The 57,671-nt window shown below is 71.8% G+C and carries 38 protein-coding genes (2 of these 38 only partly in view); 19 read left to right on the forward strand and 19 right to left on the reverse strand.

The window, feature by feature from the left end; translation table 11 throughout:
- The 12 genes from IE264_RS11505 to IE264_RS11560 form a co-directional block, all read left to right on the forward strand.
- On the forward strand, positions 1 to 145 hold the end of the coding sequence (locus tag IE264_RS11505; protein ID WP_032759229.1) for an ABC transporter substrate-binding protein. Its footprint begins 1,418 nt before the window's first position; the window shows 145 of its 1,563 coding nt (coding positions 1,419-1,563); its start codon lies beyond the left edge, outside the window; the stop codon is at positions 143 to 145.
- 102 nt (positions 146 to 247) lie between these two features.
- The gene (locus IE264_RS11510) at positions 248 to 1,276 is read left to right on the forward strand and encodes an ABC transporter permease (protein ID WP_015612963.1); all 1,029 of its coding nucleotides are present in this window, start codon (positions 248 to 250) and stop codon (positions 1,274 to 1,276) included.
- Positions 1,277 to 1,278: 2 nt separating this feature from the next.
- A complete protein-coding gene (locus IE264_RS11515; protein ID WP_032759228.1) occupies positions 1,279 to 2,172 on the forward strand; it encodes an ABC transporter permease in 894 nt (297 codons plus the stop codon).
- Positions 2,169 to 3,077 (forward strand): ABC transporter ATP-binding protein, encoded by a 909-nt coding sequence (locus IE264_RS11520; RefSeq protein ID WP_032759227.1) that lies wholly within the window; start codon positions 2,169 to 2,171, stop codon positions 3,075 to 3,077. The genes IE264_RS11515 and IE264_RS11520 overlap by 4 nt, the downstream gene beginning before the upstream one ends.
- Positions 3,074 to 3,943: an ABC transporter ATP-binding protein gene (locus IE264_RS11525; protein ID WP_032759226.1), complete on the forward strand. Its 870-nt coding sequence runs from the start codon at positions 3,074 to 3,076 to the stop codon at positions 3,941 to 3,943. Before IE264_RS11520 ends, IE264_RS11525 begins: the two co-directional genes overlap by 4 nt.
- Before the next feature lie 40 nt (positions 3,944 to 3,983).
- Positions 3,984 to 5,324, forward strand: a complete 1,341-nt coding sequence (locus IE264_RS11530) for an NtaA/DmoA family FMN-dependent monooxygenase (RefSeq protein WP_032759225.1) — start codon at positions 3,984 to 3,986, stop codon at positions 5,322 to 5,324.
- An 8-nt stretch (positions 5,325 to 5,332) separates the two neighbouring features.
- A complete protein-coding gene (locus tag IE264_RS11535; protein ID WP_032759224.1) occupies positions 5,333 to 7,078 on the forward strand; it encodes an FAD-dependent monooxygenase in 1,746 nt (581 codons plus the stop codon).
- 32 nt (positions 7,079 to 7,110) lie between these two features.
- A complete protein-coding gene (locus IE264_RS11540; protein WP_032759223.1) occupies positions 7,111 to 7,875 on the forward strand; it encodes an alpha/beta hydrolase in 765 nt (254 codons plus the stop codon).
- An 81-nt stretch (positions 7,876 to 7,956) separates the two neighbouring features.
- Entirely contained in the window at positions 7,957 to 8,514 is a 558-nt protein-coding gene (gene ssuE / locus IE264_RS11545) for an NADPH-dependent FMN reductase (RefSeq protein WP_015612970.1), read from the forward strand.
- Between the two features lie 126 nt (positions 8,515 to 8,640).
- Positions 8,641 to 10,257: an adenosine deaminase family protein gene (locus IE264_RS11550; protein WP_032759221.1), complete on the forward strand. Its 1,617-nt coding sequence runs from the start codon at positions 8,641 to 8,643 to the stop codon at positions 10,255 to 10,257.
- 81 nt (positions 10,258 to 10,338) lie between these two features.
- Positions 10,339 to 10,770, forward strand: coding sequence for a nuclear transport factor 2 family protein (locus IE264_RS11555; protein WP_032759220.1), 432 nt, complete (start codon positions 10,339 to 10,341; stop codon positions 10,768 to 10,770).
- Positions 10,767 to 11,939 (forward strand): MFS transporter, encoded by a 1,173-nt coding sequence (locus tag IE264_RS11560; protein ID WP_015612973.1) that lies wholly within the window; start codon positions 10,767 to 10,769, stop codon positions 11,937 to 11,939. Before IE264_RS11555 ends, IE264_RS11560 begins: the two co-directional genes overlap by 4 nt.
- A 33-nt stretch (positions 11,940 to 11,972) precedes the next feature.
- Here the strand turns inward: IE264_RS11560 and IE264_RS11565 are convergent, their stop codons facing one another.
- The 5 genes from IE264_RS11565 to IE264_RS11585 all read right to left on the reverse strand — a co-directional run bounded on the left by IE264_RS11565 (position 11,973) and on the right by IE264_RS11585 (position 17,730).
- Positions 11,973 to 12,998, reverse strand: a complete 1,026-nt coding sequence (locus IE264_RS11565) for a LacI family DNA-binding transcriptional regulator (RefSeq protein ID WP_032759219.1) — start codon at positions 12,996 to 12,998, stop codon at positions 11,973 to 11,975.
- Positions 12,999 to 13,062: 64 nt separating this feature from the next.
- Entirely contained in the window at positions 13,063 to 14,148 is a 1,086-nt protein-coding gene (gene rhaS, locus IE264_RS11570; protein WP_032759218.1) for a rhamnose ABC transporter substrate-binding protein, read from the reverse strand.
- 36 nt (positions 14,149 to 14,184) lie between these two features.
- The gene (locus IE264_RS11575; protein WP_032759217.1) at positions 14,185 to 15,183 is read right to left on the reverse strand and encodes an ABC transporter permease; all 999 of its coding nucleotides are present in this window, start codon (positions 15,181 to 15,183) and stop codon (positions 14,185 to 14,187) included.
- Complete coding sequence (locus tag IE264_RS11580; RefSeq protein ID WP_032759216.1) at positions 15,176 to 16,216, reverse strand: ABC transporter permease; 1,041 nt, start codon at positions 16,214 to 16,216, stop codon at positions 15,176 to 15,178. The genes IE264_RS11575 and IE264_RS11580 overlap by 8 nt, the downstream gene beginning before the upstream one ends.
- Positions 16,213 to 17,730 carry a sugar ABC transporter ATP-binding protein gene (locus tag IE264_RS11585; protein WP_032759215.1) on the reverse strand — a complete coding sequence of 506 codons (1,518 nt, stop codon included), beginning with the start codon at positions 17,728 to 17,730 and terminating at the stop codon, positions 16,213 to 16,215. The genes IE264_RS11580 and IE264_RS11585 overlap by 4 nt, the downstream gene beginning before the upstream one ends.
- Positions 17,731 to 18,025: 295 nt before the next feature.
- Between IE264_RS11585 and rhaI the strand changes: the two genes are divergently transcribed.
- The 4 genes from rhaI (at position 18,026) to IE264_RS11605 (ending at position 26,138) form a co-directional block, all read left to right on the forward strand.
- Positions 18,026 to 19,186, forward strand: a complete 1,161-nt coding sequence (gene rhaI / locus IE264_RS11590; RefSeq protein WP_032759214.1) for an L-rhamnose isomerase — start codon at positions 18,026 to 18,028, stop codon at positions 19,184 to 19,186.
- A gap of 194 nt (positions 19,187 to 19,380) precedes the next feature.
- A complete protein-coding gene (locus IE264_RS11595; protein ID WP_032759212.1) occupies positions 19,381 to 21,420 on the forward strand; it encodes a bifunctional rhamnulose-1-phosphate aldolase/short-chain dehydrogenase in 2,040 nt (679 codons plus the stop codon).
- Positions 21,417 to 22,880, forward strand: a complete 1,464-nt coding sequence (locus IE264_RS11600; protein ID WP_032759211.1) for a rhamnulokinase — start codon at positions 21,417 to 21,419, stop codon at positions 22,878 to 22,880. Before IE264_RS11595 ends, IE264_RS11600 begins: the two co-directional genes overlap by 4 nt.
- 45 nt (positions 22,881 to 22,925) lie before the next feature.
- Positions 22,926 to 26,138: an alpha-L-rhamnosidase gene (locus tag IE264_RS11605; protein WP_032759209.1), complete on the forward strand. Its 3,213-nt coding sequence runs from the start codon at positions 22,926 to 22,928 to the stop codon at positions 26,136 to 26,138.
- On the opposite strand, the gene IE264_RS11610 is transcribed toward IE264_RS11605, so the two are convergent.
- From IE264_RS11610 to IE264_RS11640, 7 genes are all read right to left on the reverse strand, one after another.
- Complete coding sequence (locus tag IE264_RS11610) at positions 26,128 to 27,504, reverse strand: IS630 family transposase (protein WP_051821961.1); 1,377 nt, start codon at positions 27,502 to 27,504, stop codon at positions 26,128 to 26,130. The genes IE264_RS11605 and IE264_RS11610 overlap by 11 nt on opposite strands.
- 116 nt (positions 27,505 to 27,620) lie before the next feature.
- Entirely contained in the window at positions 27,621 to 35,654 is an 8,034-nt protein-coding gene (locus tag IE264_RS11615) for a non-ribosomal peptide synthetase (RefSeq protein ID WP_032759208.1), read from the reverse strand.
- Positions 35,655 to 35,676: 22 nt separating this feature from the next.
- Positions 35,677 to 45,951 carry a non-ribosomal peptide synthetase gene (locus IE264_RS11620; protein ID WP_229887496.1) on the reverse strand — a complete coding sequence of 3,425 codons (10,275 nt, stop codon included), beginning with the start codon at positions 45,949 to 45,951 and terminating at the stop codon, positions 35,677 to 35,679.
- Between the two features lie 13 nt (positions 45,952 to 45,964).
- A complete protein-coding gene (locus tag IE264_RS11625; protein WP_078657572.1) occupies positions 45,965 to 46,693 on the reverse strand; it encodes a thioesterase II family protein in 729 nt (242 codons plus the stop codon).
- Positions 46,694 to 47,300: 607 nt separating this feature from the next.
- Complete coding sequence (locus IE264_RS11630; RefSeq protein WP_032759207.1) at positions 47,301 to 49,448, reverse strand: iron ABC transporter permease; 2,148 nt, start codon at positions 49,446 to 49,448, stop codon at positions 47,301 to 47,303.
- A gap of 2 nt (positions 49,449 to 49,450) precedes the next feature.
- Entirely contained in the window at positions 49,451 to 50,425 is a 975-nt protein-coding gene (locus tag IE264_RS11635) for an ABC transporter substrate-binding protein (protein WP_032759205.1), read from the reverse strand.
- An 8-nt stretch (positions 50,426 to 50,433) separates the two neighbouring features.
- The gene (locus IE264_RS11640; RefSeq protein ID WP_190167628.1) at positions 50,434 to 51,336 is read right to left on the reverse strand and encodes an ABC transporter ATP-binding protein; all 903 of its coding nucleotides are present in this window, start codon (positions 51,334 to 51,336) and stop codon (positions 50,434 to 50,436) included.
- A gap of 402 nt (positions 51,337 to 51,738) precedes the next feature.
- On the opposite strand from IE264_RS11640, the gene IE264_RS11645 reads away from it, so the two are divergent.
- A complete protein-coding gene (locus IE264_RS11645) occupies positions 51,739 to 52,182 on the forward strand; it encodes a subtilase-type protease inhibitor (protein ID WP_032759204.1) in 444 nt (147 codons plus the stop codon).
- Here IE264_RS11645 and IE264_RS11650 read toward each other — a convergent pair.
- The 5 genes from IE264_RS11650 to rpmG all read right to left on the reverse strand — a co-directional run bounded on the left by IE264_RS11650 (position 52,170) and on the right by rpmG (position 55,786).
- Positions 52,170 to 53,807 (reverse strand): MFS transporter, encoded by a 1,638-nt coding sequence (locus tag IE264_RS11650; protein ID WP_032759203.1) that lies wholly within the window; start codon positions 53,805 to 53,807, stop codon positions 52,170 to 52,172. The genes IE264_RS11645 and IE264_RS11650 overlap by 13 nt on opposite strands.
- Before the next feature lie 66 nt (positions 53,808 to 53,873).
- Entirely contained in the window at positions 53,874 to 54,116 is a 243-nt protein-coding gene (gene rpsR, locus IE264_RS11655; RefSeq protein ID WP_015612992.1) for a 30S ribosomal protein S18, read from the reverse strand.
- Between the two features lie 47 nt (positions 54,117 to 54,163).
- Positions 54,164 to 55,321 carry a CobW family GTP-binding protein gene (locus IE264_RS11660; protein WP_032759202.1) on the reverse strand — a complete coding sequence of 386 codons (1,158 nt, stop codon included), beginning with the start codon at positions 55,319 to 55,321 and terminating at the stop codon, positions 54,164 to 54,166.
- Entirely contained in the window at positions 55,318 to 55,572 is a 255-nt protein-coding gene (locus IE264_RS11665; protein WP_015612994.1) for a type B 50S ribosomal protein L31, read from the reverse strand. The genes IE264_RS11660 and IE264_RS11665 overlap by 4 nt, the downstream gene beginning before the upstream one ends.
- Before the next feature lie 49 nt (positions 55,573 to 55,621).
- Positions 55,622 to 55,786 carry a 50S ribosomal protein L33 gene (gene rpmG / locus IE264_RS11670; RefSeq protein WP_003964410.1) on the reverse strand — a complete coding sequence of 55 codons (165 nt, stop codon included), beginning with the start codon at positions 55,784 to 55,786 and terminating at the stop codon, positions 55,622 to 55,624.
- Positions 55,787 to 55,855: 69 nt separating this feature from the next.
- Here rpmG and rpmB point away from each other — a divergent pair, with 69 nt between their 5' ends.
- A complete protein-coding gene (rpmB, locus tag IE264_RS11675) occupies positions 55,856 to 56,092 on the forward strand; it encodes a 50S ribosomal protein L28 (protein WP_015612995.1) in 237 nt (78 codons plus the stop codon).
- Positions 56,092 to 56,397 carry a 30S ribosomal protein S14 gene (gene rpsN / locus IE264_RS11680; protein WP_094210759.1) on the forward strand — a complete coding sequence of 102 codons (306 nt, stop codon included), beginning with the start codon at positions 56,092 to 56,094 and terminating at the stop codon, positions 56,395 to 56,397. The genes rpmB and rpsN overlap by 1 nt, the downstream gene beginning before the upstream one ends.
- 93 nt (positions 56,398 to 56,490) lie before the next feature.
- Here the strand turns inward: rpsN and rpmF are convergent, their stop codons facing one another.
- Together rpmF and IE264_RS11690 are read right to left on the reverse strand one after the other, a co-directional pair.
- Positions 56,491 to 56,661: a 50S ribosomal protein L32 gene (rpmF, locus tag IE264_RS11685; RefSeq protein WP_015612997.1), complete on the reverse strand. Its 171-nt coding sequence runs from the start codon at positions 56,659 to 56,661 to the stop codon at positions 56,491 to 56,493.
- Between the two features lie 109 nt (positions 56,662 to 56,770).
- A protein-coding gene (locus IE264_RS11690) for a hypothetical protein (RefSeq protein ID WP_032759201.1) crosses the window boundary here: on the reverse strand, positions 56,771 to 57,671 show its 3' portion. It continues 365 nt past the right edge of the window; 901 of the gene's 1,266 nt are visible here — the last part of the coding sequence; its start codon lies beyond the right edge, outside the window; its stop codon occupies positions 56,771 to 56,773.

Raw genomic sequence — 57,671 nt, forward strand, 5'->3', positions numbered from 1 at the left:
GACCCGGACCGGTCTCGGGAGCAAGGCGCTGGTGTTCACGTACGCCTCACCGAACCTCTTCGCCAAGACGAAGTCGGTCTCCGCACTCCCGAAGAACCCCGGGCACATCGACTGGACCGGTGTGAAGGTCTCCGGCGCCAACTGACCCGCCCGCAGCCCGGATCACCGCCTCCAGCACCGCCCGACCGTCCATCCGCACATCCATCCATCCGCCCATTCGCCCATCGCACAGAGAGGGGGCAGCCCCATGACGACGACCGAGCCACAGGTCACCTCTGCCCGCCGTCGCGGGGTCGCCGTGGCCAGGACACGGCACGCGAGCGCCCGTGTCCTGGCCGTCCTCGCCCGGTCGGTCGCCATCTTCGTACCGGTCTTCCTGGTCGCGACCTTCGTGACCTTCGCGCTCCGCTCGCTCAGCGGACTCAGCCCGGCCCGCATCCAGTTGGGGGAGGACGCCACCCCCGAGGCCATCGGGCGCATCGAGGCCGAGTGGGGGCTCGACAAGCCCTTCCTCGCCCAGTACTGGGACTGGTTCACCGGAGTCCTGCACGGCGAGCTCGGCACCAGCTGGGTCAACGGGGCCGACATCTCCACCCTCATCGGCCTCGGCCTGGGGGTGAGCCTCTCGGTCGCCACCTTCGCCCTGGTCATCGGGGTGCTCGTCGGCTTCCTCCTCGGTACGGTCGCGGCGCTCCGGCGGACCACGCCGATCGACCGGGCGATCACCGGATTCGTCACCGTGATCTCGGTGATGCCCGCCTTCGTCGTCGGCATCGTGCTGGTCGCGATCCTCGCCGTCGGGCTGGGGCTGTTCCCCTCCGCCGGGTACATCCCGGCCGAGCAGGGGATCGGCCCCTGGCTCGCCCACATCACCCTTCCCGCCCTGGCGCTCAGCTTCGACGTCATCGCCGACGTGGCACGCCAGCTCCGCTCCAGCCTCATCGGCGCCTATCAGGAGAACTACGTGACCGGCGCGGTCGTACGGGGACTGAGCCCGCGGCGGATCTTCTTCGGGCACGTCCTGCGCAACGGCCTCGGCCCGACGCTCGCCACGCTCGGGCAGAAGTTCCCCGCCCTGGTCGGCGCCTCCGTCGTCACCGAGTGGATCTTCGGCCTCCAGGGCTTCGGCCGGTTCGCCAACGACTCCGCCCAGGCCGGTGACGTACCCGCGGTCCAGGGCGTCCTGGTGGTCTCGATCGCGCTGGTCGTCTCCTTCAACCTCATCATCAACCTGGTGCTGGCCCGTGTGATGCCGGCCTCCCAGCGGGGGGTGTGACCATGGTGCGCCGCGTTCTCGCACTTACGTCCGGACGGATCGCCGTCGTCATCCTCGCCGCGATCGCGCTCCTCGCGCTCCTCGGCCCGTGGCTCGCTCCCCAGAACCCCCTGGCCACCAGCGACAACGCGCTCGCGGCGGTCTCCGGCACCCACTGGCTGGGCACGGACTACCTCGGCCGCGATGTGTTCAGCCGGCTGCTGGACGGCTCCCGCATCAGCGTCCTCGGCTCGCTGGAGGTCGCCCTGGTGGCCCTCGTCGTCGGCGCGGTCCCCGGCATCCTGTCGGTCTACCTCGGCCGCGCCTTCGAGTGGTTCACCCTCCGCATCGCGGACACCCTGGTCGCCCTGCCGTTCCTGCTCTTCGCCATCGCGGTGATCGCCCTGCTCGGCAACGGGCTCACCCAGGCCATGCTGGTCACCGGCGTGCTGGTCTCCCCGCTCTTCTACCGGGTCTCCCGCGCCGCCACCCTGGCCGTCGCCCGCTCCCCGTACGTGGAGGCGGCGATCGTCTCCGGCGCCTCCGTCGGCTGGATCGTCCGCCGCCACGTCTGGACCAAGGTGCTCCCGCCGATCGCCGTCGCGCTCGCCCAGACCATCGGCGTCGGCTTCGTCATCGTCTCCAGCCTCACCTTCCTCGGCATCGGCGTCCAGCCGCCCGAGCCCACCTGGGGCGGGCTCCTCGCCTCCGACCTGGGCTACCTCAGCCACCGCCCCTGGGCCCCGGTGGCACCCGCTCTGCTGATCATGGTCACCGTCTGGGCCTGCAACCTCCTCGCCGACGCCATCCGCGACGTCTCCGGCGAGGCGGGCCGGGCGCTGGCCAACGACCGCAAGGCCCGCGCCAACCGCCGCGAGGCGGCGGCCGGACCCCACCCCGCAGGAGGTTCCCGATGAGCCCGCTGTCCCCCGACACCCTCACCTCCCGCCCGGCCGACGCCGCCGAGAAGACCTTCGACGCCCCCGGGACGACCGACGTTCCGGCGACCGAGCCCGTCCTCGCACTCCACGACGTACGCATCACCGACCGGGTCACCGACCGGGAGATCGTCCACGGCGTCACCTTCGAGCTGACCCCCGGGAAGGCGGTCGGGATCGTCGGGGAGTCCGGCAGCGGCAAGACCCTCACCTGCCGGGCCGCCCTCGGCATCCTGCCCCCGCACTTCGAGGTCGCGGGCGGCCGCATCGACCTCGCGGGCACCGACATCGCCACGCTGACGCCCCGGCAGTGGACGGACCTGCGGGGCGCCACCATCAGCGCCGTCTTCCAGGACCCGGCGTCCTACCTCAACCCCGCGATCAAGGTGGGCGCCCAGATCGCCGAGGTCATCCGGGTCAAGCAGGGGCTGAAGCGGCGCGCCGCCCGCCGCCGGGCCGTCGAACTGCTCGGAGCCGTACGGCTGCGCGACCCGGAGCTGGTCTACGGGCAGTACCCCTATGAGCTCTCCGGCGGCATGCTCCAGCGCGTCCTGATCGCCGCCGCGATCGCCGTCGAACCGCGGGCCCTCGTCGCCGACGAGGCCACCACCGCCCTCGACGTCACCGTCCAGGCCGAGATCCTCGACCTCCTCGCCGAGCTGCGCGAGCGCACCGGCCTCGCCCTCGTCGTCGTCTCCCACGACCTCGCCGTCGTCGCCCACCTCTGCGACGAGGTCCTGGTGATGCGGCAGGGCGAGGTGGTCGAGCAGGGCGAGACCCACGCGGTGCTCCACGACCCGCAGCACGACTACACCCGCCTGCTCATCGCCGAACACGACAGTTATGGCCTGGACAAGTTCCTCGCGCCGAAGGAGGCGTCATGACCACCGCCGCGACGGAGACGAAGGACGCCGTACGCGAGGACGGGCCGGGCCCGGTCCTGGAGGTGACCGGCCTCGACGTGCACTACGGCCGGGGACGCAAGCGCCGGCGGGCCCTGCACGGAGTGACGCTGGACATCGCGCCCGGCGAGGCCGTCGGCGTCATCGGCGAGACGGGATCGGGCAAGTCCACCCTGGCCCGCACGGTCCTCGGCCTGGTCCCCGCGTCGGCCGGCTCGATCCGCATCGCGGGTGAGGACGTGAGCGGGTACGGGCCCCGCCAGTGGCGCGACCTGCGACGGCGCGGCGTGATCCAGTACGTCTTCCAGGACCCGCTCCGCAGCCTCGACCCCGACCTCACCATCGAGGACTCCCTCGTCGAACCCCTCCTCATCCAGGGCGTCCGGCGCGAGGAAGCGGCGCTGCGGGCCCGCTCCTTCCTCGACCGGGTCCACCTCACCACCGATCTGCTCGCCCGGCTCCCCGGCGAACTCTCCGGCGGCCAGCGCCAACGTGTCTCCGTCGCCCGCGCCCTGGTCACCGAACCCCGGCTCGTCATCCTCGACGAACCCGTCAGCGCCCTCGACTCCGCTAACCGCGTCCAGGTCCTGGAGATCCTCAAGGAACTGCGCGCCTCCGGCGTCGCCCTCGTCTTCATCTCCCACGACCTCGGATCCGTCGCCGGCACCGCCGACCGCATCGCCGTCCTCCACCAGGGCGAACTGGTGGAGACCGGCACCGCGCACGAGGTCGTCAACCAGCCGCAGCACCCCTACACCCGCCTGCTCCTCGGCTCCGCACCCACCCTGCGGGGAAAGCCCGCCGACCGTGCCGAACGCGAAGCCCTGCGCGCGCTGTTGAGCGCCTGAGCACACCCCCCGATTGCCACCCCTCCGAGAGGAACCAGCCATGTCCCGCAGAATCCATCTCGCCCTGCACCCCTACGGTGTCGGCGGTCCCGGCCAGCACGGTCTCTGGAAGGACCCGAGCGTCGCCAAGAACGCCAGCATCGACATCAACTACTACATCCAGCAGGCACAGGCGGCCGAACACGCCCTCTTCGACGCCCTGTTCGTCGTCGACAGCCAGTTCATCAACTCCACCTACCCCGCGCACTACCTCAACCGCCTCGAACCGCTCACCCTGTTGTCGGCCGTCGCCACCCACACCCGGCACATCGGACTGGTCGCCACCGCCAGCTCGACGTACAACTCGCCGTTCAACCTGGCCCGCCGGTTCGCCTCGCTCGACCTGATCAGCGGCGGCCGCGCCGGCTGGAACGTGGTGACCAGCTTCGACACCGGTACGTCGAAGAACTTCGGCCTCGACGAACACCTCGACTACGCCACCCGCTACGGCCGCGCCCTGGAGTTCGTCCAGGTCGCCCGAGGGCTCTGGGACTCCTACGAGGACGACGCCTTCCCCGCTGACGTGGAGCGGAACCTCTTCCTCGACCCGGAGCGGCTGCACGCCCTCGACCACCAGGGGGAGCATTTCAAGGTCGCCGGGCCGCTCAACGTCTCCCGCTCGCCGCAGGGCCAGCCCGTCATCTTCCAGGCCGGGGTCTCCGCCGAGGGCCGCGACCTCGCCGCCCGGGTCGCCGAGGGCATCTACGCGCCCGGCGGCACGCTGGAACAGGCGCAGGAGTACTACGCGGACATCAAGAAGCGCACCGCCGCCCACGGCCGCGACCCCGACCACATCAAGGTCTTCATCCACGGCGGCCCGGTCGTCGGCTCCACCGACGAGGAGGCCCGGCGCCGCGAGCGGGAGATATTCGAGGAGGACAACGACTTCGAGCGCAACCTCGCCCTCCTGGGCCGTTCCTTCGGCGCGTACGACTTCAGCGTCCACGACCTGGATGCCCCCTTCCCCGACGTCGCCCACCTCGCCGAGAAGGGCGGCCGTACCGGCGCGGCGCAGATCATCGAGCGGGCCCGCGAACAGAAGCTGACCCTGCGTCAAGTCGCCGAAGGGGCCAACGCGTTCCGGCAGTCGCCGTTCGTCGGAGCACCCGACACCGTCGCCGACACCATCGAGAAGTGGTTCGACGCGGGCACCCTCGACGGCATCAACCTCGCCTTCCGGAACAACGACGACCTGAACCTCTTCGTCGACGGTGTCGTGCCGCTGCTCCAGAAGCGCGGACTGTTCCGCACCGAGTACGACGCCGACACCCTCCGCGGCAACCTCGGCCTGCCCATCCCCGCCAACCGCCACACCCGCGAGCGCGAACTCGCGGGCGGCTGAGGCCCGCCATGTCCTCACTCCCCGCGACGGGCGGGCGCGACGTCCACACCGTCCGCTTCCCCGTCGGCAGACCCCCGGCCACCGTCGACGTCCTCATCGTCGGCGCGGGCCCGGTCGGCCTCGCCGCCGCCACCGAACTGACCTCCCGGGGAATCCGGGTCGCCGTCGTCGACCGCGCCCGCACCGCGACCCTGGTGCGGGCCGGCGCGATGGGCCACACCCCCCGCGTGGTCGAGCACTTCCGCCGCTGGGGCCTGCTCCAGCGCATCCGGGACGCCTGGACCTACCCCCCGGAGTGGAACCGGGGCACCCGCCTGGTCACCTCCCTCACCGGCCATGAACTCGTACCCGTGCCGCGCCCCTCGTTCCACGGCCTCGGCACCCCCGCACACGCGGCGGACGAGGCGCTGCGCCGGCCCCAGACCGTGCTCCAGCAGGTGTTCCTCGACCACCTCGCCGAACACGGCGTGAGCACCGCCGGCGGATGGGAGCTCCAGCAGCTGACCGAGGATGCCGAGGGGGTCCGCGCCGGGGTGGTGGACGTCGACTCGGGAGAGCGCCGCACGGTCCGCGCGGCCTACGTCCTCGGCACCGACGGCGGCTCCAGCACCACCCGGCGGCTCGCCGGGATCGACCGGGAAGGGGACCACGCGACCGAGAAGCGGCTGCGCCTGATCGTCCGCACCGGCGACATCTCCGACCGGGTCGGAGCGGCCCCGAGCGCCACCAACATCGTCTTCAACCACCGGGCGTCCGGCTTCCTCGCGGCCGTCAGCACCCGCGAGTGGCGGGTGTACGCGGGACCGTATCCGCTCGCGTACGAGCCCACCGAGGAGGAGCTGCTGGCCATCGGCCGGGCCGCCTTCGGCTTCGACCTCGAACTCGAACTGGTCTCCGCCACGACCTTCTACCACGCCACCCGGATCGCCACGGCGTTCCGCCGGGGCCGGGTCCTGCTCGCCGGGGACGCCGCCCACGTCCGGACGCCCGGCGGCAACCTCGGCGAGGGCATCGGGGACGTGGCCAACCTCGGCTGGAAACTGGCCGCCGTGCTCGCCGGCCACGCCCCCGACACGCTCCTCGACTCCTACGACCAGGAGCGCCGGCCCCACAACTGGCGCGTCGCGGACCACTCGTTGGAACGCTCGCGCCGCTCGCAGGCCGCCCTCGCCGAGATCCGCGCGGGCGGGATCCCCGACGACGCCGACCTCGGTGCCGAGGCGGTGCGGCGGCGGGCCGAGATCGGTGAACGGCTGCGCCGGGACCACGCCGGGGGAGCGGGTGTCACCTTCGACGAGCGCTACGACGCGTCGGACGTGATCTGGTACGAGCCCGGCCAGCTCGCCTCCGAACCTGGCTGGCGCGCGGACGTGTACGAGGACGACCCCCGGCCGGGCCACCGCGCGCCCGACGGCCGGATCGACCCGCACGGCTCCACGCTCCACGACCGCATCGGCACCTCCCTGGCCCTCCTCGTCCTCACCGAGGACCGGGCCGTCGAGGCAGCCTTCACCGAGGAGGCGGCGGCCCGGTCGCTGCCCCTGACGGTGATCCACCTGACCGACCCCGGGGCCCGCACGGTCTACGGCACCGGAAACGTCCTCGTCCGCCCCGACCAGCACGTCGCCTGGCGCGGAGCCGTGCTGCCCGACGGCGGCGCCGGTGCCGTCCTCGACCGGGTGCTGGGCCGGGTCCGGTCCGATGCGGTGGCGGCCCGAGCCGCCACGGGCGTCCCCGCCCGGCCCGCCCTGTGATCCCCCACCCACCACCGAGCCAGGAGCCCCGGATGACCGAGCACGCCGAGTACACCGACCACCACGGCCCCGAAGGGCCCGCCATCCGCGGCACGGTCGTCGTGGTGCCCGGCCGGGGCGAGACCCGGGAGACCTACACGAGGCTGGGCCGGCGGCTCGCCGCCGACGCCTACCGGGTCCGGGTCGTGGACGCCGTCCACCTCGACGCCGACGACACGGCCGGCTCCCTCAGCCGGTTCGGCGCCCGGATCACCGACGCCGTCGCGGGCACGGCGGGCCCGGACGGGGTCGTGCGCCCGGTCGTCCTGGTGGGCGCCGACACCGGAGCCGTCGCGGTCGCGGCCCTCCTCGGGAGCGGGGAGCGCCCCGGCGCGGACGCCGTCGTCCTCGCCGGACTCCCGGGGCGTACCGCCGCCCCCGGAGACTGGGACGACGAGCTCGACGTACGTACCTTCTGTCCCGCCCACCGCTCCACGCTCACCGGCGACTCCGGCTTCCGCCGGGGCGCACTCGACGAGGCGGTGCCGGACGCCCTGCTCACCGCGGCGTACGAGAGCGAGGCGGACGTCCCGGCGCTGATCCTGACCGGTGACGCCGACCCGCTCGCGGACCGCGACGCGCTGGCCCGTACCGCCAAGTCCCTTTCCCGGGCCCGGCTTTCGACCGTCCGCGACGCCCACCACGACGTCCTCAACGACATGCAGCACCGCTCGGTCGCCGCCGAGATCGTCACCTTCCTGGAGACGCTCCGCGACGGACTCGTCCCGATCGTCACGGTGGAGTCCAGCGCCTGGTGAACCCGGGCCGTCGAGCCCGCGCCCCTGAACTCCCGTAACCCACAAGCCTTTTGCGAACACCGCACCCCGAAAGGTCACCCCATGGCCACCGTCCTCTCCGTCTCCGGAAGCCCCTCCGCCACCTCCCGCACCGCACGGCTGCTGCTCCACCTCGACGACCGGCTCCGGGACCAGGGCCACGACGTGGTCTCCCTGGACGTGCGCACCCTGCCCGCCGACGCCCTGCTCGGGGCCGACTTCGGGCACCCGGCCATCGTCGAGGCCACGGCGCTGTTCGAGCGGGTGGACGGGGTGGTGATCGGCACCCCGATCTACAAGGCCGCCTACTCGGGGCTCCTCAAGTCGCTGCTCGACCTGCTCCCGCAGTACGCGCTGGCAGGCAAGACCGTCCTGCCGCTCGCCACGGGCGGCAGCGTGGCCCATGTCCTCGCCATCGACTACGCGTTGCGCCCGGTGCTGACCTCGATGGGCGCAGCCCATGTCGTACCGGGCTGGTTCACCCTGGACAAGGACATCACCGTCGGCGGCGACGGAACGGTCAGCCTCGCGGCGGGCACCGCCGAGGCCCTGGGCGAGGTCACGGACCGGTTCTCCTCCGTACTCCGCGAACGTACGGCGGTGCTGGCCCCCAGCGCCTGATCCAAACGAGAGGCCCCAGCCGTACCGCAGGCGAAGACACGGCCCCGCCCACTCGATCGGGTGGATCTTGCTCCGGATCCGTCCGGTTCGGGCGGGGAGCGTGTCCGGCGACGCGATCATTCGGCGGTGATCTCATCGATTCGGACGGCCCACCGTCCCAAGTCCCTGGTCCCGGCCGGGATCGGCGCACTCGCCCTCCTCACCCTGCTCCCCACGGTCCCGGCCGCCGCCGCACCCGCGCAGGACCCGTCCGCCCGGACCTCCGCGCAGGTGCCGCACCGCGCCACCACCCCGGCCGAGCGCCGGACCGACGCCCGGCTCGACGCCCTGCGGGGCGACCCGGCACGGCTGAAGGCCTTCTTCGCCGCACTGCCCAAGGGAGGCGACCTCCACAACCACCTGTCGGGCGCGGTCACCACCGAGTACCTCATCCGGCTCGCGGGCGAGAACGGGCTGTGCATCGACGCGACGACGACGGCCGTACGCCCGCCCTGCGGACCGGGCACGCGTCCGGCAGCCGACGCCCGGACGGATGCCGAGTTCCGGCAGCGCATCGTCCGCGCCTGGTCGATGCAGGACTTCCCCGCCGACCAGTCGGGCCACGACCACTTCTTCGACACGTTCGGCAAGTTCGGGGAGGCGACACGCGATCGCGGAAAGCTGCTCGCCAACGTCGCCAACACCGTCGTGGAGCAGAACCAGTTCTATCTGGAGACCCTGGTCACCCCCGCCTCCGACAGCGCGCGCAAGCTTGCCGAGTCCGTGGGCTACGACGCCGACCTCGCCGCGTTCCACCGCAAGCTGGTCGCCGGCGGAAAGCTCGACAAGGTCGTCACCGAGGCCGTCCAGGAGGCCGACACCGCCGACGCCCAGTTCCGCGAGGCGGCGCACTGCGACACCCGCCGCCCCGACCCGGGCTGCCGGCTCCCCGTACGGTGGATCTCCCAGGTCTCCCGGGGCAGTTCGAACGAGCGCGTCTTCACACAGATGGCCGTCGGCATGCGGCTCGCCGAGCGCGACCCGCGGTTCGTCGCCGTCAACCTCGTCCAGCCGGAGGACGGGGAGAGCGCGCTGCGCAACTACAGCCTCCAGATGCGGATGCTCCAGTACCTGCGCACCCAGTACCCGGATGCCCGCCTCACGCTGCACGCCGGTGAGCTGACCCCCGGCCTGGTCAAGCCCGAGGACCTCACCTTCCACATCCGCGAAGCCGTGCTCGTCGCCGGGGCCGAACGCATCGGACACGGCGTCGACCTGGTCCACGAGGACGACTGGCGGCAGCTCGCCCGCACGATGGCCCGCCGCGATGTCGCCGTGGAGGTGCCCTTCAGCAGCAACAAGCAGATCCTGGGCGTGGCGGGCGACGACCACCCGTTCAACGCCTACCGCCGCTACGGCGTCCCCGTCGTCCTGGCCACCGACGACCCCGGTGTCTCGCGCATCGACATCAGCCACGAGTACCAGTACGCCCGTGAGACCTACGGCCTGAGCTACACCGAACTCAAGGACCTGGCCCGCGCCTCGCTGGAGTACGCGTTCCTCGACGGCGACGGCCTGTGGGCCACCGGAACCACCCGCGCCGGCTACCTCCCGGTGCGCGCCTGCGCCGGAGCCCGGCCGGGCATCGCCCCGCCCGCCCCGGCCTGCGCCCGCCACCTGGAGGGCAACCCGAAGGCGGCGGCCGAGTGGCGCCAGGAAGCGGCGTTCGCCGGTTTCGAACGGCGGTACGGCGGATCGCGCTGATGCGGCGCCGCCGCTGAGGCACGGCGCGGGGGCCGCACGCCATGAACTGCGGCCCCCGCCCCCCACGGCTACGCTCGAAAAATGGCAGACAGCGGAGACCGGCCCGAGCCGCCCCCGGGCACCCCCGACGACGCGACACACGCGCGGCTCGCCTCCGCCGTCGACGAATGGGCCGCCGCGGTCGTCGGAAACGACGTCACACGGATCGCCGCCTTCATGGCGGACGAGTGGGTCATCGTCTCCGAGTCCGGCATCACGGACCGTGACACCTTCCTGGCCTTCGTCGCATCCGGCGACCTGACCCATTCGGCGATGCGGACCGTCACCCCGCCGAGGATCCGCGTCCACGGGGACACCGCCGTGGTCACCGCACGGATCACGAACACCGCCCACTACGGCGGCGACCGCTTCGACGCCGACGAATGGACCACGGACGTCTTCGTACGGCGCGACGGCGACTGGCGGTGCGTGCTCAGCCACATCACCCCCGCCGCCGCACCCGAGGGATCATGAGCCGACCGGGCTATCCGGCGGCCGCCGCCGTCTTCGCCATCGGTATGGCGGGGACCACGCTGCCCACCCCGCTGTACGGGCTCTACCGTGAGGAGCTCGGGTTCTCCGAGCTGATGGTGACGGTCGTCTTCGCCGTCTACGCGCTGGGTGTCATCGCCACCCTGCTCCTCGCAGGGAACGTCTCCGACGAGACGGGGCGGCGGCCCGTCCTGCTGGCCGCCCTGGGCTTCTCGGCGGCCAGCGCCCTCTGCTTCCTCTTCGAGGGCGGGCTCCCCGCCCTCTTCGCGGGCCGTCTGCTGTCGGGGTTCGCCGCCGGGCTGCTGAGCGGCGCCGCGACCGTCACCGTGATGGAACTCGCCCCACCGGGGGGCGCGGCCAGAGCGGGGCTCGCCGCGACCGCCGCGAACATGGGCGGCCTGGGGTGCGGACCGCTGCTGGCGGGGCTGCTCGCCGAGTACGCCCCCTGGCCCCTGCGGCTCCCCTTCGTGGTGCACCTGGCCCTGATCGCCGCGGCCGCCGTGCTGACCTGGTTGCTGCCCGAGACGGTCACCTCCTCCGGACGGCGGCCGCGGCTGCGCCCGCAGGGGCTCGCGGTCCCGCCCCAGGTGCGCGGGGTGTTCGCCCCCTCGGCGCTGGCCGCCTTCGCCGGGTTCTCCCTGCTGGGCCTCTTCACCGCGGTCGCCCCGGCGTTCATGGCCGAGACACTCGACGTCCACAACCTGGCCCTGGCCGGACTCGTCGTCTTCTCCGTCTTCCTCGCCTCGACGGCCGGGCAGGCGCTCATGGGACGCGTGGGGGAGCGGCGGGCCCTGCCCGGCGGATGCTTCGTCCTGGTCGCCGGACTCGTCCTGGTGGCGGCCTCGTTGCTGCTGGCCTCGCTGCCCCTGCTCGTCGCCGGGGCGCTCTGCGGCGGCCTGGGCCAGGGGCTCGCGTTCCGGGGCGCGGTGACGGCGATCAGTGCGGCGGCACCGCCCGAGCACCGGGCCGCGACCGTGTCCGCGTTCTTCGTCATCGCCTACCTGGGCATCTCGCTGCCCGTGGTCGGCGTGGGCGCCCTGACCCTGGGGATCGGGCTCAGGAACGCCGGGCTGACCTTCGCCGGCTGTGTGCTGGTGCTGGCCCTGGGCGTCGGCCTGTACCTGGCCCGCAGACCTCCCGCCCGCGGCTGACGGGCGCGGAGGACGGCACCGTACCCGCCCCTCCTACCGTGCGGAGAGGCTGGAGCGGCGCACCACCAGCTCCGGCTGGAGCACCACCCGCCGGTGCTCGTGCGCCGCCGGATCGCCTCCGGCGCCGGTCTCCTCCAGGAGCAGACCGGCCGCCAGCGCCCCCATCGTCGCCGCGGGCTGCCGTACGGAGGTGAGCGGTACGGCGGCGGCCGCCGCGAACTCGATGTCGTCGTACCCCACCAGCGCCAGATCGTCGGGGACGGCGACCCCGGCGGCGAACAGCGACTGGAGCACCCCCAGCGCGAGCAGGTCGTTGGCGCAGAACACGGCGGTGGGGCGGCGGGAGAGGCCCAGCAGACGGGCCCCCGCGTCCCGGCCCGCCGCCACGTCGAGCCGCTCGGTGGGCAGCTCCCGCAGGGCGTCCGGGCCGAGGCCGGCCTCGGCGAGCGCGGTGAGCGCCCCCGTACGGCGGTCCCGGACCTGGTTGAAACCGGGCGGCCCGCTCACGTACGCGATCGAGCGGTGCCCGGCGTCGATCAGGTGCCGTACGGCGAGTGCGCCGCCCGCCACGTCGTCCACCGAGACCGAGCACTCCGTCGTGCCCTCGGCGACCCGGTCGACGAGGACGAACGGGATGCCGTGGCGCCGGAAGGCCCCGATGTTGCGCCCGGTCGCGTCGGCGGGGGTGAGCAGCACCCCGCGCACCCGCTGTTCGGCGAAGAGCGACAGGTACTCGGCCTCCTCGCCGGGGCTCTGCGCGCTGTTGCAGACCATGACGCCGAGCCCGGCGTCCCGCGCGGCCCGCTCGGCGCCGCGCGCCACGTCCACGAAGAACGGGTTGCCCATGTCGAGGACGAGCAGCCCCATGATCCGGCTGCGCCCCGCCCGCAGCTGCCGCGCCGACTCGCTGCGGACATAGCCGAGCCGGTCGATCGCCGACAGGACGCGGGCCCGGGTGTCGGGACCGACCGAGTCCGGGCGGTTGATGACGTTGGAGACCGTGCCCACCGATACTCCGGCGACCCGGGCCACGTCCTTGATACCCACCGACTGGGCCATCAGACGGAGACCTCCAGAAGCTCCGGCGGGGACGCCGAACGGGTCCTCAGACTACCCGCGCGCATCAGAAGTCGAAGTCGTCGATGTTGTCCTTGTCGAACACCGTCGGCTTGCCGAGACTGATCACGCCGTCCTTCCCGATGGTGTAGTCACCCAGGTCACCCGCCTCGAAGGTCTGTCCCTCCTCGCCGCTGATCTGCCCCGATGCCAGGGCGATCGCGGTGTGGCCGGCCAGCTCGCCGAGCTTCGCCGGGTCCCACAGCTCGAACGCCTCGACCGTGCCGTTCTTGACGTACGTGCGCAGGTCGTTGGGGGTGCCGAGGCCCGACAGCTTCACCTTTCCCTTGTACTTCGAGCCGGAGAGGTACTGCGCCGCCGCCTTGATCCCCACGGTGGTCGGCGAGACGATCCCGGCGAGCTTCGGGTACTCCTGGAGCAGGCCCTGCGTCTGCTGGAAGGACTGCTGGGCGTCGTCGTTGCCGTACGCGACCTTCACGAGCCTGACGTCCTTGTACTTCGGGTCCTTCAGCTCGTCCTTCATGTAGTCGATCCAGAGGTTCTGGTTCGTCGCGGTCTGCGCGGCGGACAGGATCGCGATCTCGCCCTTGTAGCCGATCTGTTCCGCCAGCAGCTGGATCTGGGTGCGGCCGAGATCCTCCGCCCCCGCCTGCGAGATGAACACGTTGCGGCAGCCGGGCGTGGTGTCGGAGTCGTAGGTGACGACCTTGATGCCGTTCTTCATGGCCTGCTTGAGCGCGGTGCACAGGGCGCCCGGGTCCTGTGCGGAGACGGCGATGGCGTCGACCTGCTGCTGGGTGAGGGTGTTGACGTAGGAGACCTGGCCCGAGGTGTCGGTGGCGCTGGTCGGGCCGACCTCCTTGAAGGTGGAGCCCAGCGACTCGACGGCCTTCTGCCCGCCCTTGTCGGCGGTCGTGAAGTAGGGGTTGTTGACCTGCTTGGGCAGGAAGCCCACGGTCAGCCCCTTCTTGGTGGGCGCGTCGGGGTCGGCCGCGCCGGCCGGGGCCGCCGCCCCGCCGCTCTCCTTCTTCACATCGCTCTTGGTGGTGCCGCCGCAGGCCGTGAGGGCGAGGGCGAGGGAGGTGACGGCGGCGACGGCCGCTCCGGTGCGGCGGATCGTTGACCTACGCATGGCAAGGGTCCTTTACGGGGGAGGGGCGGGGAAGGGTTACGGTGCCGGGGCCGGCGCGGCAGCGGCTCGCCGCCCGGCCCTGGCGACGGAGAGCTGTCGTGCGACGCGGGGGCCGAGCACGGAGACGACGAGCAGGACGCCGGTGACGACGATCTGCGACTGGGCGGAGACGTTCAGCAGGCTCATCACGTTCTGCGAGGCGCCGAGCAGGAACACCCCCGCGATCGCACCGCCGAGCGTGCCCTTGCCGCCGTCGAAGTCGATGCCGCCGAGCAACACGGCCGCCACGACGGAGAGTTCGAGCCCGGTGGCGTTGTCGAAGCGGGCGCTGGCGTAGTGCAGCGCCCAGAAGACGCCGGTGAGCGAGGCCATCAGCCCGGTCACCGTGAACAGCACCAGCTTCTGCCGCTTGACCCGCACCCCGGCGAACCTGGCCGCCTCCTCGTTGGCCCCCGTCGCGAACAGGGACCGCCCGAACGGCGTTGCGTGCAGGGCGAGTACGGCGATGGCTAGGAGCACCAGGAAGGGCAGGAAAGCGTACGGGACGAAGGTGTCCCCGATCCGGCCGGCGGCGAAGTCCAAGTAGGGGGTGGGGAAGTCGGTGACGGCGTCCGAGCCCAGGACGATCTGCGCGATGCCCCGGTAGGCGGCCAGGGTTCCGATGGTGACGGCGAGGGAGGGCAGCCCGAGCCGGGTGACCAGCAGCCCGTTGACCAGACCGCACACCACGCCGAGCAGCAGACAGACCGGGATGATCGCCTCGATCGGCAGGCCCTGGTTCCACAGTGCCCCCATCACCGCACCCGAGAGGCCGGCCGTGGAGGCCACCGACAGGTCGATCTCCCCGGAGACCACGAGCAGGGTCATCGGCAGGGCGATCAGCGCGATCGGCAGGGTGTTGCCGATCAGGAACGACAGGTTGAGGGCGTTGCCGAAGCCGTCGACGAAGCCGAAGGAGAGCAGCAGCACGACGATGAGGAGGGCGCCGACGACGGTGTCCCAGCGGACGGCGCGCGCGAGTGCGGAGTCAGCCATGGCGGGCGTTCCTCTTCTTCAGGGCGGTCGCCACGCGCAGGGCCACGATCCGGTCGACCGCGATGGCGAGGATGAGCAGGAAGCCGTTGATCGCGAGGACCCAGACGGAGCTGACACCGAGGGCGGGCAGCACACTGTTGACCGAGGTCAGCAGGAGTGCGCCGAGTGCGGCGCCGTAGACGCTGCCGGAGCCCCCGGTGAAGACCACACCGCCGACCACGACCGCGCTGACGACGGTGAGTTCGTAGCCGGTCCCCGTACCGGAGTCGACATTGCCGAAGCGTGCCAGATAGAGCGCGCCCGCGAGACCGGCCAGGGCCCCGCAGAACGTGTACGCGAGGAGGATCCGTCGCCGGACGGGGATGCCGGCCAGCCGGGCCGCCTCCGGGTTGGAGCCCAGCGCGTACAGCTCCCGCCCGCTGCCGAAGTGTTTGAGGTAGTACGCCGTCGCCATCAGGACCGCCAGGGCGATCAGGGCGAGCCACGGCACGGCCGAGATTCCGCCGGAGCCGAAGTCGACGAAGCCGTCCGGGAGATCGGCCGCCGTGATCTGCCGGGAGCCGACCCAGATGGAGTCGATGCCCCGGATGACGTAGAGCGTGCCCAGGGTGACGACGAGCGCGGGGACCTGGCCGAGGCTCACCAGAAGCCCGTTCAGCAGACCGAAGCCGACCCCGAGGAGCACGGCCAGGGCCACGGCCACGACCGGGTTCCCGCCGCCCTGGAGGTAGGTGCCGGTCGCGAAGGCGCTGATGCCGAGCGTCGAGCCCACGGAGAGGTCGACGTTCTTCGTGATGACGACCAGCGACTGGCCGGTGGCGACCAGCACCAGGATCGTCGCGTTGAGCAGCAGGTCCTTGATGCCCTGCTCGGAGAGGAACTCGCTGTTGCCCAGTTGGGTGACGCCGATCATCACCAGCAGGACGAGCAGGATGGCGAGTTCGCGCATTCTGAAGACACGGTCGACCAGCCGGGTGGAGCTCGACTCGGGGATCTCGGTGGCGGGTGCCTCGCCGGGTGCGGTCACCGTCATGCGGCGGCCCTCCCGGTGGCCGCCGCCATCACCGTCTCCTCGGTGGCCTCGGAGCCGGGGATCTCGGCGGTGAGGCGGCCCTCGTGCATGACGAGGACCCGGTCGGCCATGCCGAGGATCTCGGGGAGGTCGGAGGAGATCATCAGGACGGCCACCCCGTCGGCCGCCAACTGGCTGAGCAGCCGGTGCACTTCGGCCTTGGTCCCGACGTCGATGCCGCGCGTCGGCTCGTCGACGATCAGCACGGAAGGGCCGGTGGCGAGCCACTTCGCGAGCACCACCTTCTGCTGGTTGCCGCCGGACAGGGTGGCGACGGTGTCGGCCATGCGGGCGTACTTCACCTGGAGCTTCACCGCCCAGTCCAGCGACCGGCTGCGCTCGGCGCCCCGGTCCATCAGCCCGGCCCGCACCGTGGTGCGCAGCCCGGTCAGGCCGATGTTCCGCTCGATGGACAGGTCCATCACCAGCCCCTGAGCCCGCCGGTCCTCCGGTACGAGGGCGAGGCCGGCGGCCATGGCGGTGGAGGGGGCGCCGTTGGTCAGCGCCCGCCCGGCGACCTCCACCTCGCCGGCGTCCCACCGGTCGACGCCGAAGACCGCCCGGGCCACCTCCGTACGCCCGGCCCCGACCAGTCCCGCGAGGCCGACGATCTCCCCGCACCGGACGTCGAAGGAGACATCGGTGAAGACGCCCTCGCGGGTCAGCCGCCGCACGCTCAGCGCGACCGGGCCCGCCGCCACCTCCTGCTTCGGGTACAGCTCGTCCAGGTCCCGGCCGACCATCCGGCGTACGAGGTCCTCCTCGGTCATGCCCTCCAACGGCTCGCTGGAGATCAGGGCGCCGTCGCGCAGGGTGGTCACCCGGCCGCAGATCCGGAAGATCTCCTCCAGCCGGTGCGAGATGAACAGGACGGCCGCCCCCTGATCGCGCAGGGTGCGGACCACCCCGAAGAGCCGGGCCACCTCGCTGCCGGTCAGCGCCGCCGTCGGCTCGTCCATGATCAGGACACGGGCGTCGAAGGAGAGGGCCTTGGCGATCTCGACGATCTGCTGGTCCGCGATGGACAGTCCGCGCGCCGGCCGGTCGGGGTCGAGCGCGACACCGAGGCGCCGCATCAGCGCGGCCGTGGCGGCACGGGTGGCCCGGTGGTCGATGCGGCCCAGCGCTCGACGCGGCTGACGGCCCATGAAGATGTTCTCGGCGATCGACAGGTCGGGGAAGAGCGTGGGCTCCTGGTAGATGACGGCGATCCCGGCGTCCCGGGCGTCGGCGGGCCCGGTGAACACGGTCGGCTCACCGTCCAGCAGGACCCGGCCCGTATCGGGCCGGTGCACCCCGGCGAGCGTCTTGATCAGCGTCGACTTGCCCGCGCCGTTCTCCCCGGCGAGGGCGTGCACCTCGCCGGGGAACAGGTCGAGGGACACGTCCCGCAGGGCACGCACGGCACCGAAGGACTTGGAGATGTCCCGCAGGGCCAGCACGGGGGCCGGATCCTTGGCGGACCGGTGGGTCATGGGGGCTCCTCAACGACGCGGAGGGATCCTCACTCCATCGTGAAAGGTTTCAAATGAGTTGCCGGGACGTTAGACACGTGACGTAGGTCGCGTCAATGGGGGCGGACCGAAATTCTCCGACCAGCTCCCTTTGAAGCCCCAACTGCCTTGCGCGGCACGGTGTCCGAGGGGTTGACAGTCCTCGGAGGGGCTCATAGCTTCACCGCGTGAATCGTTTCAGATTCACTGGTGCTCACACCGCTTGTGTGCGCACCCGGAGTCAGCCGTCCGCACCCGAAGTCACAGGAGCGCCGCAGTGACCGAACTCGCCGCAGTGAAGGCCGCCCTCACGTCCCAGGCGGTGGAGACGCCTTCCTGGGCGTACGGGAATTCGGGAACCCGCTTCAAGGTGTTCACCCAGCCCGGCGTTCCCCGCACCCCCCGGGAGAAACTGGACGACGCGGCCAAGGTGCACGAGTTCACCGGCGCCGCGCCGACCGTGGCGCTGCACATCCCCTGGGACACGGTCGACGACTACGCGGCGCTCGCCCGGCACGCCCGGGACAGGGGGCTGACGCTCGGCGCCATCAACTCCAACACCTTCCAGGACGACGACTTCAGGCTCGGCAGCGTCTGCCACCCGGAACCCGCCGTCCGCCGCAAGGCGGTCGACCACCTGCTCGCCTGCGTCGACATCATGGACGCGACGGGCTCCCGGGACCTCAAGCTCTGGTTCGCGGACGGCACGAACTACCCAGGCCAGGACGACATCCACGAGCGGCAGGACCGGCTCACCGAAGCCCTCGCCACGGTGTACGGACGGCTCGGCGAGGGCCAGCGCATGCTGCTGGAGTACAAGTTCTTCGAGCCGGCCTTCTACGCGACCGACGTCCCCGACTGGGGCACGGCCTACGCCCACTGCCTCGAACTCGGCCCGCGGGCACAGGTCGTGGTGGACACCGGCCACCACGCACCTGGCACCAACATCGAGTTCATCGTCGCGACCCTGCTGAGGAAGAAGAAGCTCGGCGGCTTCGACTTCAACTCCCGCTTCTACGCGGACGACGACCTGATGGTGGGCGCCGCCGACCCCTTCCAGCTCTTCCGGATCATGTACGAGGTCGTCCGCGGCGGCGGGCTCACGGACGGCGTGGCGTTCATGCTCGACCAGTGCCACAACATCGAGGCGAAGATCCCCGCGATCATCCGCTCGGTGATGAACGTCCAGGAGGCCACCGCGAAGGCGCTCCTCGTCGACCGGCACGCCCTCGCCGCCGCTCAGCGCTCCGGCGATGTGCTGGAGGCCAACGCCGTGCTGATGGACGCGTACAACACCGACGTACGGCCGCTGCTCGCCGAGGTCCGCGAGGAGCAGGGGCTCGACGGGGACCCGATGGGCGCGTACCGGCGCTCGGGCTGGGCGGAGAAGACCGCGGCCGAACGGGTCGGCGGGCAGCAGGCGGGCTGGGGGGCGTGAGCACGCCCCGGCGAACCCCGGGCGTGAGCGCGCCTCCGGAAACCCCGGGCGTGAGCGCGCCCCGGGAAACCCCGGGCGTGAGCGCGCCTCCGGAAACCCCGGGCGTGCGCGCGCCCCGGGAAACCCCGCAGGCCCGGACCGCGTAACCCCTTCGTCGTCGCCCCCGCAACCCCCTCCACCTCGCGAAGGACACCATGGCACTCCACCCCCGCGCCCAGGCCCTCCTGGCCCGCTCCCACCGCCTCGGCTCCGACCCCCGCAACACGAACTACGCCGGCGGCAACGCCTCCGCCAAGGGCGCCGCCCCCGATCCCGTGACCGGCCACGACGTCGAGCTGATGTGGGTCAAGGGCTCCGGCGGCGACCTGGGCACGCTCACCGCCGAAGGGCTCGCCGTCCTCCGGCTCGACCGGCTGCGCGCCCTCCGGGACGTCTACCCGGGCGTGGAGCGCGAGGACGAGATGGTCGCCGCGTTCGACCACTGCCTGCACGGCAGGGGCGGTGCGGCCCCCTCCATCGACACCGCCATGCACGGGCTCGTCGACGCCCCGCACGTCGACCATCTGCACCCCGACTCGGGCATCTCGCTCGCCTGTGCCGCCGACGGCGAGAAGCTGACCGCCGACTGCTTCGGTGACACCGTCGCCTGGGTCCCCTGGCGCCGCCCCGGCTTCCAGCTCGGCCTGGACATCGCCGCGGTCAAGGAGGCCACCCCGCAGGCGATCGGCTGCGTCCTCGGCGGCCACGGCATCACCGCCTGGGGCGAGACCTCCGAGGAGTGCGAGGCCAACGCGCTCCGCATCATCCGCACCGCCGAGACGTTCCTCGCCGAACACGGGAAGGCCGAGCCGTTCGGGCCGGTCATCGAGGGGTACGGGGCGCTGCCCGAAGCCGAGCGCCGCGAGCGGGCCGCCGCCCTGGCCCCCCACATACGGGCCCTCGCCTCCCAGGACCGACCCCAGGTCGGGCACTTCGACGACTCCCCGGCGGTCCTGGACTTCCTCGCCCGCACCGAGCACCCGAGGCTGGCGGCGCTGGGCACGTCCTGCCCGGACCACTTCCTCCGTACGAAGGTCAGGCCGCTGCTGCTCGACCTGCCACCGACCACCCAACCCGCGGACGCCATAACGCGATTGGGCGTGCTGCACACCGCCTACCGGGAGGAGTACGCCGCCTACTACATGCGCCACGCGGAGCCCGGCTCGCCCCCGATGCGGGGCGCCGATCCGGCGATCGTGCTGATCCCCGGCATCGGCATGTTCAGCTTCGGCAAGGACAAGCAGACCGCCCGGGTGGCCGGCGAGTTCTACCTCAACGCGATCAACGTGATGCACGGCGCCGAGGCCGTCTCGGCCTATGCGCCGATCGAGGAGGCCGAGAAGTTCCGTATCGAGTACTGGGAGCTGGAGGAGGCCAAGCTCCGGCGGATGCCGAAGGCGAAGCCGCTGGCGACCAGGGTCGCCCTCGTCACGGGCGCGGGCAGCGGCATCGGCCGGGCCATCGCCCACCGCCTGGTCGCGGAAGGCGCCTGCGTGGTCGTCGCGGACCTGGACGCGGCGAGCGGGGCGGCCGTCGCCGAGGAGCTCGGCGGGCCCGACAAGGCTGTCGCCGTCCCCGTCGACGTCACCAGCGAGGCGCAGGTGGTGGACGCGTTCAAGGCGGCGGCCCTCGCCTTCGGCGGCGTCGACCTCGTCGTCAACAACGCGGGCATCTCCATCTCCAAGCCCCTGCTGGAGACCACGGTCAGGGACTGGGACCTCCAGCACGACATCATGGCCCGCGGCTCCTTCCTGGTCTCCCGCGAGGCGGCCCGGATGATGAGGGACCAGAAGCTCGGCGGCGACATCGTCTACATCACCTCCAAGAACGCCGTCTTCGCCGGACCCAACAACATCGCCTACTCCGCCACCAAGGCCGACCAGGCCCACCAGGTCCGGCTGCTCGCAGCGGAGTTGGGGGAGCACGGCATCCGGGTCAACGGCGTCAACCCGGACGGCGTCGTCCGGGGGTCGGGCATCTTCGCCGGCGGGTGGGGCGCCCAGCGCGCCGCGACCTACGGCATCGAGGAGGAGGAGCTCGGAGAGTTCTACGCCCGGCGCACCCTCCTCAAGCGGGAAGTCCTCCCCGAGCATGTCGCGGGCGCCGTCTTCGCCCTGACCGGCGGCGACCTCACCCACACCACCGGCCTCCACATCCCCGTCGACGCGGGGGTCGCGGGAGCCTTCCTGCGATGAGCGAGGGCACGAAGACGTTCGCCGCCGTCGACCTGGGCGCCTCCAACGGGCGCGTCATGGTCGGCCGCGTCGGCCCCGGCACCCTGCACCTCTCCCGGGCCCACCGCTTCCCCAACCGTCCGGTGCGGCTGCCGGAGGGGCTGCGCTGGGACATCCTGGGGCTGTACGACGGGGTCCTCGACGGGCTCCGCGCGGCCGGCCCGGTGGACTCCCTCGGCATCGACAGCTGGGCCGTGGACTACGGGCTCCTGGACGCGGAGGGGGCTCTCCTCGGCAATCCCGTCCACTACCGCGACCCCAGGACGGACGCCGTCGCCGAGAAGGTGTGGGCCACCGTCCCGCCCGACGAGCTCTACCGTGCCACGGGCATCCAGCACGCCCCCTTCAACACCCTCTGCCAACTCGTCGCCGCTCAAGGGACTCCGCAACTCGCGGCAGCCAAGCGGCTGTTGCTGATCCCCGATCTGATCGCGTACTGGCTGACCGGGGAACAGGGCACCGAGCTCACCAACGCCTCCACCACCCAGCTCATCGACCCCCGCACCCGCGACTGGGCCGTGGGTCCGGCCCGCCGCCTCTCCATCGAGCTCGGCCTCTTCGCGCCCCTGCGCCGCCCGGGCGACCCCGCCGGGCTTCTGCTCCCGCACGTTCTGGAGGCGACCGGACTGGGCGGCCCGGTGCCGGTCACGACGGTCGGGTCGCACGACACCGCGTCGGCGGTGGCCGCCGTCCCCGCGCGGCCGGGCGAGCGGTTCGCCTACCTCTGCACCGGAACCTGGTCCCTGGCCGGGCTCGAACTCGACGCTCCCGTCACCACCGACGCGAGCCGCGCCGCGAACTTCACCAACGAGCTGGGCGTGGACGGCACCATCCGCTTCCTCCGCAACATCATGGGCATGTGGCTGCTCCAGGAGTGCATGCGCACCTGGGGCGAGAGCGACATCGCCCCCCTGCTGGCCGAAGCCGCCGGGGTTCCGGCGCTGCGGTCCGTCGTGGACGCCGCCGACCCGGCCTTCCTCGCCCCGGGAGCCATGCCCGGACGCATCGCCGCGGCCTGCCGGGCCACCGGGCAGCGGGCCCCCGAGACCCGCGGCGAGACCACCCGCTGCATCCTCGACTCGCTGGCCCTCGCCCACCGGAACGCGATCCGCGAGGCGCAGCGGCTGGCGGACCGCGCGGTCGACGTCGTGCACGTCGTCGGCGGCGGTGCGCGCAACGCGCTGCTGTGCCAGCTCACCGCCGATGCCTGCGGTCTGCCGGTGGTCGCCGGGCCCGCCGAGGCGGCCGCGCTCGGCAACGTACTCGTGCAGGCACGCGCCCACGGATCGGCCGGCGACAGCGCGGCGATCCGTGAACTCGTCGCCTCCACACAGCCGTTGACCCGCTACGAGCCCTCGGGCGACCGGGCCGTGTGGGAGTCGGCGGCGCGAAGGACCGGGGGGTGGTCCGGCCCCTCCTGAACCGATCCACCCGACCGCGCCACCCCTCGTCCCGAAGGAGCCGACGTGATCAGCAGACGACGACTGCTCAGCACCACCGCCACCGCCCTGGGAACCTCCCTCATCGCCGGAGCCGTGCCGGCCGCCGCTCACCCCACGCGGCCCACCGCACCGGCAGGCGCGGGAGCCGAGGCCCTCCGGGTGGGCCGCCCGACGGCCGAGTACGTACGGCAGCCCCTCGGCCTCGGCCCCGAGCGCCCCCGGCTCAGCTGGCCGCTGGCCGCCACCGGAGCCGGCCGGACCCAGAGCGCCTACCAGGTGCGGGTCGCCCTCAGCGAGCGGGCGCTGGAGAAGCCCGACGTCTGGGACAGCGGCAAGGTCGTCTCCGGACAGTCGGTGCACGTGACGTACGGCGGCCCCGCGCTCCGCTCCCGTACCCGCTACCACTGGTCCGTACGGGTCTGGGACGGCGAGGGCAAGGTGTCCGCCTGGTCCGCCCCCACCTGGTGGGAGACCGGCCTCACCGACCCCGCCGACTGGTCCGCCCGCTGGGTCGGCGCCCCGGCAGCCCTCGTCGGCGCACCCGCACTCGACGACGCCTCCTGGATCTGGTTCCCCGAGGGCGACCCGGCGAGCAGCGCCCCCGCCGCGACCCGCTGGTTCCGTTCCGCCTTCGAGGTGCCCGAGGGGGTGACCCGGGCCCGGCTGGTGCTCACCGCCGACGACGGGTACACCGCCCACCTGGACGGCACCGAGGTCGCCTCGGCCGCCGCCGACCACGCCGCCGACGCCTGGCGCCGCCCCTCCCTCACCGATGTGACGCAGCAACTGGCCCCCGGCCGCCACACCTTCGCGATCTCCGCGACCAACGGGGTGGCGGGCCCGGCCGGACTCCTCGGGCTCCTGGAGCTGACCACCGCCGACGGTGTACGCACCATCACCACCGGCGACGGCTGGAAGGCCACCGACGAGGAACCCGGAGACGACTGGCGGGCGCCGGAGTTCGACGACAGCGCCTGGCCCGCCGCGAAGGTCCTCGCCCCGTGGGGCGCCGGCCCCTGGGGCAAGGTCTCCGTCGTCCACGCCCCCGTCGCGCAACTGCGCCACGAGTTCCGGCTGCGGAGCACGCCCGTCGTACGGGCCCGTCTGTACTCCACGGCGCTCGGCGTGTACGAGGCACACCTCAACGGCAAGAAGGTCGGCACGGACTCCCTCGCCCCGGGCTGGACCGACTACGACAAGCGCGTCCAGTACCAGACGTACGACGTCACCGGCCTCCTCAAGCCGGGCGCCAACGCCCTGGGGGTGGAGGTCGCGGCGGGCTGGTACGCGGGCAACGTCGGGATGTTCGGCCCGCACCAGTACGGCGAAATCCCCTCCTTCCTAGGTCAGTTGGAGGTCACCTACCGGGACGGCTCGACCGAACGGGTGCTGTCCGGGCCCGACTGGCGGGCCGCCACCGGGCCGGTCACCCTGGCGGACCTGCTCACCGGGGAGAACTACGACGCCCGCCTGGAGACGGACGGCTGGCTCCGCGCCGGATTCGACGACCGGGCATGGTCACGGGCCGAGGAGCCCGCGGAGGCGGTCACCGCCGAACTCGTCGCGGCGGTCGACGCCCCCTCCCGCGTCGTCGCGGAGCTCAAGGCCCGCACGGTCACCGAACCCGAACCCGGCGTCTTCGTCTTCGACCTCGGACAGAACATGGTCGGGGCCGTCCGGCTCCGCGTCTCCGGCCGCGCCGGCACCACCGTACGGCTGCGCCACGCCGAGGTTCTGAACCCCGACGGCACGGTCTACACCACCAACCTCCGCACCGCCGCCGCGACCGACCACTACACCCTCAAGGGCGGCGGCCGGGAGACCTACGAACCGCGCTTCACATTCCACGGGTTCCGGTACGTCGAGGTGACCGGCTACCCGGGCAGGCCGCCCCGGGACGCGGTCGTCGGGCGCGTCATCCACACCGACGCGCCCTTCACCATGGAGTTCGAGACGAACGTCCCGATGCTCAACCAGCTCCACAGCAACATCACCTGGGGCCAGCGCGGCAACTTCCTCTCCGTTCCCACCGACACCCCCGCCCGCGACGAACGCCTCGGCTGGACCGGCGACATCAACGTCTTCGCCCCCACCGCCGCCTACACCATGGAATCCGCCCGCTTCCTCTCCAAGTGGCTCTGGGACCTCCAGGACGACCAGACGGCGGACGGCGCCTTCACGGACGTCGCCCCGCAGGCCGGCGGCCTCGGCGCGGGCTCCGCCGGCTGGGGCGACGCCGGAGTCACCGTCCCCTGGGCGCTGTACCAGGCCTACGGGGACACCCGCGTACTGGAGCGGTCCTGGCCCTCGATGCTGAAGTGGCTGGAGTACCTGGACGCCCACAGCAGCGGCCGGCTGAGGCCCGCCACCGGCTACGGCGACTGGCTCAACATCGCGGACGACACCCCCAAGGACGTCATCGCCACCGCCTACTACGCCCACAGCGCCGACCTCGTCGCCCGCATCGCCGGGGCCCTCGGCAAGGACCCCGCCCCGTACACCGCCCTGTTCGGCGAGATCCGTGACGCCTTCCGCGCCGCGTACGTCACCGGCGGCGGCCGGGTGAAGGGCGACACCCAGACCGCGTACGTCCTGGCCCTCTCCATGGACCTGCTGAGCGACCAGGAGCGGGCAACCGCCGCAGACCGGCTCGTGGCGCTCATCGAGGCGAAGGACTGGCACCTGTCCACCGGCTTCCTCGGCACACCGCGCCTGCTCCCCGTACTCACGGAGACCGGGCACACCGATGTGGCCTACCGGCTGCTGCTCCAGCGGACCTTCCCCAGCTGGGGCTACCAGATCGACCGGGGCGCCACGACGATGTGGGAGCGCTGGGACTCCATCAGGCCGGACGGCAGCTTCCAGGACGCCGGGATGAACTCCTTCAACCACTACGCGTACGGCTCCGTGGGGGAGTGGATGTACACCCACATCGCCGGGATCGCGCCTGCCGAGCCGGGCTTCCGCAAGGTGACCGTACGGCCCCGGCCGGGCGGCGGCGTCACCCGGGCGCGCGGGGCCTTCCAGGCCCGGTACGGCACCGTCGCCACCGAGTGGACGGCGGAGCGCGGCCGCTTCCGGCTGGCGGTGAGCCTCCCGGTGAACACCACCGCGGAGGTGTGGATACCGGCCGCGACGGCCGGGGCCGTCACGCACAGCGGCGCCCGGCACCTGCGGATGGAGGACGGCTGCGCCGTCTTCGCCGTCGGCTCCGGGGACCACCGCTTCACGGTCTGACCCCCTCCGTCCGGGGCCCGCGCGCCGCCGGGCCCGGTGCGCTCCGCGTGTCACCCGGCCCGGCGAGCGCGTCGCGGAGCTCCTCGGCGGGCCTGGCCCAGGCGAACGGCTGCGGGGAGTCGGCCCAGGCGGCGGCCCACGCCGCGATGTCCCGCCCGAGGGGCACGGCCGGGACGGACGGGTCGGCGAGCAGACCGAACCACTGGTCGATCTGGTCCGTCCACGAGGAGTCCGCCGGGGTGAAGTGGACGTGGAAGCGGGGGCGCTCGGCCAGCCACGCACTGATCTCGGGGGCGCTGTGGGTGGCGTGGTTGTCGCAGACCAGGTGGACGTCGAGACCGGTGGGTATCGCCTGTTCCATCGTGGCCAGGAACTTCCGGAACTCGGCGGTGGGCGCGGAGCCGCGCGGTGCGCCGACGGCGCGGCCCCCGGCGCACCCCGCAGTGCCGAACAGGCTGCTGATTCCGTGCCGCAGGTCGTCGTCGTACGGGCGGGGTCCGGGTGCCCCCGGAACCATCGGCCGGAGGGGCCGCGGCGACCGCTCCGGCGCCGCGATCCGGCCGCTGCCGTCGACGCACAGCACCACCGTCTTCTCGGGCGGGTAGTGGTACAGGCCGGCCAGCCCCACGGGCCTCGCCGTGAACTGCGGTCCGGTGGAGAGCTCGAAGGCATCCTGGAGATGGGGCTTGAGGTCGAACCTCTTCCAGATCCGCCCGATCGTCGACTTCGACAGTCCGGTGCGTTCGGCCATCGCGGCGCGGGTCCAGTGGCTGTCCGCGCCCGGACTGGTCCGCAGGGTCGCCACGACGACGTCCTCGATCTGGTCCGGGTGGATCGACGGCGGCCGCCCCGGCCGGGGCTCGTCGTGCAGGCCGTCGAGGCGGTGGGCGATGAACCGGGCCCGCCAGCGTTCCACTGTCGATTCGTCGATACCGAGTTCGGCCGCCGCCTGCCGGTTGGTCCCGCCCTCCGCGCAGCGCAGCACGATCTTCGAGCGCAGCGCCAGGAACTGGGCGGTCTTCGCCCGCCGGGCCCAGCGGGTCAGCTGGGCCCGTTCGTCGTCGGCCAGGACCAGATCCGCCTTGGGCCGGCCCATACGGCAGGCGTCGTCGAGCCCCGCCACCCCCTCGGCGGCGAAGCGGCGGCGCCACTTCGCGACGGTCTTGACCGCGACACCGAGGGACCGTGCGGCGCCCATGTTCGACAGGCCGTCGGCACACGCCAGCACGATCCGGGCCCGTTCGGCCCGGCGCCGGTCCGGTGATTGCGCCCGGGCCTTGAGTTCCGTCCGCTCGTCCTGGGACAGGACGACCGGCACGGCGGAAGGCCCCGGGCAGGGCAGGTCAACGGGGTGATGAGTAACCATGGGAATTTCTGTGCGTCCCTGAATCGAAGCCTGGCCGAAAAGGTTGGTCGGTGGCGCCCCTTCCGGTGCCGTCGCAGTGGTGAACGGCACCGGAAGGGGCGCGGGAGCGGCCGCCGTCAGCCGCGCGGGCCGTCTCCGGCGGGCAGCCCGCAGTAGCGGTCCAGCAGGTGGGCGACCTCGCTCACATGGGGTGCCCTGAGCATCGTCGCGTGGTCACCCGGGATGTCGACGAAGGTCACCTCGCCCACCGAGTAGTTCTCCCAGTCCGAGAAGAGCCCCGCCACTTCCGGCGCATGGTTCTTGGTCCGGAACACATACACCGGGATGTCCAGCTTCCGCCGGGGCAGGACGACGTCCCGCGAGTACATCAGCTGATGCATCTGGAGGCGCAGGAAGCGGTCCAGATAGTCCTCGCTGAGGAAGGCGGAGACCCGCGGATCGTTCTTCGCCCGGTCCAGGAGGACCTTCTTGGCCTCCTCGTAGGGGAGGTCCTTGAGAAGGTCCCGGTCCTGGTCCAGCATTCCGCCGATACCCATGGCGAGGATGAAGACCCGGGTCTCCTCCTCGGTGAGGTCCGCGTCCGCCACGGGAATGTCTCCCAGCCTCGGCGGGGTGTCGAGGATGATGAGGCCCTTCGGCCTGATGCCCCGGTCCAGGAGCATCGTGGCGAGGTAGAAGGCGATGTGCCCGCCCAGGGAGTGCCCGCCGATGTAGACGCCGTCCCCGGCGACCCCGGCCGCCGAGTCGGAGCAGAACTGCACCATCTCGTCGAACGACGGGTAGACCGGTGACTCCCCGGCACCGAGACCGGGCGCCTCCACCCCGTGGATCTCGCCGAACCCCCGCAGATGGCGGGCCAGTTCGATGTAGCCGAGGACGGTCCCGCCCGCCGGGGGCGCGAAGACGATGCCCGGCCCGTCGCCGCTGAGCGGGTTGAGCCGCACCAGCTTCGCCGCGGGGTCCCCGGCGGATGCGGACCCGTCCGCCGTCCGCTCGTCGAGCGCCTTCGCCAGGCTGCGGACGTCCGGGTACAGGAACACCTGCTTGGGATCGACCGGCACGCCTTCCCCGTGGAGGACCGAGACCAGTTTGATGGTCAGCAGAGAGTCGCCCCCGAGATCGAAGAAGGAGTCGTCGGGACGGACGTTCTCGCGCCCCAGCACGGACCGGTACGCGGCCAGCAACGTCGCTGCCTGCGGGGAGAGTTCCCCGGCCTCCGCGGCCGGGTCGGGGACCACGCCCGGCGCCTCCTCGCTGCCGCCCGTACGCAGCCGTGTGACGTCCACCTTGCCGCTGCTCCTGAGGGGCAGCGCATCGTAGACGTGGACGGCCGAGGGCACCGCGTACGGCGGGACCAGCCGGCGTACCCCCTCCAGGATGTCGGCCACCCGCAGGCCCTCGGCGGCGACATGGGCCGTCAGCGCCCCCGCCGCACCCGAGGAGGCGACGACGAAGGCATCCCGAACCCCGTCCAGCGAGCAGAGCGCACTCCGTACCGCGTTCAGCTCGACGCGGTGACCCCTGACCTTGACCTGGCCGTCGCGGCGGCCCTGGTAGCGGAGTTGGCCGTCACGGCTCAAGGTGACCCAGTCGCCCGTGCGGTAGAGCCGCACGCCCGGCAGGGCCCCGGTCTCGACGAAGCGGCGGTCGGCCTCCTCCTCGTTCCCGACGTACCCGAGCGCGAGCCCCTCGCCGCCGACGTACAGCTCACCCAGCACGCCGTACGGGACGAGCGCGCCCGCCTCGTCCAGGGGGAGGGCGATCCGGCCGGGGAAGGGGCGCCCGATGGGGAGGGCTCCGTCCACGGGCCGGGTCGTCGAGTACGTCGTGGTGAACGTGGTGTTCTCGGTCGGGCCGTAGCCGTTGGTGACGCGGATGCCCGCGCTGTGCTCCAGGACCCGGTTGACGTGGGCGGGCGAGACGACGTCACCGCCGACGACCAGCTCCGCCACCCCGGCGAAGAGGGACGCGTCGGCGTCCGTCAGCTGGTGGAACAGCGGTGCGCTCACCCACATCAGGGTGGGCCGGCTCCGCTCGATCTCCCGCCGGAGCGCACCGACGTCCAGGAGGGTGTCCTTCCCGGTGAGGATCAGCGTGCCCCCGTTGAGGAGCGCCGCCCATATCTCGAAGGTCGACGCGTCGAAGGAGAGGGCACCCGTCTGGAGCACGCGTACCCGCTCGTCGAGCGTGATCCACCCCGGCTCCCGCACCAGCCCCACCACACCGGCCTGGCTGATGGAGACGCCCTTGGGGCGGCCCGTCGTGCCCGAGGTGAACATGACGTACGCCTCGTCGCTCCCGGCGACGGGGGACCCCTCACTCCCTGAGTCCGGGGCCGGATCCTGGAACGGCACGGCCACCGCCTCGCTCGCGGCCTCGCCGGACGCGTCGACGGGGAACAGCCCCCGGGCCGAGAGGCGCCAGCGGATCCCGCCCGTGCGGAGAACGGACGCGGCGACGCCCGGCGGCAGTTCGGGGTCGATCGGAACGTACGCACCGCCGAGCTTCAGGATTCCGAGAATCCCGGTGATCGTGGAGAGTGCCTTCTCCGCGTCGATCGCGACGCGGTCACCGACGGCGACCCCCTGCTCCCGCAGACGGGCCGCCAGCGACCCGCTCCGGTCGTCCAGCTCCCGGTAGGTGATCTCCTGCTCACCGTGGACCACGGCGGTCCGCTCCCCATGGGCGCGAGCCGTCTCCGAGAACGCGGCGGCGATCGAGTCGACGGGCGCCTCCCGACTCGTGTTGGCGGAGAGCCGCACCACCTCCTCCTGCTCCTCCGGAGTCAGCACGCTCAACTCCCGTACCCGCGCTCCGTTTTTGCTCGCCATGGAGAACAGGAGCGTACGGAAGTGGGCGCGCCAGCCCTCGACCGTCTCCTCGCGGAAGAGCGAGGTCGCGTACTCGAAGGCCAGGGTCAGCCCGTGGTCGCGCTCGTACGCGTGGAGGGAGAGGTCGAAGCGCGCGATGCGGTGCCGCAGGTCGATCGGTGTGCGGGCCGCGCCCGTGAACTCCGGGAAGTCCTCGCGCGGAACGTAGTTGAACATGGTCTGGACGATGGGCGGGCGGGAGGTGTCGCGGCCCTCGGAGAAGTTGGTGACCATGTGGTCGAAGGGGTAGTCCTGGTGTTCGAGCAACCCCGTCATGGACCGGTGGACCGCCGCGCACTGATCTTGTACGGAGGCGGATCCGGCCAGTGACATCCGGCAGGGGAGCGTGTTCACGAGCATGGACACCGTGTCCAGCAGCGCCGGATCGTCACGCCGCATCGCCGGCATCCCGACGAAGAACTCCCGCTGCCCGCTGAGCCGGGAGAGGAACACACTGAAGGCCGTCCCCAGGAAGACCGCGCTCGACACCCCGGCCGACGCGGCGGCCTCGGCGATCCGGCGGACCTCGTCCCGGCCGAGTTCGAGGAAGAGGGTGTCACCGGCGTAGGACTGGAGCTGCGGACGGGGGAAGTCCGTGGGCAGCTCAAGGGGTTCGGTCTCCTGCGCCAGCACCCCGCGCCAGTGGTCCGCCGCCTTCCCGGAAGCGGCACCGGCCGCGTCCTGCAGCGCCACCGCCCGGGTGATGTCCGACGGAAGCGCGGTGAGCAGCGGCACGTCCTGCGAGACCAGCGCGTTGTAGACGGTCACCAGGTCACGCATGAAGACACTCAGCGACCAGCCGTCGGACGCGATGTGGTGGTGCGAGACGACCAGGACGTCCTTCCCCGCAGGCAGACTCACCAGCGTGTAGCGGGCCGGCGGCGCCGCTTCCAGGTCGTACTTGTGCGCCAGCTCCCGGTCCAGGGTCTCCCGCAGCACCGACTCCGCCTCACCGGCTTCCCGGTCCCGCAGATCGACCCGGTCCAGCGGGACGGCGGGCGCGTCGACCAGCCGACTGCGCGGCACCCCGTCGACCGTCTCGAAGGCCGTACGCAGCGACTCGTGCCGACGGGTGACGTGGACGAGCGCCTTCTCCAGGAGCCGGGACTCCAGCGAGCCCGCCAACTCCCAGGCGGCCACGATGTTGTAGAGCGCGAGCTCCGGTTCCACGCGCTCCGCGAAGTAGATCCTCCGCTGGGCACTGGAGAGACCGTCATCCGCCACCAGCACCTGCTGCTGAGACCGGGACTGCGGTTCGACGGCGGCGCCCGCCGCCGACTTCTCATCGATCAGGCTCGCCACCGCGGACAGTCTGGAGCTCTTGAAGAACTCGTGCAGCGCGACCGTGACACCGAACGCACGGCGGATGTCGTTGGCCAGCCGGGCCGCCATCAGGGAGTGGCCGCCGAGCATGAAGAAGTCGTCGTCGCGCGCGAGGTTCTCCGTACCGAGGATCTCCTCCCACAGGGCGGCGAGCCGCTGCTCCGTCGCCGTCTCCGGCGGGGCGGCGGCCGTCGTGGAGCTCACCGTCTGGAGCAGCCGGACCGTATCGACGCGCCCATCGCCCTTCCGAGGGATCTGTGCGACCCGGGAGCTCCGCAACGCCGGTGCCAGCTCGGTGAGTTCCGCGGACGGCAGTTCGCCCTCCGCCACGTAGAAGTAGCGCGGCACCGGCTCCCAGCCGGGCTTGCGGCGGACGTGCGAGGCCACATCGGGGTGCGCGCCGTCCAGGCCGATGTAGGTGACCGGCTGGTTGCGGCGGACCGCGATGTCCACGGACTCCAGGGCCAGATCGACATCGAGGGAGAGGAAGCCGCGCCGCTCGATCGGCATGCTCGCGCCCGCGCCGCCCGACATACCGGTACCGGACCACGCGCTCCAGCCCAGGGACAGGGCGCGCCGGTACCCCTGGTCCCGGAGAGACCGCACGGACGCGTTGAGCGCGCTGTTCGACGCGGAGTACTCCGCGTACCCGGCACCGCCGAAGTAGGCGTTGACCGAGCTGAATCCGACGAGCAGGGCGTCCTTGGTCAGGGCTCCCGCCAGCGCCGCCATGCCGTGCACCTTCAGGGCCGTGTACCGCGCCAGCCGGCCGTCGTCGACGCGCGGGGCCCCGTCGAGGCGCTCCAGTGCCTCGCCCTCGCCCTCGCCTTCGCCGAAGTTGCCGAGACCGGCCAGGTGGAACGCCCCGTCGACGCGTCCCTCGGCGGCGGACCGCAGCGCGGCCCGGAGCAGCTCCGGCGCGTCGGCCGAGGCGAGGTCCACCGGGACGTAACGGGTCCGGGTGCGGGCCTCCAGGGCCCGCAGGGCATGGCTGCGGCTCTCGTCGAGCTGCTCGGCCGGCGTACTGCCGACGACCACGAGCCGGGCGCCGTACTTCTCGGCGAGGAAACGGCACAGCTCCCGCCCCACACCGCCGAGGCCGCCCGTGACGATGTACTGGCCGCCCTCCTTGATCCCGGCGGGCACCCCGGCGGGATCGCGCGGCGCCGGGGAGAGCGCCCGTTCGGTACGGACCCCCGAGCGGTAGGCGACCGCCGGTGCGGCGGCAAACGTCACCAACTCGCGCGCCAGCAGGCCCACGTTGGCCTCGTCGACCGCATCGAGGTCGCACCAGACGACCACCGGTTCACCGGCCTCGGCGTTGACGCTCCGCACATACCCCTGGAGGGCGCCGAGATGGGCCCGCGCAAGGTCGTCGTGCGCCCGCCCGGCGGCCGTGACCAGGGCGATGCGCAGCTTCTTCGCCGGTCCGGCGGCGTGCGCCCCGATCGCCTTCGTGGTGTCGCTGATCAGCTCGTAAACGGCCCGGCCGTCCCACCCGGCCCGGGTGAGCCGCAGATCGACCACCGCGTCCACCGTGCCGTCCGGCCGCTCGGTCTCCCCGTCGGCCCGTACGGAGAGCGCCTCCGACAGTACGCGGGTGACCTCGGCACGCTCCGCCGGTCCACCCCCGACCAGACCGAGCGTCACCGGCTGCCCGTCCGCGGCGGGCAGGATCCTCGGCTGCTCGGTCTCCACGAAGAACCACGGCGGGATGAACGACGCACCCGAGCCGCGCGTCTGCGCGACGGCGTGCAGCCGCTCGTCCAACGTGCCGTCCTGGAGCCGTGCGACGAGCTTGCTCCGCTGGATCTTCCCGATGCTCGTCTTGGGGATGTCCTCGGCGGGCAGTGGGACCACATGGCGCGCGGAGAGGCTGAACTCCCGCCGCAGCGTGGTCTGGATCTCCTTGATCTGCCGCAACAGCGCATCCTCGGCGCTCAGTTCGGATGCGTAGAAGATCGCGAGGTGGTCGGTGACGTCGTCCTCGTCGCGGACCGAGCAGGCGGCCGCGAACGACGGCAGGACGCCGTCGACGGTCTCGACCACGGCCTCCAGGTCGACGTTCTGGATGTTGACGCCGTTCACGATGATCAGGTCGGCGCCGCGGCCCGTGAAGGTGACCTTGCGGTCCCGGACGAAGGCCAGGTCCCCGGTGTCGAACCAGTCGTCGTCCCGGAAGAACTTCGCGTTCGCCCCCGGGTTGTTGAAGTACTCGACCAGCCGGGTCAGCCCGCGGACCTGGAAGTGGCCCACCTGCCCCTCGTCGAGGAGCTCGCCCGCGTCGCCGACGACGCGTACGTCCACCCCCGGATAGACCCGGCCGCACTCCACGAACCGGCTCGGCGCGGTGGACTCCGACGCCGAGAACTCGATCCTGCCGTCGGGCCGGATCCGGTCGACGTGCTGCACGCCGGTGGACTTCCCGTACTCCAGCGCGTCCGAGACCACCACCATGTTGCACGTCTCCGACATGCCCCACTCCGGCTTGATCGCCTGCGCGGGCAGCCCGTAACGCTCCAGCAGGCCCAGGAGCCGCTGGCAGGTGGCGAAGTGCACCTGCTCGCCCGCGTTGATCCAGCGCCGTACCGCCGACACGTCCCAGTCGGCGGCCTCGCTGCCCGCCACGGTGTCGGCGAGCAGGGCCAGCATGGAGTTCGGGCCCCAGGTGACCGTCGCCCGGTGCCGGGTCGCCAGGTCCAGCCAGCGGGTGGGCCGGGCGAGGACGTGGCCGGTGGCCGCGTGGACCTGGGAGGCGTCCAGGTACAGGGGGAGGAGATGGGAGTGGATCAGCCCGACCACGTGCTCGATGGCCAGCCAGTTGAGGAAGACGTCGTCGGCCGCGTACCTGCTGTGCTGCACCGCCGCCTGCTGCTTGTGCACGATGTTGGCGTGGGACTGCACCACCCCCTTGGGGGTGCCGGTGCTCCCCGAGGTGAACAGGATCAGCGCCGGCGACTCCGGGTCGACGTCCACCGCGACGGCGGCGTCGGAGCACGCCTCCGCCTCGGCCAGCGAGAGGAGCGCCCCGCCGTCCAGCAGCGGCCGCACCGCCTCCACCAGAGCGGGGGAGGCCAGGACCCGGGGCTCGTGTGCCGTGGTCCAGATCCGTCTGAGGCTCTCGGCCTCGGCCCGGCGCTCGTGGTAGTCCGCCGATGGCGTCACCGGGACGGCCGTCGCCCCCGCCAGCAGCGCACCCCAGAGCGCGACGGCGAACTCCTCGTGGCCGGCGGCCAGGACGAGGATCCGGTCGCCGGGCACGACCCCGTCGCCGCGGAGGAAGGCCGACACCCGCTCGGCCCGCTCCAGGAGCCCGGCGTACGGCAGGAACACCTCCGTACCGGCGGAGTCCACGAAGTGGCAGCCCTGCCCGTTGCCACTGCGGGCGGCCCGGTACAGCGTGTCGGTCAGCGTCCGCGCGTCCCCCGGTACGGGTAACAGCGGCGGCCCCTGGACATAGGCGGGAACGGCGGGAACCGCACCGGGTATCCGCTCGTCGCCCGCCTCCCCCGGCGCAGGGGGAGAGGCGGCGTACGCCCTGCGTGCCAGCGGGCTGCCGTAGTCGTACGACTCCCCGTACAGCACGACGCTCTCGCCGAGGCCGTGGCTCTCCCGCCATCCGGCCTCCAGCTCCGCCAGCCGCTGCGCGTCCACGAGCGCCGCCTGCCGAAGCGTCGCGTAGTCCACCGCGCCCCGGTCGTCGAGCGGCAGGCAGGAGACGGTGACGACATCGTCCACCGGGAGCCCGGTCAGGCTCTCGGCGGTGAGGGCACGGCCCGAAACCGTCCTGACGAAGGCCACGGAACGCGTCGCGCCGCCCGGGGTGCGCAGCTGGACCGCCGCGCACTCCGCGACGTCGGCGACCTCCCGGACACGTGCTTCCACCACGGCCACCGGATAGCGGCGCCCTTGGTGGCGAATCAGCTCGGATACGCGGTTGGTGTTGCGAATCGGCATGATAAACCCTGTTTTCCTTGGATCAGTCAAGAAGCTTGATGGAGTCGCGGCTCGTCCACATACCGACATCGCCCGTGGGATAGAGGTGCCGGTGGGCCGAGGGGAATCCGGGTTGGATCTCGCCCTCCGCCATCCACTGCCCCCACTCGCCGTCGACGGGAAGGTCGGAGACCGAGTCGGCCGCCACATGGATATGGCCGGGAACACCGACCGGGCAGGGGCGGGCGTTCTCGTCCAGCACGAACACCGGACCGCGGAAGTCCTCGAAGAACTTCCGCTGGTCCTCGTGCTCGGCCTCGACGGTGGGCGCGTTCTGCGAGCTGACGAGCAGGTCGGCCAGTTCCGTCGCGTCGACGCCGTCCACATCGGCCACGAGGCGGTGGCCCGAGGCGACCTGGTGAAGGGCGGTGCGGAACAGCCCCATGAACGCGGAGACCCACGCCGGCTCCACTACACCGGTCATCGAAGAGAACCGGACCGTGAGCCGGTCGCCGGGAATGGCGACCACGGTCAGCTTGTAATTCGTCCGCTCATGGCTCGCGAACGATCCGATGCGCAGATTCTTCGACGTGAGGAACTCCGGGCCCAGCGGATAGTTCTCCAGGATGAACAGCACATCGAACTGCGCACGGCTCCGGCCCGTGCCCGCGTTCTCCAGAATGTGGGTGGTCGCCAGGCCGCTGTGCTCGATGGCACCGAACCCATCGGTCTGAATTCTCCCCATGAGGGCGTCGACCGGTTCGTCTGCGGCCATCCGGACGCGCATGGGCAGCGTATTGATGAGCAGCCCCACCACACGCTCCACATCCGGTACGTCGGGGGAGCGCCCCGACACCGTCACGCCGAAGAACACGTCGTCGGCGCCGGACACGATGCGCAGGGTGAGGGCGAGGGCGGTCTGCAGCACGGTGCTCAGGGTGCAGTGCGCCCGGGCGGCGAACTCCCTGACGAGCGTGGTGTCCTCCTCGTCGAGCACCAGGTCCAGCTGGGAGAACCGGTCCTCGTCTGCCGCCGACAGGGCCTCCGGCGGAAGGGTCCAGGGAGTGGAACCCGCCAGGTAGCGCGTCCAGTAGTCGCGCGTCTCGGTCAGATCCAGGTTCCGCAACCACTGCGCGTAGCTCCGGAAGCTCGGTGCGGGCTCGATCGCACCGGGCTCCGGCACCCCGGTGTCGTACAGCTCCAGGGTTCGCGCCAGGATCCGGAAGACGCTCCAGCCGTCCAGCGAGATGTGGGGGAAGCTGAAGGCGAAGACATGCTCGTCGGCGGCGGTCCGCACCACGGTGACCCGCAGCAGCGGCCCGCCGGTCAGATCGAACCCGGCCGCGATGTCGGCGGCGAGGAGGTCGTCCACCGCCTCCCGGCGTCCGGCCTCGTCGGCGCGGTCCGTCAGGTCCCGGTGGTCGATCCGGAAGTCGACCGAGCCGAGGACGATCTGCACCGGCCGGGAGAGGGACTCCCAGCCGTAGACGGTCCGCAGCATCTCGTTCTCGGCGATGACGATGTTCCAGGCCGCCTCGAACACCGCGAGGTCGAGCGTGCCGTAGAGGGTGGTCACGACCTGGCCGAAGTAGTCACTGCCGTCGGGGTGCATCAACTGGTGGTAGAGCAGCCCCTCCTGAGCGGGCGTCAGCGGCAGCACGTGCTGGACTCCGTCCCCGTGCACCGCGCGTACGGCTTCCCGGTCGGCGGCGGGCAGGGCGGCCGGCGCCGGAACGCTCTCCGTGTGCGCTTGTGCCGTGGTGCCGTCGAGCCCCTCCGCGAGGGCGATGAGATTCCGCTCGTACTCCGCCTGCAGCTTCAGCACCGCGGGCAGGTCCGCGAAGGCCCGGTCCACCCTCATGGAGACCTTGAGGTCGTCGCCGTACTTGAAGATGTTGAACTCGATGGCGCACTCGCGCCGTGAGGCCCCCGAGCGGAAGTCCCCGTACGCCGAACTCGCCAGCTCCATACCGCTGGGCATGGCCCCCAGGTAGTTGAACGCGACCGGGACGGCCGAGGCCAGCGGGGGAACGGAGTGGTCCAGGTAGCTCAGCGCGCCGTAGTCGTTCCCGCCGTTGGGTATCGCCCGGAGCTGCCCCCGCACGGCCTGGACATCGGCGACCGGGCCGCCGGCCGCCGCGCCGCGCAGGACCGTCGGGTACATGCTGGTGAACCAGCCCACCGTGCCGGAGATGTCCGGGGAGCCGGGGGAGTCCGACCGGCCGTGGCCCTCCAGGAGGACGGGGAACCCGCTCTCGCCGAAGGCGTCGCAGTACGCCCGGGTGAGCGTGGCGAGCAGGGCGTGCTGCAGCTCGGCCCCCGCGACGGACGCCCCGATCCGGGCGAGCCGGCCGGTGACCTCGGCGCTCACACCGAACTCCCGGTCCACCGTGCCGGACTCCGTGAGCGCGGTCCGGGGGAAGGGGCTCCGGATCTTCGACGCGACCTCGGTCCAGTAGGGGATCTGCCCCTGGACCTCGGGCGAGGCCACCCGCAGGTGGGTGGCCGCGATCCACGACGAGAAGGTCGCCGCGACGGGCGGCAGCCGCAGCTCGGCCGGGGCCTCCCGCAGAGCCGTGCGGATGTCGCGGGCCAGAACGCGCAGGGAGACCCCGTCGCTGATGAGGTGGTGCAGGGCGAGCACGAGCTTGACCTCGGTGCCGGCGTTCACCTTCCCCGCCAGCAGCATCCGGCCCTCACCGACGCTGAGCGCCCGCTGCATCGCCGTCAGCTGCGGCTGGATGTCCGCGACCCGCTCGGTGGTCCACTCACGGACCGGGATGTCATGGGCGGGCAGCCCCTCCTGGTAGTGCCAGGACGCCCCCTCGCGCCAGAACCGTGCGCGCAGCGCCGGGTGTTGCTGCTGGACCGCCCGCAGAGCCCCCTCGATCCGGGAGAGCGGGTAGTCCTCGTCGAGATCCAGGACGAGGGGCAGGTTCCAGTGGTCGTGCCAGTCGTCGTCGCCGAGCGTGTCGAAGAACCACGCGTGGACGGGGGCGAGATCGGCGGTCCCGGCCCGCTCGACGGTGTTCACCGAGGAGTCCGACGCGTCCGGCGAGGACGGCGACGAGCGGGGGACCATCAGCGCGGCCAGCCTGCGGACCGACTGGTTCTCGAAGACCTCCTTGGCGGAGACCTGGTACCCGGCGCTGCGGAGCCGGTTGGTCATCTGGATGACCTGGATGGAGTCCCCGCCCAGGCTGAAGAAGTTGTCGTCGGCACCGAACGTGTCGAACCCGAGGAGCTCGGCCCAGATCCGCCGCAGCTCGTTCGCCTGCGGGCCCAGATCCTCGCCCGCCGCTCCGTCACCATCCGTGGCGCCGCTCGTCCCGTTGGCGGCGATCTCGATCCCGGAGAGCCGGCGCCGGTCCACCTTGCCGTTCCGGTCCAGCGGCAGCTGGTCGAGCCGGACGAAGACGGCGGGGACCATGTAGTCGGGGAGCAGCCGCTCCAGCTCCGCCCGGATGTCCGTGTCGCCGTCGGCCGTGTAGAAGGCGATCAGCCGCAGGGTGCCACCCTCCGGCGTACGCGCCTCGACCGCCACATCCCGTACGTGGTCCAGGGAACGGATCACGAGCTCGATCTCCGACAGCTCCACCCGGTAGCCGCGGACCTTCACCTGATGGTCCACCCGTCCGATGAACTCGATGTCCAGGCCGTCGGCGAGCCGGACCAGGTCACCGGTCCGGTACATCCGGCCGCCCCCGGCGAACGGGTCGTCGACGAAGGAGGCCGCCGTCAGGTCGTCCCGGTTCACATATCCGAGCGCGACACCCCGCCCGCCGACATGGAGTTCACCGGGGACACCGACCGGCTGGAGCCGGCCGCTGCCGCCCAGGACATAGGCGGAGGAGTGGCCGACGGGCCGGCCGATGGGGATCGCCCGGTCTGCCGGAACGTCGTCGGGGATGCGGTACGTCGTGGAGAAGGTGGTGTTCTCCGTCGGCCCGTACCCGTTGATGATCCGGATGCCGGGGCACGCCTCGATGACCGCCCTGATCTGCCGGGGCGGCAGTACATCCCCGCCCACGATCAACTGCCGCAGCCGGCCGAAGACACCGGGGTCGGAGTCGGTGATCTGGCTGAACAGCGGTGCGCTCATCCACATGACCGTCGCACCCGAACCGTCGATCGCCTCGCGCAGCGCGGTGATGTCCAGCAGAACGTGCTCGTCGACCAGATGGAGCGCCGCCCCGTTGAGCAGGGCGCCCCAGACCTCCAGTGTGGAGGCGTCGAAGGTCAGCGACCCCGTCTGCAACACCACGTCCTGGGGCCCGAGTTCGACGTAGTCCGGCCGGTACGCCAGCCGGAGGACGTTCTCGGCGGAGACGGCCACACCCTTGGGACGGCCCGTGGAGCCCGAGGTGTACATGATGTACGCCGGGGTCGCCGCGGCGTCCCCCTCGTGCCACGCCGGCTCGGTGTCCGTCGCCGGGGCGTCGTACACCGCGAGAGGCAACTGCCGTACGCCGCCGAGAGGTTCGGACACACGGTCGTCGAGCAGGACCAGGGCGCCGGAGTCGGAGAGCACCAGCCTGCGGCGTTCACCGGGGTCGGAGGGCCGTACGGGGACGTAGGCCGCGCCGAGCCGGGCGACCGCGATCATGGCGATCACCACATGCGGGGAGCGGCGGGCCGTGATCGCGACCCGGCTGCCGGGGACGACGCCGTTGGCCCGCAGATACGCGGCATAGGCGGCGGACCGGTCCCAGAGCTCGGCGTAGGTGTACGACTCCGCCCCCATGACCAGGCCCGGACGGTCGGGCCGCTCCCGCACGACGTCGGAGAGCACCGCCGGAATCGACGGTGGCAGGGCCGCGTCGAGCGGACCGTTGATGGAGAGGATGCGCTCCCGCTCGGCCTGCGACACGATGTCGATCCGGCCGACCTGCGGGTCCAGCAGTCCGGGGAGGTCGCGGAGGACCGTGTGGTACGCCTCCACCCAGCGTTCGACGTCCTGCCGGGGGAAGAGGTCGCGGCGGTACTCGAAGACGAGGTCGAGGTCCCCGTCCCGCTCGAACGCCTGGATGGACAGGTCGAACTTCGCGGTGTCGCTCTCCCAGATCTTGAGCCGCCAGTCCGCCTCCGGCGTGGTGAGCCGTTCGATCTGGGCGTTCTGCAGCACGAACAGCACCTGGAAGAGCGGGTTCTTGTTGTGCACCCGTTCCGGCTGCAGGGCCTGCACCAGCGAGTCGAACTGGACGTCCTGGTTGTCGTGCAGGCCGATCACCTTGCGCTTGACCTGCTGGACCAGGGCGGAGAAGGGCTCCGCGTCGTCGATCTGGATGTCCAGCGGCAGGGTGTTGGCCAGGAACCCGACCAGGCCGGACGTGTTGCCCCGGCCGCGGTTGGCGATCAGCGTGCCCAGCCGCACATGGCTGCTGAGCGTCAGGCGCTGGTGCAGCACCGAGTAGGCCGCGAGCAGCAGGACGTACAGGGAGACGTCATGGTCGCGCGCGAGCTTGCGCAGACCGCGCAGGACGTCGGGACCCACGGTGGATTCGTGGTGCTCGCCGTCGGAGGTGAGCGCCTCCCCGGAGTTCGAGCGGGCCGGCAGCTCGGCGGGGACCGCCACCTGCTTCAGCTGGTCCGTCCAGTAGCCCAGCTGCTTCCGGTACCCGGCCGAGTTCTCGTACGCGGTGACGTCGGCGACGTAACTCCCGTAGAGCCCGTCGACCGGCGCGAGCCTCGCTGCGCCGTGGTGGAGGAGGTCGTCGTGGATCGCCGCGAGGTCGGAGAGGATGACCCCCATCGACCAGCCGTCGGACACGATGTGATGGATGGTCAGCACGAGGGTGACCCGGTCGTCGGCGCTCGTGACGATGGCGGCGCGCAGGGGCAGTTGGCTCAGGAGGTCGAACGGGGTGGCGGCGGAGGCCGCGATGATCCCGTCCAGCCTGCGGGCCCGCTCGCTCTCGGGGAGCCCGCGCAGATCGTGCTCGTCGAAGGAGAGGTCCACGTCCCGGATCGGGACGACATGCTGCCAGAAGCTCCCGGACGCGTCCTCCCGGAACCGTACGCGCAGGGCCTCGTGCCGGTCGATCAGCGTCATCAGCGCCGTCTTGAGCAGGGGCCTGACCACGCCGCCCGACACCTCGATGGAGACGGTGTTGTTGTAGTAGGGGCTCGACGGATCGGCCTGGAAGAGGAACCAGAGCCGGCGCTGCTGCGGGGTGAGGGGAACCTCGGCCGTCGGGTCGGCCGCCCGGGGGACGACGGCGGCCGGTACGTCCGGGGCGCTGCCCGCCGCCGCCTGCTCGGCGAGGTGGCGGACCGTGGGTTCCTTGTAGAACTCCTCGTGCGAGACCACGGCGACCCCGTCGTCCCGCAGCCGGGCGAGGAGCTGGATGGTGGCGATCGAGTCGGCGCCCAGATCGAACAGGTTCTCCGTGACCCCGATGGTGCCGACCCGGAAGACGGCCCGGCAGATGTCGCGGATGCGCTCCTCGGTGGCGTTCCGGGGCGGCTCGACCGTCACCGCTCCGCGCAGCACGTCGAGCCGGTCCAGGACCATGTCCCGGTCCACGAGGCCGTTGCGGTCAACGGGGAGTTCGTCGAGGATCTCGTACCGGAGCCGCGGGCCACCGAGGTGGGTCCGGACCGCGTCCTCGACGGCGTCGGCCCGTGGCACGAAGAGCCGCTCGAAGTCGCCGAAGTCGGTGACGACACAGGTGGGTTGGGGCTCCCCTTCCTGTGCCCCGACGGCCAGGCCGTGGGGGAGGCGGGAGCCGTCGACCCCGATGTGGACGGCGGGCCGGTCGGTGCGGAGCGCGTCGAGGAGCGCGCCGAGCCCCTGGAGCGGCTCGATGGTCTCGATGCCACGCCGGTGCAGGGCCCGGTTCACCCTGAGGTTCTCGCTCATCCCCGTCTCGTCCCAGACACCCCATGCCACCGATGTGGCGCGAATGCCCTGGGAGCGGAGGTGGGCGGAGTAGTGCCCGGCGAAGTCCGACGCGGCGACGTACGCCGAGACGGTCGCCCCCGGGGCGAGGCTGCGGGCACTGGCGAAGGTGACCAGGAAGGCGTCCCGGTGCTCCTGGGCGAGCAGGCCGCCCAAGTGGTGGAGGCCGGCGACCTTCGGCTTGAAGACCTCCGTGAGCTCCTCGGTCGACTGGTCGGCGACCAGCGCCTCGTGGACCATGCCGGCCAGGTGGAAGACCCCGTGGAGTGGCTGGCCGGACGATGCGGCGTGCTGCCGGATCGTCTCCCGCAGCAGGGCCGGGTCCTGGAGGTCGGACTGTGCGTAGGTGAACGCCCCGCCGTGCTCGCGCGCGATCGACTCGAACGCGGCGACCCGGTCCCGGACCGCCGCCGCCTCGCGCCGGCCGAGCACGAGCACGTTCCGCCGGAAGCGGCGGAGCAGCAGGGCGACGAGTATCCTCCCGATCCCGCCGAGCCCGCCGGTGACGACGAGGAAGCCGTCCTGCCCGTCCAGCGTGGTGCCGGTCGGGGGGAGCGTCAGCGGTTCGACGGCCTGCTTGTGCCGCAGACCGTCGACGAGGACCACGGAGCGGCCGTCGAGCGGCTGGGCGGCCTCGTACGCGAAGAGCGCGGCGAGGTCGTCGTACCGGCCCGAGAGGTCGATGTGCGTCAGTGCGTGGCCCTCGTCCACGGCACTGCGGACGAACCCGGCGAGCGGTGCGGAGGCATAGCCCGGGTTGGCCGGGAGGCCGCCGAGGGCGTCACGGGTGAAGACGGCCGCGTACGTGACGGCGACACCGGCGGCCGGGAGCTCACGCAGCAGGTTCTGCACGCTGAACACACCACGGGCCTGGGCGCCGAGGATGTCCCCGGTCTCCTCGGACTCCGCCCGGGGGCCGAGGGCCCACAGATGCGCGATCTCCAGGGACTCGATGCCCGCACGCCGCAGGGCCGCACCGAGCTGTGCGTACGCCTCCGGGGAGCCGGGGTCGACCTCGGCGGTCAGCGGTACGCCGGGGAGGCCACCGCCCTCCAGCCGTACCTCGCCGCCCGGGCGCGCGGGGCGCACCCACACGACACGGCGGTCCCCGGAGCCGAGGAACCCGGACAGGGTCTCCTCGTCGTCGGTGAGGACGGCGAGCACCGGTCCGTGCTGCCGCCGGGCGGGGAGGGCCTCGGTATCGGCCCTGACCAGCGTGTCGGCGTAGGTGCCGACGGGCCGCGCCGGAGCCAGGTCCACGGTGGGCGTGGAGGCACCGGCGAGCAGCACTCCGAGCAGCTCCGCCTCCGGGTGCGAGGCGATCGCACCGACGAATCCCACCTCGTGGTGCACGATCCCGTGCGCCTTCACGGCCCGGACCGCCCGCTCGTGGACGGCTGCCCGGTAGTCGGGGTGCCCGGAACGCGTCTCGATCGCGAGAACCGCCCCCGGCGTGCCGGGCAGCAGGACATCGGCCGTCCACACCCGCGAATCGGCCACGCCGGGCAGCGCGTTCACCGCGGCCTCGATCGCGTCGCTGCGGGTCCACCCCGATCCGAGGCCGCCCAGTGCGATCCCGCCGGTGGTCCCGGTGCCGGGCGCGGGGCGGGTGTGGCCCAGCTCCTTCGCGGTCGCCGTGAGGTAGCGCCCGGGGCCGACCAGCGGCCGCAGTGCGTCCGCTACCTGTGCCCGGCGCCGCTCGTCGCCGTCCTGACCGGCCGTGCGGTCGGTGAACAGGCCGTCCCGGTACGCCGCACCGAGCTTGGCCCGCTGGATCTTGCCGAGGTTCGTCTTGGGGATGTCCTCCCGGCTCACCGGGATGACCGCGTGCAGCCGGATCCCGATCCGCCGCAGCACATGGGCGCGGATGACCTCGGTCACCGGCTCGTCCGTCCCGTCGGCGCGGGGCACGAAGAAGACGACGGCCTGCTCCTCACCCGAATCGGGGTGGGTGTGGGCCCAGGCGGCGGTGAAACTGGTCTCCACGAACGGGAGTTCCTCGATCGCCGCCTCGACCTCGGAGAGGTCGAAGTTGAGACCGTTCACGATCAGGATCTGCTTGGCCCGCCCGGTCATGGTGATCACACCGTCGCGGACCTGGGCGAGGTCGCCGGTCCTGAACCACCCTTCAGGGGTGAAGCTCTCCTCGTTCGCCGTGGGGTGGTGGAAGTACTCCCGGGTCACGCACGCCCCGCGGACCAGGAGATGACCCACCTGCCCCTCGGGAACCGCCTCGCCCCCTTCGTCGGCGACGAGCACCTCCAGGCCCGGGATCGGGCGGCCGAGCGCGACGAACTTCGGTGTGCGCCCGGCTCCTTCCGCGCCTTGCAGGCCTTCCGCGGTGTCCGGCGCCTCGTCCGCAGCGACGAAGTCCCGGTTGTAGAAGACCCCGGAGCAGGTCTCGGCCATGCCCCACACCGGTACGAACACATCGGGGCGCAGCCCGAACCCGGCCAGCTGGGAGGTGAGCTGCGCGATGGCGCGGGCGTTGAGCATCTCGCCGGCGTTGATGGACTGGCGGAGGCAGGAGAGATCCCACGACGCGTCCTCGCGTGTCCCCACGAGATTGCCGAGCAGTGAGTACGCGAACTGCGGCGCCCAGGTGTAGTTGACCCGGTACTTGTCGATGAGGTCGAGCCAGACCAGCGGATCGGCCAGAATGTGTCCGGGCGCGACCTGCACCTGCTCGCTGAGGCGGCAGACGCCTCGCAGATGGGACATGAGAATGCCCGCCGCGTGTTCGAGCGGCATCCAGTTGAGCTGGACGTCGGTACCGCTGCCGTCGACCTGCGTGACACCCGCTTCCCGGGCCAGGATCGCTTCGTGCGTCTGCACGGCACCCTTGGGCGCCCCGGTGCTCCCGGAGGTGAAGAAGATGACCGCTGCGCCGTCGGGCTCCGCGGCCGGCACGGCGGATGCGCCGGCGGTGTCCGGCAGCTCGGCGTCCCGGGGAAGGACGAGGACCGCGTCGCGGTCGACACCGGCATCGGCAATGGCCGGAAGGTAGGCATCGGCGAGCCTCGACCCGACGACCACGCGGCCGGAGCCCAGGGTGGCGAGAACCCTGGAAACGCTTTCCAGATTCTCCCGGTCGACGACATTCGGAACACTCAGCGGGACAACGACAACTCCGGCATGGACCGCTGCCCAGAACACCCGCAGATACTCATGGGAGCTGTTGACCTGGAGGATCAGGTTCTCACCCGCGCGGACGCCGATGTATTCGGTCAGCCAGCGCGAGAGGCGTAACGCGTCCTCATGCAGAGTTCCGTAGGTGGTGGAGTCGTACGAACCGTCGGCGTCGTAGAGATGAATCCTTGTGCCGGGCGCTTGTGCGGCGGCCTCTTCCAGAGCTCCGAAAACGGTCTTCCAGCGGGGTGGGGAAACCACCTCACCGCCCGAGACGTACGAAGCCACTGCAGCGTCTTCCTTAGAAGGAGACACCATCTTTCTCCAGCCCCCTCTTTGATTTTTCCACGATCAACTGAATGATGCTGCTGAGATTTTCGTCGATAAAGAAATGGCCTCCGGCGTAGGAATGGAATTCCACACCGGACGCACTGAGCGCCTCCCAGACTCCGGGCGGAGCCTGTTGTGCACTCGCGTCGTCCTTGCCGTTGAGAATCACCAAGGGGCTCCGGACGGGTACGCGCTCGTCGATCGACTTCGCGCCGTCCTCCAGCAGATAGAAGTCCGCGCGAATGATCGGCAGGAACAGCGTGAGCATGAGCTCATGCCGGGCGACGGCCTCCGGGAGGCCGCCGTACGCGTCGAGCCCGGCGATCAGCTCCTGATCGCTCAGCTCCCGGGCGGGCCTGCTCAGCACGTGGTGATAGGCCGGCGTGCCGCGTCCGGAGAGGAACAGCCGATCGGCCCGGAAGCCCAGGGACTCCAGACGCCTTTCGAGCTCCAGCGCGATATAGGCGCCCATGCTGTGGCCGAAGATCGCAAAGGGATCTCCTGGTTCCAGCGCCGCGACGGCTCGTCGGGTGAGGTCGTCGACGGCCTCCGCGAAAGACGCGTAGAACCCTCTGTCCATCCGGTCGCCACGTCCGTCGAGCTCCAGCGGGACAATGTCGATGTGTGGCGGGACCAATGACGTCCACCGGTAGTAGCGACTCGCGGTTCCCCCGGCGTGCGGGAGGCAGAGAAGTTTCACCGGTACGGCCGGAGGCTCGGGTTGTCACGCTCTCGCTGACGAAAGGGAAATCGAATCTCCGTGCTCAACAATCTCACGGTGGACCGGTTGAAATATGAACGGTCTGCGAAGTTATTCATAACTCGCATGAAGGCCCCCCTGCCACAAGCATCCCCCTGCAACGGCTTCATCGGCACGCTAGCAGAGCCCCGAGAGGAATCGCCAGGTCCACAGGGGGCGCGTGGGGTCTTTGGGACTTTCTCCCCGACGGGCGGTCGCTCATGCAGATGCAACCGGCATTCAGTTACCGGCCGGTATGCCGCGCCCGAAGTTCTGGGGGTTAGTTTCTGCCCTGTTGATATGCGGCGGAGGGGGAGCCATCGGCCTAGCCGATGGCTCCCCCTCCGGCCGGCCGGAATTACGGGCAGGTTGGTCCGGGTGAGCGGCCGCCGGGTGCGGTGGCCCGGCCGGCGGGCCGCCCCGGCGAGGGCCGCCCGCCGACCGGGCACGGACGCCCCCGGAACTTCCGGCGCGAGCTACCGACCGGCTACGGAGAGTCGCTGACCCTCGGGTGATCTTGCGGCTGCCCCCGCCCCTCGGTGAGACCTCCGCCCACCCCCGTGCGCCCTCACCCCTCCCTGCGGGACCTCCAGAGCAGCCAGATGAAGTACGGGGCGCCGATCACCGCCGTGAGCAGGCCCACCGGGATCTGCGCCGGGGCGATGACCGTCCGGCCGACGGTGTCGGAGACGACCACGAGCAGCGCACCGAGCAGGGCGCTCACCGGGACGACCCGCACATGCCGACGGCCCACCAGCGCCCGTGCCGCGTGCGGTGCGACGAGGCCGACGAAACCGATCACGCCGACCGCCGCCACGGCACCGGCGGTCAGGACGACGGCGATGGTCAGCAGGGTCAGCCGGGTGGTACCCAGGCGGATGCCGAGCAGCCGCGGTGTGTCGCCGTCCAGCCCGATCAGATCGAGGTCGCGGCGCATCACGGCCAGCACCGGGAGGGCGGCGGCGAGCGCCACCAGCACCGGGAGCAGCTCCGGGAAGGTGCGCCCGTAGGTCGAACCGCCGAGCCAGGCCAGCGCCTTCGTCGCGTTGTACGGGTCGGTGAGCACGATCAGCAGGCTCACGAAGGCACCCGCGCCCGCGTGGACCCCCATACCGATCAGCACCAGGCGGTTCTGCTCCAGCCCACGCCGAGCGGCAAGACCGAACACCAGCGCGGCCGCCGCGCCCGCACCGGCCAGCGCGGAGCCGCTGATCAGCCAGAAGCTCGCCAGCGGTACGACGGTGAGGACGGTGACCGCCCCCACCCCCGCCCCGCTGACGACACCGAGGATGCCCGGCTCGGCGAGCGGGTTGCGCGACACCGCCTGGACGACGGCCCCCGCCACCGCCAGCGCCGCACCGGCCAGCAGGGCTGCGGCGACCCGGGGGACACGGGTGTCGAGGACGTACGTCACGAACTGCCCCGACCGGCCGCCGAGCCAGTTCGCCACATCGCCCAGGAGCAGCGTGGCATCGCCGAAGAGCGTCGCCGCCACCACCGCGCCCAGCAGCCCCACGGCCGTCGTCACCAGGGTCAGGACGAACGCGCGGCGGCTGCGCAGCCGGGCGAACGCCGTCGAGCCGCTGTCCGACCCCAGGTCGCGCGACCGGTGGGCGAGGATGACCAGGACGAGCGCGCCGAGGCAGGTCGTGACGATGCCGGTGGGCACCTCGGCCCCCGCCTGCGCCCCGAACAGCGCACGCAGCGCCACGTCCGCGCCGAGCACCACGAGCACACCGGCGAGCGCGGATGCCGGGATGAACGCGTGGTGGCGCACCAGGCCCGGGATCCAGGTGCTGAGCAGACGGACGACGGCCGGCGCGCACAGGCCGACGAAGCCGACCGGCCCCGCCACCGTCACGGACACCGCCGCCAGCAGTACGGCGAGGACCACCACGATGGAGCGCGTCAGCCGGGGGCTGACGCCCACGACCGCCGCACCGTCGTCGCCGAGGGCGAGGATGTCCAGCTTCCGGCCCATCAGCAGCAGCCCGACGAAGGCCAGGACCGCGACCGGGGTGAGCCGGTCGATGGACTCCATGCCGATCTGGGCGAGCGAACCGTTGCCCCAGGCGAACAGCCCGGTCGTCTGCTGGGAGCGCAGGAGCAGCAGCATCCCGCTGAGCCCGGAGAGGGCCAGGGTGAGCGCCGAACCCGCCAGCACCAGCCGGATCGGACCGGCGCCCGCCCGCGACAGGCCGAGCACGACGCCCGCCGCCAGCAGCCCGCCGAGGAACGCCGTACCGCCGGCCGGGAGCGCGGGCAGTGTGATGCCGAACGCGGCGACGGCGACGACCGCGAGGTACGCGCCCGCGTTCACGGCGAGCGTGTCGGGGGAGGCCAGCATGTTGCGCGACACCGACTGGAGGGCGGCGCCCGCCCCGCCGAGCGCGCAGCCGACGAGGAGTCCCGCCGCGAGCCGGGGCAGCCGGGAGTCCAGGACCACGGCGGCCGTCTGCTCGTCGGCGGTGCGGTCCGCCGCTGCACCCGTGAGCAGCTGCCACAGCGTGTGCAGGTCGACGGCGGCCGTGCCCTGGCCCACGTGGACGACCGCGAGGGCGGCGAGGGCCAGGAGCGCGGCGAGCGCGAGGAGGAACATCCGGCCGCGGCGGGCCGGGCGGCCGGGCGCGGCCGGGGGCGGTGCCCCGGTCGGGCCGGCCGCGCCCGCCACCGTCTTCACGGGGGCGGGCGGGGCGGGTGTGGTGCGGGTGCTCATGGTCAGGCGGTCAGAGCGCCGACGAGTGCGTCGATGTAATCGCGCATGGACGCGGTCCCGCCGAACATCCAGATGCCGTCCGGAAGCCGGTGGACCTGGTCGTTCTTCACGAACGGCAGCGACTTCCAGACCGCGTTGCCCTTGAGCCCGTCGTCGAACGGGTCGCCGCCGTCGGCGTCGTTGGCGATGTACGTGAACCGCGCGTCGCCGATCTTCGTCAGGCCCTCGACATCGGTGGCCGCGAGGCCGTAGGCCTTGTCGCCCTCCAGCTTCCACGGGTCGACCAGACCGAGTTCGGTGTTCACGTCGGCGAGCAGCGAGCCCTTGACGTACGGGCGCACCGAGACCTGGTTGCCCTCCTGCCAGCCGTCGGCGAAGGCCACTTCCTTGCCGCCGAGCCCGGCGTCGGCGAGCTTCTTCTTGCCGTCGGCGACCGCCTTGCGGAACGAGGCGACCTCGGTCTTCGCCTTCTCCTCGGTGCCGGTGGCCTCGGCGATGAGGTTGACGTTGTCGACCATCTGGTCGATCTGCCGGCTCGCGTCGGCCGAGCGGACCACGACGACCGGCGCGGCCTTGGACAGCTGCGCGATGGCGGAGTCGGACAGGTCGGTGGTCGCGACGATGAGGTCGGGCTTCAGACCGGCCACGGTGGCGACGCTGGGCTCGCCCCGGGTGCCTATGTCCTTGACGTCCTTGGCGAGCGGCGCGGATGTGTCGTACGCCGTGTAGCCCTTGACGTCGGCCACGCCGACCGGCTGCACACCGAGCGTGACGAGCGTCTCGACGACGTTCCACTCGGTGCCGACGACCCGCTTGGCCGGACCGTCGAGCGTGACCTTCTTGCCGCGCGAGTCGGTGACCGTCACCGCGGTCTCCTTGGCGGATTCCTTCTTCGGGGCCTCGGTGGTGCCGCAGCCCGCGAGAGCGAGTGCGGCCGTTGCGGCGAGGACGGGCCACTTCATGTACGGGTTCTTCATGACGGGGTTCAGGGCCTTTCGGTACGGAGGTGATGGCGGCCCACCGCGCGGGTGCGCGGGATGCCGGTGGAGGGGTCCGGTTCGACGTCGATCCGGATGCCGTAGGTCTGGGTCAGCCGCTCGGAGTCGTAGACCTCCGCGGGGGTGCCGGCGGCGGTGATCCGCCCCGACGAGAGGAGAACGACCTGGTCCGCCACGGCGGCGGCCTGGTCCAGGTCGTGCAGGACGACCCCGACGGTCACCCCGTGGGTGTCGGCGAGGTCGCGTACGAGATCGAGGATCTCCACCTGGTAGCGCAGGTCGAGATAGGTCGTCGGTTCGTCGAGCAGCAGCACATCGGTGTCCTGCGCGAGACAGCAGGCGAACCAGACGCGCTGCAGCTGACCGCCGGAGAGGCTCTCGACGCCGCGGTCGGCGAAGCCGGTGAGGTTGGTGACGGCGAGCGCGTGGTCGATCGACCGGGCCCCGTCGGGGTCGCTCCCGCGCAGCCGCCCGCGGTAGGGGTGGCGGCCGAATCCCACCACGTCCCGCACGCTGAGCCCCGCCGGGGCGTTGCGGCTCTGGGCGAGCAGGGTGATGCGGCGGGCGAAGTCGTTGCGCGACAGGGCGAGGGCGTCGACCGGCTCGGCGTCGTCCGGGGCCGACACCGTCACGGTGCCGGTGCGCGCCTTGTGCAGCCGGGCGACGGCGCGCAGCAGCGTCGACTTCCCGCTGCCGTTCGGCCCGATCAGGGCGGTGACACGACCGCGCGGCAGCCGGAGGTCGGCCCCGTGGACGACATCGGTCCGGTCGTACGCGACGGTCAGGTCGCGGGCGTCGAGACCGACGGAGCTGTCGGGTCCCGCGGCGGGGCCGGGCGCGGTGCGCCGGAGCGGCGGGCTGTCTTCGAGGTCGTGGGCAGGAGCGATCACGACGGTGAGGGTAGCCTAACCTTAATTCGGCGCTTCACCCGGTATACGGAAGGTTCAGTTCCGGAGATCGCGGACGGCCGCCACCGGGCGCCCCCGGGGGGTGGTGGGTGCGGTCGCGACGGTGCGGGCAGGCCCGAATGGCGTTGGTTTCCAGTCGAAGCGGCTCGTGGGGGTTTCCGGCCGATCCGGAATCATCGCAGGTCAGGCGGTCGTTTTCCATTGAACCGTCGAAGGCTGTCCATATGCTGGACGAGCTCCGCGCCCGGTGTGAGCTGCCCGAACGACCATCCGGTCGGTTCGAACGGACGTCTGCGGCTGGAAGCGGGCTGCCGATGTGCGCCTACTTTCCGCATACGTAAGACTCCTGACCGCAATCAGCACTCGACCGAGGAGTTTTCACTCATGCGACACAATCGTCACGCAATCTTCGCAACCATCGCCGCGAGCACCCTGGTCTTCGGCGGTCTCGCCGCCACCTCCGCCCACGCGGCACCGGCGAAGGCGCAGAGCCTCTACGCGCCCTCCGCGCTCGTCCTCACCGTGGCCCAGGGCGAGGACCCGCTCACCGCGACGGTCCAGCGGGCGGTCACCCTCACCTGCGCCCCGAGCGCCGAGGGCACCCACCCCGCCCCCGAAGCCGCCTGCAAGGAACTGGAGTCGGTCGGCGGCCAGTTCACCCAGCTGGCCCGGACCTCGCCCGACCGCATGTGTACCCGGCAGTGGAACCCCGTGGTGATCACCGCCCACGGTGTCTGGCACGGCAAGCGCGTCACGTTCTCGACCACGTACGGCAACGCCTGCGAGCTGGCCGGCAGCATGAACGACAGCGCCGTCTACTCCTTCTGAGCCTGTTCGGCACCCTCGGTGGACTCCTGCGTCACCCGGGTCCCCGGGTGACGCAGCGCGAACAGGAAGGCGACGGCCAGCGCGATCGCCATCCCGTAGAACACCCACTGGTTGGCCTGGGCGAAGTCCATCCGGATCGCCTGCATCGAGTCCTTCACCGCATCGGCCACCGGGCCGCTCCCGGAGGATCCGCGGGTGTCCGCCTGGCCGGTCACCGCCTGCGCCACCGACTCCGCGGCATCGCCCGCCGCACCCTCCGGCACACCCTTGCCGACCAGCGTGCCCTCCACGTTGGTGATCGTCCGGTGCGTCAGCACCGTGCCGAACACGGCGAGTCCGATGCTGGCCGCGAAGTTCCGCACGGTCTGGGTGATCCCGGTGACCTCGCCGTACGAGGCACCGATCGCCCGGTTCACGGCATCGGTCGAGGCCGGCGCCAGCAGAAGCCCGATCCCCGCGCCGGCCATGGCCGCGTACAGCCACTGGTCGTGCATGGAGAGCGTCGTCAACTTCTGCGCCCACAGGAAGAATCCGACCGCGCCGAGCGCGGTGCCCAGCTTCAGCGCCGGACGGGCACCGCGCTTGTCCAGGATGCGGCCGCCCCACTGGGAGGCGATGCCGAAGCCGATGAAGAAGTAGAGGAGGTAGAGCGCCGCCTGGTTCGGCGAGGCACTCAGCGAGACCTGCGCGTACACCGAGGCGAAGAAGAAGACCGGGACGAACGCCATCATCGAGAAGAACAGCACCAGGTTGTCGATCCGGAACGCCCGGTCCCGGAACACCTGGAGCTTGATGAGCGGGAACCGCGCACGCAGTTCGAACCAGCAGAAGAACGCCAGCACCAGCAGTCCGACCACGATGCACGCCCAGGTGGCGATGGAGCTCCAGCCCCAGGTGGACGCCTGCTGAAGGCCCAGGACCGTCAGGCCCATACCGACCGCCACGAGCACGGCACCGGGCAGATCCAGCCGCTCGCGCCGGGACCGGTTCGGGATGTGCGCCAGCACCGTCAGCACGATGGCGATGACGGCGACGGGCACGTTGACCCAGAAGATCGCACGCCAGGTCCACGAGGTGAGCCAGCCGCCGAGCAGTGGCCCCACCGCCGTGAGGGCCCCGGAGAGCCCGAAGAACAGCGCGAGCGCCCGCCCCCGCCGCTCCACCGGGAACACCGCGATGACCACGGCCAGCGCGGCCGGGAACATCAGGGCCGCGCCGATGCCCTGCACGGCCCGGAACCCGATCAGCCAGGCCTGGGCGAAGTCCCCGGCCGGCACGGCACCGCACATCGCGGAGGCGATGACGAAGACCAGCGTGCCGATCAGCATCACGCGGCGGTGCCCGAAGATGTCGGACAGTCGCCCGCCCAGCGCGAAGAACGCGGCCAGGGTGAGCAGATAGGCGTTGATGACCCACTGCATCTGCGTGGAGGTGAGGCCCAGTTCGTCGATGATGTCCGGGGCGGCGATGGCGACGATCGTCTGGTCGATGAAGGTCATCGACACGGCGAACAGCATGGCCGCGAGAGCGAGGCTCTGGTTCGGGGACCCGGTCCGGCGGCCGTCGGCCGCCGGACCTGACGGCGCCGGCTCCGGGCCGTCCCCCTTGGAGGTGTCTGTGCCCATGCGTTCATGGTGCGGTGCCTGCCGGGGTGCTGCATCCCGAGCGGGCCCGGCCGCCGCCGGGCCGGGCTACTTACCGGAACCGGAGTACGGCAGCAGCGCCATCTCCCGGGCGTTCTTGATGGCCGCGGCGAGCTGCCGCTGCTGCTGGGCGCTCACCCGGCTCACCCTGCGGCTGCGGATCTTGCCCCGGTCGGAGATGAACTTCCGCAGCAGATCGGTGTCCTTGTAGTCGATGTACGTGATCCTCGCCGCGTCCAGCGGGTTGGGGCGGGCCTTGAGCGGCTTGCGGGGGTCCGGCTTGTGTGCCATGGGGATTCCTTGTAGCAGGGGTCAGGGGTACGGGGGTGGCTTCCGGTTCACACCGGGTCGAGGAGCTCGTCGAACGCGGCGGGCAGGCTCTTCCACGCCTCCCGGCCCGCCCGGTACTCCTCGTCGTCGAGCAGACACGAATCGAGCAGGGCGGTCAGCCCGTCGCGGTCGAGGCCGGGGGAGACGAAGACCAGGTGCTGGCAGCGGTCGCCGTGCTCGGGGTGCCAGTCCAGCGCGGCCGCGGCCCGCCGGTAGGGCTCCACCATGGCCCAGGCGGCGTCGGGGAGGGAGGCGAGCCACGGGCCGGCGTTCTCCACACAGAGCGCACCGCCCGCCGCGTCCCAGGAGAGCAGGGTGTCGGGCCGGTCCGCGAGCCAGAACCGGCCCCGGCTGCGGGCGGCCGCACAGCTCAGATCCTCCAGCGCGTGGAAGAGGCGCTCGGGGTGGAACGGGCGGTGACGACGCCAGACCAGCGTGGAGACCCCGGCCTCGTCCGCCTCCTGGGGCAGCAGCGCACAGGCCGGATGCTGGCCGGCGGCTGCCGCCTCCACATCGAAACCGGCGACCGCGAGACGCGCCAGCACGGGTGCGTCCACGGCGACCCGACGTGCCGTCGGGTTCAGCTGACGGATCAGCGCACGGTCCTCGTCGTCGGCGGCCGGGTTGTCGGCCAGGGCCAGGACGGGGGCGTACTCCACCTGCCGGGCCCAGGTGTCCCCGATGGTCCGCCGGTCGGCGGGTGCCGCAGCGAGACCGGCCTCCGCCAGGTCGTCACCGTTGGCGAGGCACGGCAGGACGAGGGTGGGATCGATCGCGGTGATCACATTGGTCACCTCGAAGCTGTCCGCCCCATGGACCGCGATGACCTCGGCCATCGACTTCGGTTCGACGGAGTCCCAGAGTTCCAGGACGGCCAGTCGGGTGAGCCCGCTGTCCGCCAGCCGTTGCAGCTCGGGAACCAGGTCCTCCCGCAGCGCACAGCACGCACAGTCGTTGACCAGGGGTGTCTCGCCGGCGGACAGCTCCCCGGTGGCGTCCCGCAGGGTGCGGCGTACGGTCCCGTCGGTCGCCGTGGACAGGTCGTGGTGCAGCGCGACGCTGTGCGGAACCCTGGAGAGCAGCTCCTCCACCACTTCACGGCGGGCCTCGGAGTGCAGCCCGCAGACGATGACGACGGGCAGCTTCTGCCGCTGTTCCTCCGTCACCGGGCCTCACCGCGTCCGTACCGGCGCTCGAAGCGCTCGACGCGGCCCGCGGTGTCCATGACGCGTGCGGTGCCGGTGTAGAAGGGGTGGCTCGCGGAGGAGATCTCCACGTCGACGACCGGGTAGGTGTTGCCGTCCTCCCACTCGACGGTCCTGTCGCTGGTCAGGGTGGAGCGGGTGAGGAACGCGAAGTCGGCGGCCTTGTCGCGGAAGACGACGGGGCCGTAGGCGGGGTGGATTCCGGGCTTCATGAGGGGTCCTAGCGGTTGGGGGTTGCTGCGGGGGCCGGGCCGGGCGGCCTCAGCGCTCCTCGCGGAAGTCGACATGGCGGCGGGCGACCGGGTCGTACTTGCGCAGCACCATGCGGTCGGGGTCGTTCCGGCGGTTCTTGCGGGTGACGTAGGTGTAGCCGGTCCCCGCGGTGGAGCGGAGCTTGATGACCGGGCGTACTTCGTTGCGAGCCATGGGCGCTACTATATGGCAATGGTTTCCATTTTCAATAATGGATGCATCGATGAGAGGCAGGTAACTTCCGTGTCCGCCCACTGCCAACTGACCGGCTCGCAGCCGGGATTCGGCAACGCCATCTCCCACTCGCACCGCCGTACGTCGCGCCGGTTCGACCCGAACGTCCAGCGCAAGCGGTACTGGCTCCCCGGTGAGGGACGCCATGTGCGGCTGACCCTCAGCGCCCGGGCGATCAAGACGATCGACGTGATCGGCATCGAAGCCGCGGTCGCGCGCATCCGCGCGCGGGGAGGGAAGGTCTGATGGCGAAGAAGAGCAAGATCGCGCAGAACGAGAAGCGCAAGGCGATCGTCGAGCGGTACGCCGCCCGCCGCGCCGAGCTGAAGGAGATCGTCCGCCGCCCCGGGACGCCGGAGGCCGAACGCGCGGCCGCCGTCGCGGAGTTGAGGCGCCAGCCGCGCGACGCCAGCGCGACGCGGGTGCGCAACCGGGACAGCGTCGACGGCAGGCCCCGGGGGTATCTGCGCACCTTCGGCCTCTCCCGGGTCCGGATGCGCGAACAGGCGCACGCCGGATTCCTGCCCGGAGTGACCAAGTCCTCCTGGTGACAGGGGTCTGAGCGCACGAGGGGCGGGTGGTGGTACGGCGATCGCCGTACCACCACCCGCCCCTCTGCTGTGCGGGACCTGTGCCGTGCGGGCTCAGCCCTCCGGCCGCAACAGTCCGCGCTCGTACGCCTTCACCAGCCGCTGCGGCACCTGGTGCACGGTGCCCTCGATCGTCACCGGGACGAGCTGCGGTGTCGTCGCCTTCCACTGGGCGCGCCGGTGGCGGGTGTTGCTGCGGGACATCTTCCGCTTCGGGACTGCCATGGGTCTCTCCTGGGGGTGGGGTCCGGTACTGTCGGCTGCCGCCGACCGTATATGGAAATGGAAGTCGTTTCCAAGTTGTGATCCGTGTTGTGGTCCGTGGGGTGGCCGGTCACCGCCCCACCGGGTCGGCGTGCGCGCCGTCGCCAGGGGTGACCAGGGCGAGATGGCCGCCGTCGTCCAGCGGAGTGGGGAGCGTGAGGGTGGTGACCGGCTCCGCCCGGTCGGCGTCGAAGACGTGGACCTCGCCGTGGCCTCCCCGGCTCACCGCGACCAGGCCGGCCCCGGGGGAGGCGGCGACCGCCCGCCGCTGGACGCCGTCCCACGGGGTTCCGCCACGCCGGGGCGCCCCCGCCATCGCGGGGAGCGGGAGGCGGGCGGCGATGTGCGGCCGGGCCCCCGGGGTGGTCGGAGCGGCCAGCAGGATCAGCTCGTCGCCGTCCGGGTGGACGCGGGAGTACGCGATGTGCCGGGCGGTCACCGCGAGCCGGAACACCAGTCCGGGTCCCAGCTCCAGCCTCCCCGTGGTGCCGGTGTCGAGCCGGTGCCACCAGGCGTCGTTGGTCCACTCCGGCCACTGCCCCGGAGCGGTGGGCCCGCCGCGCACGCACGACCAGAGGGTGCGCCGTACGGGATCGAGCCGCAGGTAGTAGCCCCGGCCGCCGGTGCGCCCGTCGGCGTCCCACGGGAGGGGCGGCTCCGCCGTGAGCGCCTCGCCGTCGTGCCGGACGCGGTGCACCCCCGAGCCCGCCGCCGCGAACACCCGCCCGGTGACCGGGTCGTAGGCGTCCCCGTGCCCGTCGGCGTCCGGCAGCCCGATGCGCCGGACGGGCTCCGCCGGCGGGCACGAAGGGGGTGCGGCCATCAGCTCGCGGTGCCGGTGGACCAGGAGTTCGCCCGGCTCCCGGTGGCGCAGCACCACGAGCGGCGACGGCCCGCCGAGCACCGTCACCCCCGGCTCGCCGGTCCGCCCCCGTACGCGTACGGCGACGGCGCCGTCCGGTGCGCCGAGG

The organism is Streptomyces microflavus (assembly GCF_014650075.1).
GTDB classification, from domain to species: domain Bacteria; phylum Actinomycetota; class Actinomycetes; order Streptomycetales; family Streptomycetaceae; genus Streptomyces; species Streptomyces microflavus.

What these genes read in the sequence shown, in the direction of transcription:
- IE264_RS11560 (WP_015612973.1), top strand. Translation starts at nt 10,767, where the DNA reads ATGAGCCGACCGGGCTATCCGGCGGCCGCCGCCGTCTTCGCCATCGGT.
- rhaS (WP_032759218.1), bottom strand. Translation starts at nt 14,148, where the DNA reads ATGCGTAGGTCAACGATCCGCCGCACCGGAGCGGCCGTCGCCGCCGTC.
- IE264_RS11535 (WP_032759224.1), top strand. Translation starts at nt 5,333, where the DNA reads ATGTCCTCACTCCCCGCGACGGGCGGGCGCGACGTCCACACCGTCCGC.
- IE264_RS11555 (WP_032759220.1), top strand. Translation starts at nt 10,339, where the DNA reads ATGGCAGACAGCGGAGACCGGCCCGAGCCGCCCCCGGGCACCCCCGAC.
- IE264_RS11585 (WP_032759215.1), bottom strand. Translation starts at nt 17,730, where the DNA reads ATGACCCACCGGTCCGCCAAGGATCCGGCCCCCGTGCTGGCCCTGCGG.
- IE264_RS11650 (WP_032759203.1), bottom strand. Translation starts at nt 53,807, where the DNA reads ATGGGCACAGACACCTCCAAGGGGGACGGCCCGGAGCCGGCGCCGTCA.
- IE264_RS11635 (WP_032759205.1), bottom strand. Translation starts at nt 50,425, where the DNA reads ATGAAGAACCCGTACATGAAGTGGCCCGTCCTCGCCGCAACGGCCGCA.
- IE264_RS11515 (WP_032759228.1), top strand. Translation starts at nt 1,279, where the DNA reads ATGGTGCGCCGCGTTCTCGCACTTACGTCCGGACGGATCGCCGTCGTC.
- rpsR (WP_015612992.1), bottom strand. Translation starts at nt 54,116, where the DNA reads ATGGCACACAAGCCGGACCCCCGCAAGCCGCTCAAGGCCCGCCCCAAC.
- IE264_RS11580 (WP_032759216.1), bottom strand. Translation starts at nt 16,216, where the DNA reads ATGACGGTGACCGCACCCGGCGAGGCACCCGCCACCGAGATCCCCGAG.
- IE264_RS11665 (WP_015612994.1), bottom strand. Translation starts at nt 55,572, where the DNA reads ATGAAGCCCGGAATCCACCCCGCCTACGGCCCCGTCGTCTTCCGCGAC.
- IE264_RS11600 (WP_032759211.1), top strand. Translation starts at nt 21,417, where the DNA reads ATGAGCGAGGGCACGAAGACGTTCGCCGCCGTCGACCTGGGCGCCTCC.
- IE264_RS11610 (WP_051821961.1), bottom strand. Translation starts at nt 27,504, where the DNA reads ATGGTTACTCATCACCCCGTTGACCTGCCCTGCCCGGGGCCTTCCGCC.
- IE264_RS11575 (WP_032759217.1), bottom strand. Translation starts at nt 15,183, where the DNA reads ATGGCTGACTCCGCACTCGCGCGCGCCGTCCGCTGGGACACCGTCGTC.
- rpsN (WP_094210759.1), top strand. Translation starts at nt 56,092, where the DNA reads ATGGCGAAGAAGAGCAAGATCGCGCAGAACGAGAAGCGCAAGGCGATC.
- IE264_RS11565 (WP_032759219.1), bottom strand. Translation starts at nt 12,998, where the DNA reads ATGGCCCAGTCGGTGGGTATCAAGGACGTGGCCCGGGTCGCCGGAGTA.
- IE264_RS11630 (WP_032759207.1), bottom strand. Translation starts at nt 49,448, where the DNA reads ATGAGCACCCGCACCACACCCGCCCCGCCCGCCCCCGTGAAGACGGTG.
- ssuE (WP_015612970.1), top strand. Translation starts at nt 7,957, where the DNA reads ATGGCCACCGTCCTCTCCGTCTCCGGAAGCCCCTCCGCCACCTCCCGC.
- rpmF (WP_015612997.1), bottom strand. Translation starts at nt 56,661, where the DNA reads ATGGCAGTCCCGAAGCGGAAGATGTCCCGCAGCAACACCCGCCACCGG.
- rpmG (WP_003964410.1), bottom strand. Translation starts at nt 55,786, where the DNA reads ATGGCTCGCAACGAAGTACGCCCGGTCATCAAGCTCCGCTCCACCGCG.
- IE264_RS11525 (WP_032759226.1), top strand. Translation starts at nt 3,074, where the DNA reads ATGACCACCGCCGCGACGGAGACGAAGGACGCCGTACGCGAGGACGGG.
- IE264_RS11540 (WP_032759223.1), top strand. Translation starts at nt 7,111, where the DNA reads ATGACCGAGCACGCCGAGTACACCGACCACCACGGCCCCGAAGGGCCC.
- IE264_RS11595 (WP_032759212.1), top strand. Translation starts at nt 19,381, where the DNA reads ATGGCACTCCACCCCCGCGCCCAGGCCCTCCTGGCCCGCTCCCACCGC.
- IE264_RS11645 (WP_032759204.1), top strand. Translation starts at nt 51,739, where the DNA reads ATGCGACACAATCGTCACGCAATCTTCGCAACCATCGCCGCGAGCACC.
- IE264_RS11530 (WP_032759225.1), top strand. Translation starts at nt 3,984, where the DNA reads ATGTCCCGCAGAATCCATCTCGCCCTGCACCCCTACGGTGTCGGCGGT.
- IE264_RS11510 (WP_015612963.1), top strand. Translation starts at nt 248, where the DNA reads ATGACGACGACCGAGCCACAGGTCACCTCTGCCCGCCGTCGCGGGGTC.
- IE264_RS11615 (WP_032759208.1), bottom strand. Translation starts at nt 35,654, where the DNA reads ATGCCGATTCGCAACACCAACCGCGTATCCGAGCTGATTCGCCACCAA.
- IE264_RS11520 (WP_032759227.1), top strand. Translation starts at nt 2,169, where the DNA reads ATGAGCCCGCTGTCCCCCGACACCCTCACCTCCCGCCCGGCCGACGCC.